The organism is Chlorogloeopsis sp. ULAP01, from assembly GCF_030381805.1.
In the GTDB taxonomy this organism is placed as follows: domain Bacteria; phylum Cyanobacteriota; class Cyanobacteriia; order Cyanobacteriales; family Nostocaceae; genus Chlorogloeopsis.
Genome location: NZ_JAUDRH010000013.1, coordinates 1 through 57,671 on the forward strand (window position 1 = coordinate 1; position 57,671 = coordinate 57,671).

Annotated in this window: 39 protein-coding genes and 1 pseudogene (1 of these 40 running past the window's edge); 17 read left to right on the plus strand and 23 right to left on the minus strand. The window is 40.2% G+C overall.

Translation table 11 applies throughout. The features are described from left to right. Positions 1 to 5: 5 nt before the first annotated feature. The 14 genes from QUB80_RS23620 to QUB80_RS23685 all read right to left on the minus strand — a co-directional run bounded on the left by QUB80_RS23620 (position 6) and on the right by QUB80_RS23685 (position 25,122). Positions 6 to 233: a hypothetical protein gene (locus tag QUB80_RS23620; RefSeq protein WP_289791925.1), complete on the minus strand. Its 228-nt coding sequence runs from the start codon at positions 231 to 233 to the stop codon at positions 6 to 8. A 133-nt stretch (positions 234 to 366) separates the two neighbouring features. Further along, the gene (locus tag QUB80_RS23625) at positions 367 to 1,071 is read right to left on the minus strand and encodes a hypothetical protein (RefSeq protein ID WP_289791926.1); all 705 of its coding nucleotides are present in this window, start codon (positions 1,069 to 1,071) and stop codon (positions 367 to 369) included. Positions 1,072 to 2,023: 952 nt separating this feature from the next. Then, positions 2,024 to 2,782, minus strand: coding sequence for a peptidylprolyl isomerase (locus QUB80_RS23630; protein ID WP_289791927.1), 759 nt, complete (start codon positions 2,780 to 2,782; stop codon positions 2,024 to 2,026). Between the two features lie 120 nt (positions 2,783 to 2,902). Continuing rightward, positions 2,903 to 4,018, minus strand: coding sequence for a type III polyketide synthase (locus QUB80_RS23635; protein WP_289791928.1), 1,116 nt, complete (start codon positions 4,016 to 4,018; stop codon positions 2,903 to 2,905). 125 nt (positions 4,019 to 4,143) lie between these two features. Beyond that, complete coding sequence (locus QUB80_RS23640) at positions 4,144 to 8,094, minus strand: beta-ketoacyl synthase N-terminal-like domain-containing protein (RefSeq protein ID WP_289791929.1); 3,951 nt, start codon at positions 8,092 to 8,094, stop codon at positions 4,144 to 4,146. Between the two features lie 2 nt (positions 8,095 to 8,096). Continuing rightward, a complete protein-coding gene (locus tag QUB80_RS23645) occupies positions 8,097 to 8,381 on the minus strand; it encodes an acyl carrier protein (protein ID WP_289791930.1) in 285 nt (94 codons plus the stop codon). Then, the gene (locus tag QUB80_RS23650; RefSeq protein WP_502875321.1) at positions 8,378 to 10,003 is read right to left on the minus strand and encodes a PfaD family polyunsaturated fatty acid/polyketide biosynthesis protein; all 1,626 of its coding nucleotides are present in this window, start codon (positions 10,001 to 10,003) and stop codon (positions 8,378 to 8,380) included. Before QUB80_RS23650 ends, QUB80_RS23645 begins: the two co-directional genes overlap by 4 nt. Positions 10,004 to 10,116: 113 nt before the next feature. Beyond that, positions 10,117 to 13,110, minus strand: a complete 2,994-nt coding sequence (locus QUB80_RS23655) for a PfaB family protein (RefSeq protein WP_289791932.1) — start codon at positions 13,108 to 13,110, stop codon at positions 10,117 to 10,119. Between the two features lie 85 nt (positions 13,111 to 13,195). Continuing rightward, positions 13,196 to 14,917 carry an SDR family NAD(P)-dependent oxidoreductase gene (locus tag QUB80_RS23660; RefSeq protein WP_289791933.1) on the minus strand — a complete coding sequence of 574 codons (1,722 nt, stop codon included), beginning with the start codon at positions 14,915 to 14,917 and terminating at the stop codon, positions 13,196 to 13,198. Positions 14,918 to 15,154: 237 nt separating this feature from the next. Next, entirely contained in the window at positions 15,155 to 20,467 is a 5,313-nt protein-coding gene (locus QUB80_RS23665; RefSeq protein ID WP_502875318.1) for a beta-ketoacyl synthase N-terminal-like domain-containing protein, read from the minus strand. 318 nt (positions 20,468 to 20,785) lie between these two features. Beyond that, a complete protein-coding gene (locus tag QUB80_RS23670; RefSeq protein ID WP_289791935.1) occupies positions 20,786 to 21,499 on the minus strand; it encodes a DevA family ABC transporter ATP-binding protein in 714 nt (237 codons plus the stop codon). A gap of 9 nt (positions 21,500 to 21,508) precedes the next feature. Continuing rightward, positions 21,509 to 22,681, minus strand: coding sequence for an ABC transporter permease DevC (devC, locus tag QUB80_RS23675; protein ID WP_289791936.1), 1,173 nt, complete (start codon positions 22,679 to 22,681; stop codon positions 21,509 to 21,511). Positions 22,682 to 22,724: 43 nt separating this feature from the next. Continuing rightward, positions 22,725 to 23,903, minus strand: a complete 1,179-nt coding sequence (locus tag QUB80_RS23680; protein ID WP_289792122.1) for an ABC exporter membrane fusion protein — start codon at positions 23,901 to 23,903, stop codon at positions 22,725 to 22,727. Positions 23,904 to 24,420: 517 nt separating this feature from the next. Further along, on the minus strand, positions 24,421 to 25,122 hold the full coding sequence (locus QUB80_RS23685; protein WP_289792123.1) for a response regulator transcription factor: 702 nt from the start codon (positions 25,120 to 25,122) through the stop codon (positions 24,421 to 24,423). A gap of 861 nt (positions 25,123 to 25,983) precedes the next feature. On the opposite strand from QUB80_RS23685, the gene QUB80_RS23690 reads away from it, so the two are divergent. Continuing rightward, the gene (locus QUB80_RS23690) at positions 25,984 to 29,367 is read left to right on the plus strand and encodes a PAS domain-containing hybrid sensor histidine kinase/response regulator (protein ID WP_289791937.1); all 3,384 of its coding nucleotides are present in this window, start codon (positions 25,984 to 25,986) and stop codon (positions 29,365 to 29,367) included. 200 nt (positions 29,368 to 29,567) lie between these two features. Here the strand turns inward: QUB80_RS23690 and QUB80_RS23695 are convergent, their stop codons facing one another. Together QUB80_RS23695 and QUB80_RS34940 are read right to left on the minus strand one after the other, a co-directional pair. Then, on the minus strand, positions 29,568 to 29,900 hold the full coding sequence (locus QUB80_RS23695) for a XisI protein (RefSeq protein WP_289791938.1): 333 nt from the start codon (positions 29,898 to 29,900) through the stop codon (positions 29,568 to 29,570). Positions 29,901 to 29,988: 88 nt separating this feature from the next. After that, positions 29,989 to 30,216 (minus strand): element excision factor XisH family protein, encoded by a 228-nt coding sequence (locus QUB80_RS34940; RefSeq protein ID WP_336622339.1) that lies wholly within the window; start codon positions 30,214 to 30,216, stop codon positions 29,989 to 29,991. A 312-nt stretch (positions 30,217 to 30,528) separates the two neighbouring features. On the opposite strand from QUB80_RS34940, the gene QUB80_RS23705 reads away from it, so the two are divergent. Both QUB80_RS23705 and hpnI read left to right on the plus strand, forming a co-directional pair. Next, positions 30,529 to 31,254, plus strand: coding sequence for a 2OG-Fe(II) oxygenase (locus QUB80_RS23705; protein WP_289791939.1), 726 nt, complete (start codon positions 30,529 to 30,531; stop codon positions 31,252 to 31,254). A gap of 84 nt (positions 31,255 to 31,338) precedes the next feature. After that, positions 31,339 to 32,547: a bacteriohopanetetrol glucosamine biosynthesis glycosyltransferase HpnI gene (gene hpnI / locus QUB80_RS23710; RefSeq protein ID WP_289791940.1), complete on the plus strand. Its 1,209-nt coding sequence runs from the start codon at positions 31,339 to 31,341 to the stop codon at positions 32,545 to 32,547. Between the two features lie 2 nt (positions 32,548 to 32,549). Here hpnI and QUB80_RS23715 read toward each other — a convergent pair whose 3' ends face one another. Next, complete coding sequence (locus QUB80_RS23715; RefSeq protein WP_289791941.1) at positions 32,550 to 33,647, minus strand: amidinotransferase; 1,098 nt, start codon at positions 33,645 to 33,647, stop codon at positions 32,550 to 32,552. Positions 33,648 to 34,267: 620 nt separating this feature from the next. Between QUB80_RS23715 and hpnJ the strand changes: the two genes are divergently transcribed. The 5 genes from hpnJ (at position 34,268) to aepX (ending at position 39,977) form a co-directional block, all read left to right on the plus strand. Continuing rightward, positions 34,268 to 35,719 (plus strand): hopanoid biosynthesis associated radical SAM protein HpnJ, encoded by a 1,452-nt coding sequence (hpnJ, locus tag QUB80_RS23720; RefSeq protein ID WP_289791942.1) that lies wholly within the window; start codon positions 34,268 to 34,270, stop codon positions 35,717 to 35,719. Positions 35,720 to 35,746: 27 nt separating this feature from the next. Then, positions 35,747 to 36,613 (plus strand): ferritin-like domain-containing protein, encoded by an 867-nt coding sequence (locus QUB80_RS23725; protein ID WP_289791943.1) that lies wholly within the window; start codon positions 35,747 to 35,749, stop codon positions 36,611 to 36,613. A gap of 13 nt (positions 36,614 to 36,626) precedes the next feature. Beyond that, entirely contained in the window at positions 36,627 to 37,475 is an 849-nt protein-coding gene (gene hpnK, locus QUB80_RS23730) for a hopanoid biosynthesis-associated protein HpnK (RefSeq protein WP_289791944.1), read from the plus strand. 102 nt (positions 37,476 to 37,577) lie between these two features. Continuing rightward, positions 37,578 to 38,321: a phosphocholine cytidylyltransferase family protein gene (locus QUB80_RS23735; RefSeq protein WP_289791945.1), complete on the plus strand. Its 744-nt coding sequence runs from the start codon at positions 37,578 to 37,580 to the stop codon at positions 38,319 to 38,321. Then, positions 38,322 to 39,977 (plus strand): phosphoenolpyruvate mutase, encoded by a 1,656-nt coding sequence (gene aepX / locus QUB80_RS23740; protein WP_289791946.1) that lies wholly within the window; start codon positions 38,322 to 38,324, stop codon positions 39,975 to 39,977. Between the two features lie 77 nt (positions 39,978 to 40,054). Here the strand turns inward: aepX and QUB80_RS23745 are convergent, their stop codons facing one another. Next, positions 40,055 to 40,177: a hypothetical protein gene (locus QUB80_RS23745; protein WP_289791947.1), complete on the minus strand. Its 123-nt coding sequence runs from the start codon at positions 40,175 to 40,177 to the stop codon at positions 40,055 to 40,057. 690 nt (positions 40,178 to 40,867) lie between these two features. Here QUB80_RS23745 and aepY point away from each other — a divergent pair. From aepY to ggt, 3 genes are all read left to right on the plus strand, one after another. After that, positions 40,868 to 42,073: a phosphonopyruvate decarboxylase gene (gene aepY / locus QUB80_RS23750; protein WP_289791948.1), complete on the plus strand. Its 1,206-nt coding sequence runs from the start codon at positions 40,868 to 40,870 to the stop codon at positions 42,071 to 42,073. 67 nt (positions 42,074 to 42,140) lie between these two features. Continuing rightward, positions 42,141 to 43,217, plus strand: coding sequence for a 2-aminoethylphosphonate aminotransferase (locus QUB80_RS23755; protein ID WP_289791949.1), 1,077 nt, complete (start codon positions 42,141 to 42,143; stop codon positions 43,215 to 43,217). 18 nt (positions 43,218 to 43,235) lie between these two features. Continuing rightward, complete coding sequence (gene ggt, locus QUB80_RS23760) at positions 43,236 to 45,092, plus strand: gamma-glutamyltransferase (protein WP_289791950.1); 1,857 nt, start codon at positions 43,236 to 43,238, stop codon at positions 45,090 to 45,092. Positions 45,093 to 45,337: 245 nt separating this feature from the next. Here the strand turns inward: ggt and QUB80_RS23765 are convergent, their stop codons facing one another. Further along, positions 45,338 to 45,589 (minus strand): hypothetical protein, encoded by a 252-nt coding sequence (locus QUB80_RS23765; protein ID WP_289791951.1) that lies wholly within the window; start codon positions 45,587 to 45,589, stop codon positions 45,338 to 45,340. 544 nt (positions 45,590 to 46,133) lie between these two features. Continuing rightward, complete coding sequence (locus QUB80_RS23770) at positions 46,134 to 46,727, minus strand: DUF1802 family protein (protein WP_289791952.1); 594 nt, start codon at positions 46,725 to 46,727, stop codon at positions 46,134 to 46,136. A 511-nt stretch (positions 46,728 to 47,238) separates the two neighbouring features. Between QUB80_RS23770 and QUB80_RS35300 the strand changes: the two are divergent. After that, positions 47,239 to 47,322: pseudogene (locus QUB80_RS35300) on the plus strand (aldo/keto reductase); the annotation flags it as partial. Between the two features lie 911 nt (positions 47,323 to 48,233). Continuing rightward, on the plus strand, positions 48,234 to 48,944 hold the full coding sequence (locus QUB80_RS23780) for a hypothetical protein (RefSeq protein WP_289791954.1): 711 nt from the start codon (positions 48,234 to 48,236) through the stop codon (positions 48,942 to 48,944). A gap of 65 nt (positions 48,945 to 49,009) precedes the next feature. On the opposite strand, the gene QUB80_RS23785 is transcribed toward QUB80_RS23780, so the two are convergent. Next, entirely contained in the window at positions 49,010 to 49,945 is a 936-nt protein-coding gene (locus QUB80_RS23785) for an alpha/beta fold hydrolase (RefSeq protein ID WP_289791955.1), read from the minus strand. Between the two features lie 151 nt (positions 49,946 to 50,096). On the opposite strand from QUB80_RS23785, the gene QUB80_RS23790 reads away from it, so the two are divergent. Beyond that, positions 50,097 to 50,969, plus strand: a complete 873-nt coding sequence (locus tag QUB80_RS23790) for a shikimate dehydrogenase (RefSeq protein WP_289791956.1) — start codon at positions 50,097 to 50,099, stop codon at positions 50,967 to 50,969. Positions 50,970 to 51,247: 278 nt separating this feature from the next. Here QUB80_RS23790 and QUB80_RS23795 read toward each other — a convergent pair whose 3' ends face one another. Next, positions 51,248 to 52,531 carry an aspartate aminotransferase family protein gene (locus tag QUB80_RS23795; protein ID WP_289791957.1) on the minus strand — a complete coding sequence of 428 codons (1,284 nt, stop codon included), beginning with the start codon at positions 52,529 to 52,531 and terminating at the stop codon, positions 51,248 to 51,250. A gap of 145 nt (positions 52,532 to 52,676) precedes the next feature. Between QUB80_RS23795 and QUB80_RS23800 the strand changes: the two genes are divergently transcribed. The 3 genes from QUB80_RS23800 (at position 52,677) to QUB80_RS23810 (ending at position 56,221) form a co-directional block, all read left to right on the plus strand. Next, positions 52,677 to 53,741, plus strand: a complete 1,065-nt coding sequence (locus QUB80_RS23800) for a potassium channel family protein (protein WP_289791958.1) — start codon at positions 52,677 to 52,679, stop codon at positions 53,739 to 53,741. 263 nt (positions 53,742 to 54,004) lie between these two features. Continuing rightward, positions 54,005 to 55,198, plus strand: coding sequence for a sensor histidine kinase (locus QUB80_RS23805; protein ID WP_289792124.1), 1,194 nt, complete (start codon positions 54,005 to 54,007; stop codon positions 55,196 to 55,198). Positions 55,199 to 55,825: 627 nt separating this feature from the next. Then, positions 55,826 to 56,221 (plus strand): hypothetical protein, encoded by a 396-nt coding sequence (locus QUB80_RS23810; protein ID WP_289791959.1) that lies wholly within the window; start codon positions 55,826 to 55,828, stop codon positions 56,219 to 56,221. Between the two features lie 450 nt (positions 56,222 to 56,671). Here the strand turns inward: QUB80_RS23810 and speB are convergent, their stop codons facing one another. Beyond that, on the minus strand, positions 56,672 to 57,671 hold the 3' portion of the coding sequence (gene speB / locus QUB80_RS23815) for an agmatinase SpeB (RefSeq protein WP_289791960.1). 47 nt of this gene lie beyond the right edge of the window; only the last 1,000 of its 1,047 coding nucleotides appear in the window; its start codon lies off the right edge, out of view; the stop codon is at positions 56,672 to 56,674.

Below are 57,671 nucleotides of genomic sequence, written 5' to 3' on the forward strand. Positions count from 1 at the left end.
ACTTACTACCTGGTTGCTTCTAGTTGGTTTTTTCTATGGTTCGGTCGCGTCGTTGCTTTTAACGCTTTTTTAATATAGCAGACCTTTTTTACATCCTTGCGCCATTTTGCCTGCTCTTTTGGCTTGCTTTTAGCGCTAGCGCAATAAAATGAGTTCTCGATAGCATAGAACAACTGAACAAATATGGCTGAGTCTGGTTGATTTCGTAAGAAGCTCATATCAACTTCAGCCACAGTACAGACTCTAAAGTGCCTTTGTGTGTTGCTTGAGTTTATGAGTTTTACATTCAAGTATGAATTTATTAGCTCATAGATAGTTTCTTTGAAGGGACAATCGCTACTGTTACTTCAAAACTGTATGAGTCAATTATTTCTTCCTCAAAGGTTTGAGCAGTTTACTTGTAACTCCCTTCTCATGTTTCAAAGTGTAAACACCGTGAGCATGCAATACCCGATACCACAATCCTGCTTGCACTCCTGTAGAAAGCATTTTTCCGACATTCGTTTTGGCAGTCTTAAACTGCTCTGGTGTTAATTTATTTCCATATAAATCACGTACAATGGCGTCAATATGAAAATGCAGATCCGGTCGCCGGCGCATCAAAATTAAGATGGCATTTTGTATGGAGTATTCTTGGAATTCACGCAATAGAGGCAGAGTTCCAGGTTTTCTAGGGACACTCAATTTGGGAATGTCAGAGATATCTGGTTCTTCTTGTGTCGAGGTAGTCAATTCGGTATTTGAGATTGAGGTAGATTGTGGTGTGCTTAATGAAGGATTCGTATTATGCTCAAATTCTGATTCAGTCTCCAGTTCTTGGTCTAGAGTTTCTAATTCCTCTTGTTCAACAGAGTGAGTTCTATCCTCCAAGAGCACTTGTACAGAAGATTCAGGCAGACGTTTGTAGGTATGATTAATTTTTTCTTCTAGAACATACTTTGGTATTAGAGCTTCTAAGGCGTGGATCTGATTCCGAATAAAAGACAGACGACGCTCTAAATCAGCAGCTTCTAAGACATAGCGATCTCGCTCTGCTTCGAGTAACCTAAGAATCTCAGATAAATCAGCCATAGCAATTTCGTTTTCTTTGAAAGGAATAAACAGTGGAAAGTAAGGAAGTTTTTGTCAAGGCTCACGTTCGCATCATTAAGCAGAGAGTCTATCGTTTTGTATGTAAAGGATGCAATAAAGTGGTAGAACGCACTTGCTATCCTTCAAGACCATTATTCTGCGATCGATGCCGACCGCCGAAAATACATGCCTCAAAAGCTCAATTAGCAGTAACTAAAGGTAAATCAAAGACTTCAAACAAGTCAAGCAAAAAGCAGAAACCACGTTAGAACCTATGTAATGTAATAACTTTTTACAATATACCCTCCCAATATCTGAAACCATTTCCATTTGATAGTGTTGGTATTAAGGTTGTCAAAATTCAATAGTGTTGGTTCCTTATCTAACCTTGCCTAAGTGTAGAAAAGAGGACTTAAGCTGAGAAGGGAGAATGCATGACTGTGTATCCCTTCTCAAAGAACTTATGCAGATGATTCTCAACTAAACTCATAACGCTAGCAAAAACTCTATCAATAATAAACTCTGAGGTCAAACTTCGTCTGTGTAGAGATGTCTTAGAAGTAAAGTCAGACTGGAGTTTAGCGACAAATAAAAAGTGAGGTAGCTTCACATGCAGTATAACTAGAATTTGCCAATGACTTTAATTGTGTAAGTATGTCAAGAGCATCATCCTACTTCTCAAAAATGACTGAGGAGTCGTAGAATCGACAGACCTGTCCCTCAGCTACTAACTGAATAATAAGCTGTCTTATGAACCAACACTTTGTTTTATAATCATTTTCACAAGTAGTTCTATTGGCTACTACTTAATCTTCGGTGTAAGCGATGTTTGTATATATAGCAATGCTGGGTGAAGAGACTTTACTAAACTTTACTAGCTATTAGAATTTAAGTTTCTAACTTTCTAAAAAGAATTTCTGTGCAAAGAATGTTTGAACTGCTTGAAATTTATTTATTGGTTGTCAGTGTGAAGAAGATAATTTAGCTCCATAGCTAACCACTGTTGAAAAATGTGATTTAAAACATCTTGATAGCTTTGAGCATTTAATTCTGCCGGAATGATCTCTTCAACCATCCAAAGAGAATGCCCTTCCTTGACAGCAAGTGGCCCAAATATCTGTCCCGGCGTTCCATTAAATATAGCTGTTGCTATGGTTGATTCTATATTCCAGCGATAAATCTTTCCTTCATAGCCAAACTGATGTCTACGTTTTTCATCAATATCATAGAGGTGAGCAGCTTCATAAAAACTAACTTGATTTGCATCAATTCGAGCCAAAATCTCTTTAGCAATTTCTACTGAAGGAACAACTATTTTATAAATTAAGACTTGATCAAAATCACTAGCATTTAAGTTGAAAAACATTTCAACACCCAAAGCGAATAAATAATTAGCCAATTTTTTAGCTAGAAGACGATTACGAATGCCACTTTCCCAATCTTCTAAATCCATTATTTGATTTACTAACCAAACACAAATGTCTGATTGATTGCTTAAACGCATTTCACGACATAGACGATTTTCTTCAGCTTGAATCTCAGCTTTAGTAACTGTTAAACCTTTTTCATGAGCAGTTTTCTCAATAATTTTTTGATATAAAATTTTTTGACATATTTCCTTAATTTGAAAATTTTGTTTGATAAATTGAATGATTTCATTTGCTTCTACAGATATTCCAGAAAAATCAACTGTATAATGCATATAAGTCATAATTAATGATTGTAGTCTAAACAAACAATAGTTAAAATCCTCACACCTAAAGTCTTTCAAAAGGCAATATTATTAGATATATTTTATAAAGCTCTACAATTGCCAATCTAAATTAAACACTCACCATTGCAACAAAACAACTTCTTGAGAAAATCCAGGGCCAATACCTATGACCAAACCATAAGCTCCCGGGACAGGCTGTTCTTCGGAGAAGATTGTATCTAGTACACAGAGCACTGTAGGTGATGAAAGATTACCTACCTCTACTAAGGTTTTGCGACTCAACTTTAGTGCTGGCTCATTGAGACCAAACTCCTGTTCTAGAGGCTGGATTGCTCCAGGATGAACCATCCAGTAAGAAATCTGGTCAATTGATATGCCGTACTCAGTAAGCAAGCCATCGATGGCTTGGCGCAAGCCTATTTTTGTAAATTCGCCTACCACTGAAAGCTTCCAAATATTTCTGATGCCAGTATCAACAATATCCATCCCCAAAACGTCTTCGGTATTGGGGATAAAATTTGACCGAGTGCCAATCACCTCAGGTTGTCCAGAGTGGGCTAAACAATGATCGCGACCAACCATCAAAACAGCTGCTGCTCCATCACCAAATGATGCAGCAGTAAGTATTGTGGTAATAATTTCGCTGTATAAGTGTGGTTCTTTTGACAGATGTCCGATCATGTAGTGCAAATCTCCTTGCAAAGAACCCTGCCAATAAAAGGAGGCGAGTTCGACAGCAAAAAGAATTGCAGCTTCTTGAGGATGTCCCTGTAGGTAATCTGTAACTCTAGATAGACCGATCGCCCCACCTACACAACCTAAACCACCTAGAGGCATCCTTTTTAAATTGGGAGAAAATGGAATCCTGTTCATCAACCGAGCATCTAACGAAGGAAGTGTAGTCGTGATACTTACAGAGGTCATTTGTGATACCTCTTTGGGGTCAAGGTTAGTTTGCTCTAGCAATTTACGCACAGTTATTTCACTAAGATTGACAGCCGCTTTGATTGCTGCTTTGGAACTCTCTTCAATCGTAGGAGGATCGTAAAAAGACTCAAGAGGCAATGCAAAGTAACGGCCCTTAATCTTGATATCGGTAAAGAAATGGTCGATAGTATTTAGATCAAAATCCAAGGCCATACTCAAGCAGTACTTGCGTACTAAATTAGCTAGTACTTCTTGAGAGTAATAGTTGGGGGGAAAACCAGTGGATGTTGCAACAATAAAAGCCATAGTCGTTTCTGGGTAAAAGGCAGAAGGCAGGAGGACGTTCGGCGAGCGCTACTTCGACGAGGCTCAGTACAAGTCAGTCGAGCCGCAGATGGCAGAAGGAAAAATTCTCCCCTACACCCCAAACCCTATTTCCAGACAAACTTCTGAACTTCCTGAGCTATAACCTGTAACACTAGCTTGCGATCGCTGTCGCAAAAGAAATGGTCACCGGGAAACATATTCAGCTTAAATTGGTGAGTCTGCTCACTCCAGGCAGCAAGCTCTTGTTGGCTGACTTTAGTGTCCTGTATGCCTCCGAAAGCGTAGATAGGAGAATCGAGCGGCTTCTCATTAACATATAAAAAAGTTTCTAAAATCGCAAAGTCTGCTCTAAGAGTAGGCAAAAGCAGTTGCATCAGTTCTTGGTTCTGCAAAACTTTTTCAGGTATACCGCTAATTGTACGCAATGTTTCTATAAACAGAGGTTCAGGAAAACGGTGAATGAGAAAACCTGTATCTAGTATCTGAGGTGCGCGGCTGCCAGAAACAAATAACACAAGCGGAGAAGGTAAATTTCGCCTACGGAGTTCACGGGCTAGTTCAAAGGCTATCAGCGCCCCCAAGCTATGACCGAATAAAGCAAAAGGAATATCTAGATAGGGATTGAGCAAGGGTACCAATGTCTGAATCAAGCGTGAGAGGCCAGTAAATGGCGCTTCTTGCAGTCGGTTTTCTCGTCCCGGTAATTGAATTGGACAAACCTCTATTTCTGGTGTTAGCTCCTTTGCCCAGGCACTGAAAATTGAAGCACCAGCTCCAGCATAAGGAAAGCAGAATAGGCGTAAGTGGGCTTTGGGATTTGAATGTAGATTTGCGATCCACAGATTCGCTGGAGCCACCTCTTGCTTTAAATGTGTGGCAACATTAGTAGAATCAACGGCTGAATCACTCACTTTAGTTTCAACTAGCAGAAGAATTTGCGTTACACACTGAGCAATATTAAGACCAGCGAAAATTTCTAGGGGAATAACTACATCTAAATCTTTCTCAATTTGTTTTCTCAATTCTACAGCCATCAAAGAGTCGAATCCCAAACGGTAAAGGGGCTGTTGCAAGTCTAGATTAGCGGTAGACAAACCCGTTACTTGACCAAATAGCGTACTCATATAAGTCTCCAACAACTGAGTACGCTGTTGTTTTGATTTCACAGCTAACAGTTGAGTACGGTTGAGATTCAATGCTGCTTCTGGTTCAACAACATCAATAGTCGAGGATTGGCGATCCGTGTAGGAATTGCTGTGGTTGCTTTGCAAGCATAGCGGCGACTTCGTCGCTAGTAAAAAATCTTCCGGATTTTTTGTTCCCACCGGGCGCACATAGCGATCGCCCTTGCTAGTTTCATTAATCTGTTCTGATAAGTGATTGTAATTTTGTTCTATCCAGTAACACTCTCGCTGCCAGGGATAGGAAGGCAAAGACACACAGCGTTTTGCGGATGGATAAAGTCGGCTCCAGTCTATTGGATAGCCTTGAGTATAGAGGATACCAAGCGATTCTAACATTACAAATTTCTCCCCTTCCTGACGCCGCAACGAAGGCAACACAATTCCTTTCCTAGAACAAGCGTGCAGACACTGGGAGATGTTCATACCTAGAACTGGGTGGGGGCTAAGTTCTACAAACAGATTATGCTGGGTTTGCACTAGTTCATTCACCGCAGCTGCAAAATAGACTGGCTCTCGAATGTTGCGTGTCCAGTAGGTGGCATCAAAATTCTGCCCTGGCTGTGTCTTACCTGTAACTGTGGAAATAATCGGAATTGAGGCAGTTTGGGGATTGATATCTTGAAGCGATCGCGCCAGTTCATCTTGATAAGATTCCATCTGCGGACTATGAAAAGCATTATTTACCTGCAAAAACTTGCAGAAAATCTGTTGCTGTTCCAAGGAGCGGATTGCTTCTTGTAGTACTGTTGTCTCACCTGATAAAACTATGGAAGTTGGACTATTAATGGCAGCAATAGAGAGACGATCCACATACTCAGCGAGCAGACTTTCAAATTTTTCCACAGACAGTGACACAACCGCCATCCGTCCTTGACCGCTTCTTTGCTGCATCAAGCGACTGCGGTGAAAGACAACCCGCACTGCATCTTCCAAGTTGAGAGCTCCGGCGATATGAGCGGCTGCTACTTCTCCCAAACTATGACCAACGACAGCACTAGGTTCTACTCCCCACGAACGCCACAAGTGAGCTAAAGCAACTTGTAGGGCAAAAATAGCTGGCTGGGCAACTTCAGTTTCCTCGAAGCGGGAGTTCGACTCATCAGCTGTTAGTTCTGCCATCAGCGACCAGTTAGCTAAAGGATAAAACAGTGCGTCGCACTGTTCAATCGTGGTTCTAAACACTGGTTCACAAGATAAAAGTTCGCGTCCCATCGCCCACCATTGTGACCCTTGACCGGAACAGACAAAAACTAGCTTTTGATGCCGATTTTTTTGCTTGTGTTCGTAAGATACACCAGCACGAGTTTCATCTTGTAAAAATGCTGTTAAAGATTGAGTAAGTTCCTGATGGTTACGAAATATTAGAGCTAGACGGTGGTCGTGATGACTACGTCGAACACTGGCGGTGTAACAAATATCTGCTAATGATAAAGTTGTACCTAAACCAGGTGGTACTAAAAACTCCTGGTATGCTTGTGCCAGAGATTTGAGGGCTTCTGGGCTGCGAGTAGATAACGGTAAAAGATAGGCGGGAGAGAGCAAATCTTTCTCGCCCTCCTGCTCTTGAGGCAACTGGGGAGCCATCTGTAAAATTGCGTGAGCATTAGTGCCGCCAAAACCGAAGGAACTTACTCCAGCTAGAGCCGAGGTAGGAATTAGGGGCCAGGGTTGTAGGATTTGCTGAACCTGTAGAGGAATTTTATCTAAGGGAATATAAGGATTAGGCGTTTGAAAATGTAAGCTAGGTGGAATTTGGCGATGTTGGAGTGACAATGCAACCTTAATGAGACCGGCAATACCTGCTGCGGCTTCCAAATGACCAATATTAGTTTTGACTGAGCCAACAGCACAGCGACTATTAGAGGGGCGATCGCTATTTAGCACAGCTGCCAATGCTTCTGCTTCAATCGGATCTCCTAAGGGAGTACCGGTGCCGTGGAGTTCAACATAGCCGATTTGAGACGGTACCACCCCGGCGTTAGCTAATGCTTGGCGAATAACTGCCTCTTGGGAGGGACCGTTGGGGGCGGTAAGTCCGTTACTGCGTCCATCTTGATTAATGGCGGAACCTGCAATTAGTGCAATGATTCGGTCACCATCTTTTTGTGCATCCTTGAGGCGCTTGAGGACTACGATTCCACAGCCCTCTCCTCGCACATAACCGTTGGCTCTGGCATCAAAGGTTTTGCAACGTCCATCAGGAGCCATCATCCGTGCTTGAGACAAGATAATTGTCAGTTCAGGGCATAAAAGCAAATTCACCCCACCAGCCAAAACCAGGTTAGAATCTCCACTATGCAAGCTTTGACATCCAAGGTGAACAGCAACTAACGATGAGGAGCAGGCTGTGTCAACTGCCATACTCGGCCCGCGAAAATCAAATAGATAAGAAATGCGATTAGCTGCAATGCTTAAGGCGTTCCCCGTACCTATGTAGGGATTGCTTGGAACAGAACCAGTTTGCAGATGTTGTTGATATAGCAGCTGCTGATAATCGTTAGTCGAGATACCGATAAATACACCTGTATTAGTGCGGGCGAGCTTTTGTGGCACTTGAGCAGCATCTTCTAAAGCCTCCCATGCTACTTCTAACAATAGCCTTTGCTGAGGGTCGATGTAACTTGCCTCTTTCGGCGCAATCCCAAAGAATTGGGCATCAAACCGATCTACCTGTTCTAGAAAGCCACCCCAGCGAGTGTTCATTTTTCCGGGGCTACCTGGGTTGGGGTCGTAGAAAGCATCTACATCCCATCGTTCTTTTGGTACATTGGCGATCGCATCTACTCCATTACACAAAAGCTGCCAAAATGCTTCTGGATTTTGAGCACCGGGGAAACGACAGCCAATACCAATAATTGCGATCGGTTCCATGCTTACTCCTCCTTTTGTGCAGCAACTTCAGTTTCCTCGGCTAAACGTTCAGCTAGAGTTGCAATCGTGGGATAATTCCAGACTATGGTTGGAGATAGCGATCGCCCCAGCCATTTCTCTAGCTTGTTCAACAGAGCCAATGCCTCGTTTGAATTCAAATCGTAGTTGTCAAAAGGTAAGTCAATATCTAACTCATCTGGTTCAATATTCAGCCGCTCGGCAAGCTGTAAAACTAACCAATTTTGAATTGCTTCGGCACTTTGAGACTGTTGAGTAGAATTTTTCATCCGTATACTCCTGATTTGAGAGGAACTGGGCAATACTGGCTGTAGTACGCTGGCATTTGCAGTCCTTGCATTTTCAAACTTTGCAGCCGATATAAAAATGCAGTTCCAGTCATAATGTGGTGAGCAACATCAACCACCCTCCGATTGCTCGAATTGGCTAGATAAGAACCCTTCACCCAGTCATTAAAAGCACCCATAGCCGGGCCACACCAAATTTGGTAATCCATCTCCCGTCCTTTCTCTCCTAAAATTGACCAACGGGATGATAAACCCAGGTACCAACGGAAGATTAAAGCCATTTTCAGCTTGGGATTGTTGGCGGCTTGAGAGATTTTATCGGGATTTCGTCGAGATAAATAAGCTAATGTCTCTTCCCAAACCGATTCAAGGCTGCTTCTAAAAATATGTTTTTCTAATTTCTCTTTTTCTGCTAGGGGAATGTCTTCAATGGAGTCATAACTTTTGTAGAGGTCGAAAAGTTTTTGAGCGCGGATGGGAAAAAGCGTTCCTCTTTTGAGGACTTGAAGTTTGACACCCATTTCAAACATATCTGCTGCCGGAGCCATCATTATATCCGCCATCTCGGCTTGAGCTAGTAGTTGTTTTGTATATTCAGAAGTTCCGGCTTCAAGACAAGACTGGTTAATAGAGCCAGTAACAACATAGGCAGCGCCCATCATAAAGGCAGCTAATGCTGATTGGGGAGTTGCAATTCCCCCTGCTACACCAACTCGTACAGGTTTTGCGTAACTATATTTACTTTGAATTTCATCTCTCAATTGCAACATGGAAGGCAACAGACAAACTAAAGGACGATTATCTGTATGACCGCCAGAATCTGCCTCCACTGTGATATCGTCGGCCATGGGAACTTTGGCTGCTAGGATTGCCTGCAACTGTGTAATCAGTCCTTGTGCGACTAATTGTCTAAGAATCTCCTTGGGAGCAGGTTGGAGAAATTTGGTTGCGACTTCTGTTCTCGAAATCTTAGCTATAACTTTGTTTTTAATTTCTATTTGATTGGCTGCATTGAAATTCAGTCCCGCAGTTCGGTAATAAACTATGTTAGGAGTTAAATCCAAAAACGCAGAGGCTTCTATTGTTCTAATGCCATATTTGAGATATAAATCAACCGCAGCACGTTCGATGGCTGGTTCGCTAGGACTGTGAATTAAATTGAAAGCAAATGGCCCTTTTGGTAGAGCCTGTTGAATGCGATGAATAGCTGTTTCGAGCCGGGAAGGAGATAAACCGCCAGCCCCAAAGGAACTCAATATACTCTCTTTGCCTAGAGCGATGACGAGTTCTTCAGAAGCGATGCCACTAGCCATTGAACCAGTCGCATATGCACACTTCACACCATGAAAGTCTAGGAAAGTGCGATCGCCCAACTGTTGAATTGCTAAAGGTGGAACAGATATCAGTACTTCTATTTGCTCTATATTACTAAGTTCTTGATAATACAATTTTCCTTCATTAGTTACCCCAATATTTCCCTCTATTTTCAGAATATGACAAGGTTTATCTATATTGAGCAATTTATATTTTATACCTACTTCATCAAAAGAAACTAAATCTAATGAGCCTTGCCAGTATAATTTATGACTGTAGCAGCCAGGAATTTGAAGAAGATTATCATTTTTATTTTTTACCGCTTCTGTACCGATCACGGTTTTTAGTCCTCCAATAATAGTTAATGGTTAATGGCTAATAAATATTTTTGTTCATAAACTATTTAAGATTTATTTTCAAAAGAATTATTGTTGATTTCAGCTAAAGATTGTTGATTCAGTAGTTGTTGCGAGCACGCTATTTGTAATTGAATTATTTCGCCGAGTTGCCTTAAAGATTCCTGTCGAGTTTGTAAAAAATGAGTATGAGCTTTATGTATGCGAGAAATGTTTGCGCTCAAATTTTTACACTTAAGATTGTGGAAAGCGACTGACTCTAACTCATTAATAAAATTTGGAACATTTGTGCTGGGCTGATGTTTGTTGCTAGTAGGAACAGTTTTGCTATTTTCATCTAGAATATTTTCAGACTTAATCATCGACTGGCTGGAACGAAAAGTTTCTTGTACCGGACTATACAATGGCGACAAATCTAAAGAAACTTGATGACTAACAAGTTTTGCTAGCCCTCTAACAATAGAGGTATGCTCATCTATGCCTCTTTTATTCAGGGATATTGCAAGATGTTCTTTATGTTTAAGATTTTCACTAATCCATCTAGAACAAGTACTGCCAGCTCCTACCTCGATAAATATTCGAGTGCCATCTTCCCAGACGCGGTTAATTAACCGAGGGAAATCAAGCTGTTGACACAGACATTTAGCAATATTTTGACCGATGGAATTACTGTCGAGGGTAATGGGTTGGTAATTTGCAGCGGAATAGAAAACAGTATTTGGTATATTTTGGATAGGTAAAGTGTTTAATTTAACAAGTTCATCGTACTCAGAACGTATAGCGTCGCAATGAATGACATAATTGAAAGGAGTACGAAAAGCATCGCAATTTAGCCTTTGAATGACTCTTTGGCAGGCTTGGGTATCACCAGCGATCGCGACTTCTTGTGGAGTATTAATGAGAATTAAGTAAACGTGGTTTTCATGCTTGAGAGCTTCCTGAACGAGGGATACTGGACACATAAGAATATGTGTACTCCAAAACTCAGAGCTTTCTCCATCCTGAATTTGGGGTAATTTCCAAAACCTGCGAACAGCATTTTTAGCTCCCGATAACTCTGTTTTAAACAAAGCAGACGAGTTTAAACTTTGACTACCTTCATGAAAATGAGTCCACACACCTTGAGCTAGCATCATGCTAGTTTCGCCCAGGCTATACCCAAAGGCGCAATCAGGTTGTAGTTGGAAGTAATTTCTTAGAATTGCACTCAACAATCCGGCAACCCACATTTCTGATTCGAGCATTGCGACTGGATCGTCTATCAATCGCTGTTCTAGGGCTTCTAATTGCCTTTTTGATAATTTGTTCAGGCTGCGCGGATAAAGAATTTTCTCTACATTGGCAAGACGACTGTAAACGCTCTTAATGAGTGGATTATCGTAAAGTTTGGGAAACAAGCGAAATAGATTACGAGCAATTCCGATATAAGAACTGTAAGCACCAGGGTAAACGAAAGCAATGGTGCCTTTTTTACCTAGTGGTTTGGATGTGAAATAGCTACCTACAGGAGTTTGCCAGTCTTTGCCTGTATCAAAAACATCCACAACACCCGCAAGAGCACGCTGAATTTCTCGTATCAATTCTTCTTGATTACGCCCAACAATTGCTATTGCGTAAGCAGCTGGAGAGTTCTTTTGAAAAGCGGCAAAGGCGAGGCTGGCGGCAGTGGATAAACAAGAGCAATCTGCAATACTTTGTTGTAAAACATTCAATTGATTTAGTAAAAGCGATCGCTCATTAGCAGCAAGCGGGAAAAGATAAAAAGGCATTTGCTCTAAATACCTACTACTGCATTCTTTTTGAGTAGGTTCTTCCGACAAAATTAAATGTGTATAAGTACCATCCAAGTCTAGTCCGTTAATAGCAGCAACTCTGTTAGATTCTTTTTGTTCTAAAAACCAAGGTTTTGATTCGGTAGCTACATAAAAAGGGCTATTTTGCCAGATATCAGGCATTTTTGGAGCAATCCACTGGGGTACACAGGGAATATATCGGTGGTACAAACACAAAGCAGTTTTGATTAAGCTGGCTATTCCCCCAGCAGTGTAAGTATGACCGATATTAGCCTTGACATTGCCGATCGCACACTTTAAATTTCCTCCAGCAGATTGATAAGCTCGCATCAATCCCTCAATCTCAGATTCATCTTCTGACTGCGCATAGTTGCCAAAAACTTCTATATAATCAATGTCGGCAGGTTTAACTTCTGCTGTCACAAAAGCCTTTTGACATACTTGGGTGACGGTATTGGCTTTTATCTTTTCTAAATTAGCAGACTCCCGCAAAAAACTGATGGCATTGATCACTGCATAGATACGCTTTTGCTCTTGCCTGGCTGTATCCAGGTGCTTGAGAACAACAGCTCCAGCACCTTCACCTACCATCCAATGATTGGCATTCTGATCGTAAGAAAAGGTATTTTTGCCTGTATTGATTTTTGACGTTTGCTTGGCAGCAAGCTCGACTGCACCGACGACAACAGTGTCTACTTCCTTGGTAGCAAGTAACATTTCGGCAACTTCCAAGGCTTTGAATGCAGAATTTTCTCCAGCATGAAGTGTGAACGCAGAGCCGGTAAAATTCCATAAAGTGGAGATGTGGCTAACAGTGATGTTCTCGACGTAACTCAAGTATTCACTAGCAATAACTACAGCTACCTTTTCCCCTTCACCAACTTCCGCATCTTGAAGAGCGCGATCAGCTACCTTGAGAATCAATAATTGTTGTGGGTTAAGTGTTTCTGCTTCATGAGGAGATATTTTGATACGTAAAGTATCAATTTCAAAATCTTTGATGAATGCTCCCAATGGTGCTTTACCATCTTCAAAACCATGAGCTTTAAGTAATTGCTGCTGCTGTTCTATTCTTTCCCACCGATTGGAAGGGAGGGTAGTAAAATATTGGCTTCCTTGATAAATACCCCGTTCAAAAGCATCTAAACCATCACAAGAGCCAAATAAGGCATCCATGCCTACAATCGCCATATTAGTAGTTTTAAGTGACTCAAATACTTTAGTTTTTTCAATTTTTTCTATATTCATAATGATTTTTTACCTTAATTATCAAATTTTATTTTCTGTGATAAAATTTTAGTTATCTGACATTATTTAACTAGCTTTTATACAATTATCTCGATTTCAATTTTTCTTTGGAAAGAATAGTTCCACTAGTACCATACATATATGAGTATACTTGTCCTTGAAGATTATGTATTTTGATATCGGATATTATAAAAGTCTCTGTTTTTGATTTAATTTCTGCGGTGACATAAAATTTCTCATTAATTGGAATTTCTGCATATTGTTCGAGTGTTTGCACTTGCGCAGGTAAACAAATCTGTTGATAAAAATGCTCTAACCAAATCAACACACAATGGATTTGTATATCAGTAGTGTAGGGATTGAGCGTTTGAATTTGAAAATTTCCCTGTTGTCTTTCTTCAATGCCTTGCCAAAGACATTCCACAGTAATTTCTTGAAGATTAATATTTAAAACTCTTTTGACACCCTGAAAACAAGGGCCGTGAAATAATATACCTTTACCGTTTTGATAAAAATCATGATTAAATTGAGTTTTCGTTAAATTAAGTTTATTACAACTAGGAGATACAGGAAGTTTTTTTAATAGCTTTACGTTAGTAGAATAGTGACAATAAAAAGGAACTTTTTTAGCTCGATTTTCACTAATTATTTTTGCATTGAATTCTATTTCACTATTGCTTTTATTAGTTTCTTTTAACTCCAAAATATACTCAATATCTACATTGCTATTAAAAATAATTCCCTTTAAGATTTGGAAATTAATAAACTTAAAAAATTTATAGCTAGGATAGAGTTGTTCGCAGGAATTAGCAATCCATGACATAGCGCAAGTAGTAGGTAAAACTGGATAACCAGCAATCACGTGGTCTTGCAAAAATGGATTAGCTTCTAGTGTTAATTTACGGTGAATATGGTGTGTTTTCAGTTGTGATTTTAACTTGTTGACTATTGGTAATATGGGCTTACCAATGACAACTTGTACAGTTTCATGATTAGTGACATCTAGTTCTTCAACTAATAGTTGTGTTCCGACTTGAACGGGAATAATATCAATATTGCGCTCTTGAAAAATATTTTTTAATTGTGAAGTTATCATCCCAGTTTCCCAAGGCCCCCAATTGATAGAAACTACATGGCAATTTGGATAATGTTGCTTGATAAGATGGGCTAATTTATTCAGAATTTCATTGGCGATCGCGTAGTCAGATTGTCCAATGTTTCCATAGAAAGCGGCTATAGAAGAAAACAGAATTAAATAACTAAGCTGACTAATATCCACGCAATATAACAGATTTTCTAAACCTTTTACTTTAGCTGCATATACTGTTTCAAAATCCTGTTCTGATTTATTTTCAATTAATTTATCAGCTAAATTGCCTGCTCCGTGAATAATTCCTGCGATCGCGCCCATCCTCTTAACTGCAACTGCTAGCTTTTCTTGTAAGGCGATCGCATCAGTTATATCTACGCTAATATACTCTGCTTCTCCCCCTAAACTTTTAATATTAGAAAGCGTTTTTTCGATTTCTCTACTGGATGAAATATGATTAAATAGCTTTTGTACTGTCTTGGGTGTAGGTTTTTCTCCTAATGAAATAAGATATTCTGTAATTCGTTTTTTCAATTTCAATTCATCAAAACAATCTCTTGCCCAAATTGGTTCGATTTGTAATGATGAACGACCGAGTAAAATAAATTTGCACTGATATTCCTGTGCTAGCTTGAGCACGCATTCTCGCGTAATTCCTTTGGCACCGCCACTGACAATAAAAACTGATGAAGTACTAATTTTGGTTTGTTTTCTCATACTTTTTCCTGGTTAAACTAATTATTCTTAAAGATGCACTTAATATTAAAAAACTAACCACAAAGAGTACATTAGACGCGGAGCGGCTACTTACCCTACGGGAAGCCGGGCAAAGCCCGTCTACAGAAGCCACTACTCTACCTTGAAGCCGGACTACGTCCGTCTACGTGTCTACCCGTAAGGGTAGAACACAAAGAAGTTGGTACTCATTCACTGCAACTTCATAGAGAATTGGTATCAAATAAATGGTTCAGCAGTTAGGGTGACTCGTCCATTTTTGCTATACCCAACTTCGGCAATCAAACGATTGGGATCGTGAAGTTCAGCAATAATATCTTGTGCTGATTCTTCGGCATCTAAATTGGGATACAAGTCAATTGCCCGACAAAATACAGATTCCCATTCAAAGTTGAGAGATTTAGTTAATCCAAATAGCCCGGCGCTGATGGCACCAAAGTTTACCTTTTGTGTTAAACCAAATGCTCCATCAAGACGAGTAATAGTGCAGAAACAACTGTATCCTTCATGCGCCGCTTGATGAAGCGATTTTTTGAGATGTTTGGCGATGAGAAAGATATGTTTGACTATCGCCTTTTCTACTTCTAAATACTGAATTCCATCGTTTTGACTACTAACAAACAAGGGATTGAGATGAATGAAAGCGCCAATTGAGCCATAGGTGTTGGCAATCGCTGTTAACTGTTGTTTTAAATGTTCTTCACTCATATCTTCAAGCGCAATCCGAATAACCTCTTCGGGTAAAGGCGATTGTTTGGCGATCGCTGATGGGGGAAAACTCAAAACAATAACCTTCCAGCCTTGCTCTTTAAGGAATTGAGCTAATTTAGCAGTCGTTAAGCCACCATCATCAGTAAGTAGAGCAATGTAGTTTTTGCTGAAGGTGAAGTCTAAAAAATCCGGTTTAGGCAGAAATTTTAGTTTGACAGCACAGCGTGGAATATTGTGAGCTAGACTGGGTTGCTGTTGTAAAGCTATACTTTCAGCGTTTTTTTTTTCAGCCGAGCCTACGAGAGATAGTTGCAGATACTCAACGATTTGAGCAAGAGTGCATAGTTGTGTTAGTTCATCAGGATTGGCTTGGGGCAAATTGGGATATCGCTGTTGCAGTGCGCCTAAAATTTCGACGCGTTTGATCGAGTCAATTCCCAAATCTGCTTCCATATCCATCTCTAACTCTAAGATTTGAGCTGGATAACCAGTCTTTTCGCTAACGATGTTGAGCAGGCTTTGACTGAATTTGGTAACATCAATGCTTACCTGTGTTGGAGGAGCGATCGCTGCCGATAATTGGGTTTGTTCATCTGCCTCTTCCTGAACTACCTCTAAAGCATTGCTGGTAGTAGGATAGGAAATATTTAGATCGCGCTCGTACAAAGACTGATTGTTTGGATTGACACAGACGTAACCAGAGGCGGGAATACGGATATATTCTGATGATAGGTCATGAGTTGGACTTGATATGACCTGCGACTGTTCAAAATCAGTAGCTATGGTAGATGTGCGATCGCTTTCTTGTACCAGAGTTTTGATATAGTCAACGATTTGAGCAAGGGTACGTAGTTGTGTTAGTTCATCAGGATTGGCTTGGGGCAAATTAGGATATCGCTGTTGCAGTGTGCCTAGAATTTCGACACGTTTGATCGAGTCAATTCCCAAATCTGCTTCCATATCCATCTCTAACTCTAAGATTTGAGCTGGATAACCCGTCTTTTCGCTAACGATGTTGAGCAGGCTTTGACTGAATTCGGCAACATCAATGCTTACCTGTGTTGGAGGAGCGATCGCTACTGTTGACTCAAGCTGTATATCTTTGAGAAAGTCGCTTTTATGCCTGGCGGCAACTGCCACCATATTTTCCCAAACTTGATCGGAGCTATGATTAGAACCATTACTTAAAAATGGTTCTGGGCTGCTCGAATGTCCATTAGTAGGTATAGCAACCGATGGATCTGCGGGCGGAACAGTACTATCCTGTTTGATAGGATCGTTTTCTTTGACTGTGGATATAATTGCAGGACTATCACGATTGCCAACATCTGAAACTTTAGAGTCGCTATTGATTAGGATCTCATACTGTTGCTGGATCAGTTGGCAGAAAGTTTTGGTATAATCCTTCTCATGCTTGAGATATTCTTCATGAATGCGTAGAGTTTCATCTTGATAAGCTTGAAACTTATTGATACTGCGTTCTGAACTTTCAAGTACAGCTAACTTTGTTTCTAATTGTTGCTGAGTAGCATTTTCGTTTACAAACAATAAATTCTGCTGTTCCATTAACTGGCAAAATGTTTTGCCGTATTCTATCTGATGGTTAAGAAACTGTTCGTGAATGCGCAAAATTTCATCTTGATGTTGATGAAACTGTTTGAGGCTAGACTCTAAGCTGGCAAAAAGACTTTGGTAATTTAAATTTGGTGTTTTTTGCATCTTCGGTTCAAAAGCTTGTTGAACGGAAATTGATGTATTGGATGTGGATAAAGTTGAGATCGGGGCAATTTTCATTTCAGATGGAGTGCGAGGGGATTTTAATTGATGCCCATTTTTCTGTAAATGTCCATTGCTTTGACAAGCTGGTGGAGTTAGCACTATAGAATCAGTCACAGATTTGACTTCTGAGTTGCTAGTATGAACTTTGACTTTTTGCCCATCCTTTAAAGCGTTTTCAAAAGCTATTTTCGTTTTTTCGGCTACATAGTTCGTACCGTTTAAACGAACATTCAATATCTTGTTATCTTCAGACTCAACTACTTTAGGCGATCGCTGGTAAGGATCTAGGTTTTTTAAAGGTAAACCAGCTACACGCAACTGCATGACGGCTTCCCTGAATAAGCGATCACTATCTTTTTGGCTTGTGGCATTTAGGGCGACGGCGAGGTGGGGTTTGTCGCCGAGAGTATCTTTCACCAAGTTTGTTAAAATGTTCCTTGGCCCGAATTCAATAAAGATACAGCCACCATCGGCATAGATATTTTCTATTTCATGCTGAAAGCGTACCGGGTTGATCAAATGCTCTTTGAGAATATTTTTGATCGCTTGGGGTTCGGTAGGATAGCGTTTGCCTGTGACATTGCTGTAAACAGGAATCTTGGCGTTTTTGAAGGTAACTGCTTCAATTGCTTGAGCAAAAGGTTTTTGTGCTCGACTAACAAGTGGTGTATGAAAAGCCGCGGATACAGACAATAAAACAGTAGAATATCCTTGCTGATTCAAAATCTGTTGCACTTGGGCTATTTCCGGCTTAACACCTGCTAGCACCACCTGATTTTTAGAATTTAAATTAGCGATCGTAACTTGAGGGAAATTCTTTACTACTTGGTTTACCCCACTCACATCACCCTTTACAGAGAGCATGGCTCCCGCATCAAAATTGAGATTTTTGGGCATCGCCATAGCTTGACTTCTGGCTTTGACTAGAAAAAAGTAATCTTCATCGCTTAATACTTCAGCAGCCCAAAGTGCTGTCAATTCTCCAAAGCTATGCCCGGCGACAAAATCAGGTTTAAACCCGGCTTGTTGTAAAATTTTGTATAAGCCAACACTAAAAACTCCAATCGCGGGTTGAGCATATTCAGTACGCTGTAATACTTCGCTTTGAACTTGTCTTGTCGCAGCATCAAATCCAGGTGGAGGAAAAACAATGTCTGAAATCAGTGGCAAACCATCTTGATGCAAAAACCCGTTCATATAACTGTAGGCTTGTCGCAAGCAAGGAAAGTTAATAGCAAGTTCCCTGCCCATATTTAAATATTGCGAGCCTTGCCCTGAAAACAAAGCAACTACTTTTCCATTCAAAGCAATGCCAGTTTTGCGGTAGTAAATTCCTTGGGGCAGATTCCATGATTCACTTTCCTGACATTTCTTGAGCCAATCAATGATTATCTGCAACGAGTCGCAAGCCTCTGCTAAAGAATCTACGACAAACCCCACTCTTACATCAGTAAGAGGAATTTCTAGAGATTTACTAGATTCAATTAGTTCTAAATAACATTTATCTTTGGCACTAGATTGCAATTTTTGCAGAATGTCTTCACATTGAATCAACAACTGCTTTGTTGTGGATGCAGACAACAGTATTGATTGGGGAGTACTGTGTAAACGGTAGCCGAAATGATGTTCGCTTTCGTATTCTTCCATCACAACATGATAATTTGTACCACCAAAACCAAAACAACTCACGCCTGCTCGTCTTGCTCCACCATCACTGCACAGCCAAGGTTTAGTTTCTGTATTTAAATAAAAAGGTGAAGTTTCTATATTAAATTTCGAGTTTGGCTTAGTAATGTTAATTGTAGGCGGCAATACTTTATGGTGTAGGGCAAGAGCAGTTTTAATCAAACTAGCTGTACCAGCTGCAGCTTTTGTATGTCCTATCTGTGATTTAACACTTCCAAGCGCAATGTGTTGAGTATTAGAGTTGTTTTCGCTAAAAAATTCTTTTAAAGCTGTAAATTCTGTTACATCTCCCGCTCTAGTACCCGTGCCGTGTGCTTCTACTAAACTGACAGTAAGAGGCGAAAATCCGGCATCTTCATAGGCGTGACACAATGCTCTCACCTGTCCTTCTGGACGGGGTGCATAGATACTTTTATACTTTCCATCACTAGAGGTGCCAATTCCTTTAATGACTGCGTAGATTCTGTCATCGTCTCGTTCGGCATCTTCAAGGCGCTTCAGTACTATCATACCAATGCCTTCACCTAGCATCATCCCATCTGCATCATCATCAAAAGGCTTGGTATTCTGGCTTGGTGAGACAGCAGGTGTTTTGCTAAAACACATATAAGCAAGAATCGAGTTGTCAGTATCAACTCCTCCAGTCAGCATCATATCGCTGCGACGTTCGTTCAACTCGCTAACAGCCATTTTGAGAGCACCAAATGAACTAGCACAGGCTGCATCCACCACACAGTTCATTCCTCCCAAATCTAGGCGATTGGCAATTCTGCCACTGACTACGTTAGCTAGCATCCCAGGGAAGGCATTTTCTTCCCAATTTACATATGCTAGTTTCATCTTTTCGACTATTTTTTGCGTATCCTTATCGGATAATCCACTACTTTTGAGAACTTTTTCCCAAATGGGATATTGTAATCTGTTACATAGTGGCACGCTAAGTTGTCTTGCCAGAGCTACACCCAGAATAACTCCAGTGCGTTCTCGATTAAACTGTCTAGATGAACCATAACCTGCATCTTCTAGAGCTTGTTTTGCTACAACCAAACTCAGTAACTGCGAAATATCCGTAACTTCGAGAATATTGGGAGGAAGCCCAAATTCCATCGGATTGAAATCGATTTCTGGGAGAAATCCACCTCTTTTACAGTAGGTTTTGTCAGGTACTTTAGGATCTGGATCGTAGTAAGATTCTACATCCCAACGTGAAGAGGGTACATCAGTAATACAATCAACTTTGTGAAGAATCTTCTCCCAGTATTCCTGTAAATTTTTAGATTGTGGGAATAAAGAAGCTATCCCAATAATGGCTATAGGACTTTTTTGCAGTTGGGAGTTGAGTTTTTTAATCTCCATTGATTTCTCAAGCCTCTTTTTTTTTGTCTGTATCAGCTGACTTAGAACCTTCTCACAATTGTTAACCTCTTGTTGTAAATTTGCGAGAGCAGCATCAATTTTAAGAGCAGTCATTTGAACATAGGGAACGGAGTACAGGGAACAGAAAATAGGGAATAAGAAAGAGGTATTTTCAACCTTTGTTGTGGAATTTTATTGTGATTAAATTTCTATAAAATAAGTTAGATGGCTGATAATAACAGTAAATATTTTAAGAATATTAATGATATCTTTACTCTTAACTAATAACCAGTAACCAATGACTAATGACGACTTAAATTAATTAATTTTCTTATTACTAATTAACTGACCATCTTCCATTTGAATAATGCGATCAGCAATATCTAGAATGCGGTTATCGTGAGTCACCATTAAGATTGCACATTCCTGTTTTTTAGCTAATTGCTGCATTAACTCTACAATATCTCTACCTGTTTTACTATCTAAAGCTGCGGTAGGTTCATCAGCCAAAATTAATTTGGGATGGCTTACTAAAGCACGGGCAATTGCTACTCGTTGCTTTTGTCCTCCTGAAAGATTGTGAGGATAGTAATTGACGCGATCGCCTAATTTTACTGCTTGGAGTATGGCTTCTGATTTGTAGCGGGCTTCTCGTTCAGAAATTTCTTTATGCAGTTCAAGTGAAATTTGGACGTTCTGTCGAACAGTTAAAAATTCTAATAAGTTGTGAGCTTGAAAAATGTAGCCAATATGCCGACGTATTTTTACTAATTGGTCATTATTAGCCCCGTTTAGCTCTTGATTTAGAACTTTAATACTTCCCTGTTGAAGGGAACGTAAACCGCCAATTAAACTCAATAGTGTGGTTTTTCCCGATCCTGATGGCCCAGTCATAATTACAATTTCTCCATATTTTATTTTCAAATTAATGTTAAATAAAATTTGATGCTGTAATTTTTTTTGACCAAAGTAGTGATTGAGGTTATTAATATTTACAACATACTGGTCTGGAAGAGATGGGAATAATTGCATATATTAAGATTAGAAAATATCAGCTGGATCTGCGGCTCTTAATTTATTCATGGCAAAAAGTCCGGAAATTGAACACATTAAAATTGTTGCTGTTAAAACGATTAGAGCTTTATCACTACTCATAAAAATTGGTAAACGAGTAACTTTATTAGCTAAGTTATATATATCCAAAGTAACTATAAATCCGGGAATATAACCTAAAACAGCTAATAATAATGATTGCTGAAATACTACATTCAATAGATAGTTATTTTTAAAACCTACGGCTTTTAAAGTAGCATATTCTGCTAAGTGATTGGAAATATTACTATAAAGAATTTGATAAACAACCGCAATACCAATTGCAAATCCCATTGTCACCATTAAACTAAAGACAAAACCAATGGGTGTTCGTCTAGACCAAAAATCTTTTTCAAACTGAATAAATTCCTGACGATTAAAAACCTTGACGTCTTTAGGTAAGTAATCTGACAAATTAGCAGAAACTTTTTGAATATCAGCACCTGGTTTAAGGTTTAATAAACCTATGTCTATCTGTTCTGCTCGACGCTCTTGAAATGTCCTTAAAAAAGTTGAATAACTCATAATTAAATTGCCATCAACTCCAAAGGAAGGGCCTTGAGTAAATAAACCTCCTACTTTCACTCTGTAACCTATTGATTTGTTATAGCCAAATATCTCAATAATTACAAGTTTATTTTGTTCAAAACTTTCAGTAATTGGGCCAAATTCTGTACGAGATAATCGGTCAAATAAAACAATATCAGGAAGTTGAATTATTTTGATATTCTGATTAACTTCTGGTAAGTTAAAAATTGGTTTTCCAGGATCAAAAGCAATAACATAGATTGGAAATTTACGTCCATTAACAGGATTTTTTAACTTAGCAAATTGAAGGTATAAAGGAATGACTGATCCTACACCGTTAAAGCCGAGAGCCTGATATAAACGAGAACGAGAAAAACTGTGCTGGGAGGTTAAAGAATTATATTGAGAACTAATTAAAAATAAATCTCCTCGTAAATTTTGATGTAAATATGTAGCACTTGCATAAAGGGCATCTTGTACACCTAGTTGTACAAATAAAAGAATGACGATAAAGGCGATACCGCTTAAAGTCACTAGAAAGCGAACTTTTTGGTGGGCTAGTTGTAGCCAAGCTAGGGGAATCTTGAGAATCATTGTTTAAGTTTTTGAGGATAGGAATTGTAGAAGTGTTAGTACTTCAGATGTGAATCATGACTTGTACCTGTAAGTTAGTTAGCCTGGCAACTAGCTGGCTATCTTCTGGGTTGGAAATCCGAATTTTCACCTCCACTATTTTTTGATCAGTGTCTGCTAGTGGATTAACATCAAAAACATTTTGTTTGCTAACTTGTAAACCAATCTGGCTAACTGTTCCTTGGATTTCGCCTGGAAAAGCTACGCTAGACATGGTAGCCTGTTGACCTATACGTACTTTTTTAATGTCTGTTTCATAGATTTCTGCCACTACATACATCTGGTTAGTTTTACCAAGCTCGGCAATGCCCTGGTTGCTAACAATTTCTCCAGCGCGGGTATGAATTTTTAAAACCTTGCCAGTGATGGGAGAGCGCACGTAGGCTAAATTGTAATCTGCTACTGCTTGTTGAACTTGGGCGATCGCATCATCAACTTCTGCTTGAGCTAATTGCATATCTTCAGGGCGAATCTCAACAATCCGATTAAGAGTGGCTTTTGCTTGAGCGATCTGCTCTCGATAACTTGCTATGGTACGCTTTAGAGTTGCTTTGGCTTCATTGAGCTGCTGTTGAGCTGTTTCCATCGGTAGTCTTTTGCTGTCTCTTGCAGAAGCTGAAATTGCCCCAGTTTGGTATAGTTCCTGATAGCGTCGGTTTTCTGCTTCAGCATTGCTTAACTCGGCTTCGAGTCGAGCGATCGCTGCTTGTTGAGCGGCAACTTCTCCACGCGATTCGGCTTCGAGTCGAGCGATTGTTGCTTGTTGAGCAGCAATTTCTCCTGTTTGAGCTCCCGCTTTTACCTTTGCTAGGCGAGCTTTGGCAATTTTGACTTGTTGTTTGGCTCTATTTAAGGCAGCTTGGCGAGATTCATAGTTATCTAAAATCGCAATTACTTGTTCTAGTTGCACCTTATCTCCTTCTTTCACCAAGATTCGCTTCACTCGTGTACCTTGGATTGAAGTCGGGGCAGATAGATGAATGACTTCTCCTTCTGGTTCTAAACGCCCTAAGCCTGTAACGCCAATAATCGCGGGGTTACTATTTGGAGCAACTGGTGTAGAATTTTTAGAACTAAATCGAAATAGCAAAAAATTGGATAAACCCATGGCAGCTAGTAAAATTAACAGCAACTGACCGATGCGTTTTATTAATGAATGATTTTCGTTTTGTTCTTTTATCATTTCTGCTTCAGTAATTAATGCGGCAGAATCTATCAAAGCTATATCTTGCAAAATAGCTACTAGTTAAATTTTTAATTCTCTTTGGATTGTTAAAATTATTTTTTAGCTGCTTAACACGTCAGTTTGCATGAAGTCAAAATTAATATTCAGCCAGCTATCAATCAATATAAACACTGATTTATATTATTTACATAGCATTTTTACCCAATAAACTAGGTAAGTTTACGTATATTATTGCTAATTATTAAATAAATACTGAATTATATAACAACTAGGTTAAGTTTAAAACCTACTTATAAAAATTCCGACTTCTTAGAGGAGTCGGAATTTTATTTTTGAATTTATTTATATTGAATTGATTATAATTAATTACAAAATATTAAAATCATATATTATCACAATAATATTAATTATACATAACTAAGAATTTTGTCTTTACTATAAATTTGATTATTAAAATTTTATAGAAGTTCAAAACCTCTATAAATCAATACCACAGTTAGCAATCAATAATTAATTATGGATTGATTAAATTATTTTTCATGGCAAATTGTACAAGCTCTAGTCGATTATTTGTTCCGGTTTTGCCTAGTAAATTACTGACATATTTCTCTACAGTTCGACGACTGAGATACAAGCTAGTAGCAATTTGAGAATTTGATTTGCCCTGTATCAAAAATCTTAAAACCATTCTTTCTCTGCGAGTTAAAAAGATTTGCTCTATTGAATTTGCCTGAGGAATTTGTTCTTGATGTTCTAAAGAAATCTGATATGTTAGATCGACAGAAGTAATTTGTCTTTCCATACTTTGCTGTTGCATTCCTAAACACCACTCCCATAGCATTAGTTGCGATCGCTCCAGCAAATTGCGAATTACAGCATATAGTTCACTTAATTCAAATGGTTTAGGTAAACACGCATCACCCCCTAGCTGATAGCCTAGAATTCGCTTTTGGGCATCTACCCTTGCTGTTAAAAAAACTACGGGCAATATACGAAATTTTGGATGTTGACGCACCCAGCGAATTAACTGGTAACCATCTAACTCAGACATACTAATATCAGTGACAATTAAGTTCGGATGGTACTCCTCAATGATATTTAATGCTTCTTGCCCATCCTCAGTAGTAATAACTGAGTAACCGAACTTCTCTAGAGAAGAACTCGCTTCATAACGAACTGCTGGATCATCATCGACAATAAGAATTAATAAGGACATAATACAACAATCTTTTCTGGCTAAATTGGCATTGCTAATGATGAAAAAGTCAAAGTCATAAAGTTGTAACATGAAACTATAGAATAAAATACTCTACTTAGTTCAGTTGCACCGCCTGCCAGAGATGTTTGCTACTCAAAGTTACTGAAAATGTTTAAGCTCTCTATTCATTTGCTGCTTGACTACCTAATGAATGAAAAATTTACTTGTCAGTGCTTAACCAATCTTAATCAAGTATTAAAGCTTTGATTTAACCTCGACTTTCAAGCTAAATTTTACTGCATATGCAGCAAGGTAATTAGGATTGGGACTTTAACAATTTTGAAAGTAATTGGGCAATGAAGTTCTACTCCACCTCTTTTTTTGATATCAACCATAGCAACAGTAATAATTACATATTGCCTTATAAACTCAATATATTGAATCAGCCCCACATTGTTGCCAACTAATGTTGTGTTTATCAACACTAAAAAAGAGTAGTCTGTCATCTAGACAGATGTTAGTATGTTTATCTTGACTTTAGGTTGGTTAAGTACACACAGCAGGTGTAGGAGATTGTGGAGAAGTCATTGCACTAGTGAGATAATAGTTAAGAAATCAATCTTTTGTAACTAAATTCCCCAAAATTAAATTTATTCTTAGGATTGCTCTAAATTCCTGTGATTTTTAAAATTTTTACTAAATTTGCTTTGAAAAATATAATACATTACATAATGTAATATCTAAATAAGTAAAGCATAGTATAATGTAAAATCTATTATCTCAGGAGTTTTGGGTGAAATTAGCTTTATGTAAATTAGCCCACTGCATCCAATCAATATCTACTGTTTCAATGCCGAGTCTTCCACTTACTCTCAATCCATGAAGGGCAAGCCCGTGCAGGATCAGGCTAAGACAAAACAACAGTTAATAGATGAAATTGTCCTCCTACGGCAGGAATTAGCAAAATCTAGAATTGACAAGCAGGCATTGGAGGAAAATCCCTTTCATCCAAAAGCCAATTCTATAAAAACAATAGATTTGGATTGCAATGTTGACGACAGTGCAGGAGCGTCGTTAGGGAAAATCAACAGAAAGCTCAAAAGTTCGGTGAATGCTGTTAGAGTGGCAGCTACTTTAAGAGAAGGCAGACTACGTGCGTCTATGCTGCTAGCAAAAATTTGGAGAATTTTTGCCCCCGTTGCATTAGTCACAGGCAATCGCGAACAAGTAGAAGTTGCTCTGCAAGAAAGCCAACGCACCCTTTCAACCTTGATGAGTAACTTACCTGGCATGGCTTACCGATGTCAGATAGATGAAAATTACACCTTTGAATTTGCCAGCGAGGGATGTTTAGAGCTAACAGGATATCATCCTGCTGATTTTTACCAAGGTGGGAGAATTGCTTATGCTGATATTATCCATCCAGATGATCGGGAGCGCATCCGCAAACAAGCAACAGTCAGTTTGCTAGAGCGGCAAGAGCGCCTCACCGTCAATTACCGCATCATCACGGCGAATGGCGAAGAGCGGTGGTTGTGGGATCGAGCGGTGGGAATTTACTCACAAGCAGAAGATTTAATTGCAGTTGAGGGATTCGCCACGGATATTAGCGATCGCAAAAGTGCAGAAATAGCCTTGCAAGCCTCTAAATCCAAGTTGAGCGATATTGTTAATAGTGCGATCGCTGCCATCAACAGTACACGAGTATATGCTGATCGAGATTTACTAAACTATGAATATGAGTATGTTTCTGCCGGATGTGAAACAATCCTTGGCTACACGCCTGAAGAATTAGTAGCAGATCAGTCATTGTGGCACTCGCGTATCGCTTCGGAAGATTTGGCAGCTATATTGCCACAAATCAATGAGGCAATCATTAGCGAGCGTACTATTACTTTCGAGTACAGATTTCACCATAAAGACGGCTCTTGGCGATTACTTTCAGCTACGTTAATATCCCGCAGGGATGAAACAGCAAATTGTTGGATCACCACGACAATTACAACCGACATTACTGATCGCAAGTTAGCAGAAGAACGCATCAAATTTCAGGCTAATGTTTTATCTCAGGTGAAAGAAGCGGTAATTGCGATTGATCCCGAATTTTGCGTTACATATTGGAATCAAGCAGCAGAGCAGCTATATGGTATGAAGGCTGAAGAAATGCTTGGTCAAAAATTGGAAACATCTCATCAGTATCGTTGGCTGAGGAAAGAAGATGAGCAGGCTGCGTACAATTCCTTGGCGACATTAGGCTTCTGGCAAGGTGAAAATATCCATATCAAAAAAAATAAGCAAGAAATATACGTTGAGTCATCAGTTAGTGTACTGAAAGATGAAAATGGCGCACAGACTGGTTTACTGGCAATTATTCGTGACATTAGCGATCGCAAACTTGCCGAACAGGAAATTAGCTTCCAAGCAAACTTGCTCAATCAAGTTTGCAACGCTGTGATTTACACAGATATGGAGGGGCGAATTGCTTACTGGAATCGCTTTGCCGAAACTCTTTATCAGTGGACAGCAAATGAGGTTATAGGTAAAAAAATTATAGAAGTTTTAACACCTCCTGGACAAGAGCTGTTGCTAGCACAAACTTTTGCATCTTTAAGGCAAAATTGTCGAGCTGATGCAGAAGTTTTGCTACAGCGCAAAGATGGTAGTCTGATTCTTGTCTGGGCATCTACAACTGTGATGAACGATGAGCAAGGAAAAGCGATCGGCTTTGTAGGAGTATCCTTCGATATTAGTGAACGCAAACGCTCAGAAGAGAAAATCCGCGAACAAGCAGCCCTACTAAATATTGCAACCGATGCGATCGTTGTGCGCGATCTAGAACACCAGATCCTGTTTTGGAACCAAGGAGCAGAGAGAATTTACGGGTGGGCAGCAGCAGAAGTCATCGGTAAAAATGCTAATCAACTTTTGTATAAAGAAGCTAGACTACAACTTGAAGCAGTTAAGAAAGCCTTAACCAACAAAGGAGAGTGGTGGGGCGAGTTACGCCAAATTGCCAAAAATGGAAAAGAAATCATTGTTGCTAGTCGGTGGACATATATATATGATCAACAGGGTTCACCAACATCAATTTTAGTTGTCAATACCGACATTACAGAAAAAAAACAAATTGAAGCCCAGTTTTTGAGAGTTCAACGTCTAGAGAGTCTTGGTAATCTTGCCAGTGGCATCGCCCACGATCTCAACAATATCTTGACACCAATTTTAGCAGCGTCTCAACTTTTGCTATATAAACAATCTAATCTAGATCCACTCAATCAGGAACTGTTGGAAATAGTAGAAAATAATGCCAGGCGGGGAAGTGATTTAGTCAAGCAGATTCTATATTTTGCACGTGGTGCAGAAGGAGAAATGACTCTGCTACAAGTTCGGCACATACTGTTAGAAATTGAAAAGTTTCTTAAGCAAACGTTTCCAAAATCTATCAAAGTTTATACGGATATCCCCGAAGAACTTGATGCAGTTTCTGCCAATGCCGCCCAACTGCATCAAGTCTTTATCAACCTCTGCGTCAATGCTTGTGATGCGATGCCAAATGGTGGTAATTTAAGTTTCTCTGCCAAAAATATTTTGATTGATGAAAACTACACGCTCATGAATATGGAGGCTAAAGTTGGCTCCTACATTGTGGTTACTGTTGCAGACACAGGAAGTGGCATTTCTCCAGAAATTATAGACCGAATTTTTGAACCATTTTTTACAACTAAAGAGATTGGCAAAGGAACAGGATTGGGACTTTCGACGGTAATGGGTATTGTCAAAAGCCATAATGGTTTTATCACCGTGTCGAGCCAAGTTGGAGAAGGTAGCCAATTTAAAGTATTTTTGCCTGCGGTGAATACGTCTGTAGCCTTGCCCGTGGAAGACTCAGAATTGCGTGCTGGGGCAGGGGAATTAATTCTCGTTGTGGATGATGAAGCTCCAATTCGAGAAACTACTAAAACTTTACTTGAACAACATAACTATAAAATTCTCACCGCTAGTGATGGAATAGAAGCGATCGCCTTATACATTCAGCACAAAAATGACATTAAGGCAGTGTTAATGGATATGATGATGCCGGCTATGGATGGGCAAAATGCAATCCAAATGCTCAAAAAAATCAATCGGGATGTTAAAGTGATTGCTTCTAGTGGATTGATAATGAATAGCAAACTTGCAGAAGCCGCCCATGCCAGCACATTTTTGGTTAAGCCCTACACGGCTAAAGAGTTACTAGATACCTTACATCAGGTACTTACTTGAAAATAGGGAACAGGGAACAGAAAGAGGTATTTTCATAGCAAGGTTTGTGCCAAAACCGGGCGTGAATAGCTGACTTGAAAGAGGGTGTCGGGAAAAATTTTTTATCCCAATGCCCATGCTCTTTTTCATTATTTAACTTCGTGGTGTAAGAAGTTCTTAGAAACTGCCTTGTGTAGGCGTTGCTGAAAAAGCAATAACGTTCAATTGCTTACAAACTCTGTAAATTGGCGCATATGAGGAGAGTGAAACGCCAAAACAATATCTTCTTTTGATACACCTAATTCTAAGAGTTGTGTCGCAATACCAGCTTCTGTGCCATCATGCTGAATCCAGATTTTGCCATCTTTGATGTCAAGATGCAAACTGCATCCATGTGTGCGACGATTTCTGCGCCAGCCTGTATGTAGCAAGAGGTATTGATCACGCTCTGTATCTAAAATGACTTGTGTTTCCATGCCCTCTTGTGATAAACCTCTTTTTGCCCGTTTTAGAATTAACTGTTGAATAATTTGACGATACTGCTCTATAGCCATTGAACAATCACCTCCTGTGTTTCATCGTAAACCAGTAACGAATATGAGTTCTTGTAATCATTGACTGTATAAAACGACGCTGAAAAAATTAGTTATAGATTGACTCAGGCACTGCCAAATAAAGTTTGCGTTCCGGTTCAAATTCTTCAAGAGCAAATTGATAATTGATAAATTGCCCAAGGGCTGTGTGGAATTCTGATACACTTGAGCGCCCAATAAAACTCTTAATTTCAACTGCTATTTTTTCACCTGCTCGTTCGGCAGCTAACATTTCTGCTGCCAAATCTATTTCAAAGTCTACATCTCCAATACTCATCTGGTAGGGTTCAGCAGTAATTTGTCCATCTTTCTTTCTCCAGAGCTATCTTAACTGCATCATGAAAGCGGTGTTTTGCCATTTAGCTATTTGTGATACTTGATTTGTATCTCAATTTTATCCTTCGATTTTGCGGTAAGATAATTGAGAGTTAATATTATGAATGCTTCTCTACTTTTCCCTGAAGTCTCTACCAAGCTGATCTATAATACATCCACGCTCAAATTTTCAAATCTTAAACTGGTAGAACTTGCCAGCGTCAGCTTTTGTGTGTAATTATATTACGACTGCAAAAATATCATCACACCACCAATGGAGCAGCTGCAAACTGAACTCCATAAAGTTACAAAAGTACTCGATCGCCCAAAACTTCAAGCTGAGTATCAAGCTCAAAATGAATTCTTGGTAGTAGAAAACTTTTTGCCTCAGACTATCCTTGAACAATTACTTGCTCTGTTGCCATCTTTACAAACTGTTATTAACCGCAACTATATACCCAATCATAAAAAGGGCGGCAGTATCAGTAAATTCAGTCTGGATAACCTGGCTCCGGCTTTTGGTGAGTTGTATCAACTGCCTGCCTTAGTCGAGTTCTTGAAGCAAATCACACTAGAAGAACTTCTTTTCTGTCCTGATAGCGATCCCCACGCTTACGCTCTGTACTATTATACTGAGCCTGGGGATCACATCCAGTATCACTACGATACCTCTTATTATCAGGGAAAGCGCTACACGGTGTTGCTCGGCTTAGTTGATCGCTCGACAAGCAAGCTGGAATATCAACTTTACCGTGATATACCGAATCGGGAGACACAAAGGCGATCGCAAGCCTTAACTCCAGGTACGCTTGTATTATTTAACGGCGATAAACTATACCATCGAGTCACACCTCTAGGTAATAATGAAGAGCGCATTGTCCTAACTTTAGAATATGTTACCGATACTCGCATGAGTACGCTGAATCGTTTTGTCTCCAATATGAAAGATGCGATCGCCTATTTTGGTTTTCGTCAGGTATTTCGACCACATCAGGGGTAATTTACTATCTCAATAATAAAATATTAATAGTGTCACAATTATCGACTTAAGTATTAGTCATCTACCATTTTTATACCCTGTTCAATGGGAACTATTGAACCTGCTTGCTTGAGCATTTTCAATTTAACCATCATTCAGTTTCTGCTACTAGTTCTTTGTCTAGTGGCTATTTGGTTTTATTCTTATGCAATTTATGCAGCGATCGCCTTTTTCAAACATCCCCATCCTGTTACTACAAATTTTTGCCCACCCATTACAGTTTTAAAGCCTATTTGTGGCTTGGATGCTGATGCTTACACAAATTTGGCTTCTTTTTGCCAACAGCAGTACCCAACCTATCAAATTATTTTTAGTGTTCGTGATTGGCAAGACTGTAGTATTGCTGTGGTGAAGCAAATTATCGATGACTTTCCTCAAATAGATATTCAGTTAGTAGTTAGCGAGCGCACCATTGGTACAAACTTGAAAGTCAGCAATTTAGCAAATGCTGTATCCTTTGCTAAACATGAATTTCTGCTGATTGCTGATAGTGATATCAAAGTCACGAGTGACTATTTGCAACGAGTTATTCAACCATTCCAAGCCAAGGAAGTAGGTGTCGTTACCTGTCTGTATCGTTCTTCAGCACAAGGATGGATCACAACTCTGGAAGCCATTGGCACGGCGACTGATTTCCATGCAGGCGTTTTAGTAAGTAACAGACTAGAAGGTATAAAATTTGCCCTTGGTTCTACTATTGTGATTCGCAAACAAGTACTAGAAGAAATTGGGGGATTAGAGGCGATCGCAGATTATCTTGCAGACGATTTTCAACTTGGTTATCTCCCAGCCCAAGCAGGCTACAAAGTTTTACTTTCCGATTATGTAGTTGAACATGTATTGGCAACCACCAAGTTAGCTGATTCTATCAATCGCCAGATTCGTTGGGCGCGCTGTGCGCGAATTTCTCGCCCTTGGGGTTATTTCGGATTAATTTTTACCTACGGTACCATCATCAGTATGTTACTACTAGTTACCACAGAAAAATCAATACTAGGCTGGATTGTCATGTTTATAACTTGGATGATGCGCTTAGTCATGGGTTGGGTTGTAGGTGTTAAAATCCTCAACGATTCTGCTACCAAAAAATTTCTGTGGCTTATCCCCATATGGGATCTAATTGACTTTGTAATTTGGTGCTATTGCTTGGTTGGCAATACAATTGAGTGGCGAGGACAGCGAATGCAATTAACTAAAGATGGTAAATTAGTGGTGCCTGAACAGTTATTAGTAAAATTAGAAGAAAAGTTTTAAGGCTAAAAATATGATTGCAATTCTCCTTTTCTTCTAATATCTAGCGTTGCACAATGAAAAGAGCCACCAAAAGGTGCAAAATTGAGAAAAGAACACTTTATTGGTTCAAAACCCCAGTTTTTCAAAGCTTGGATCATAGACTCTTGTGATTTTTCTACAATCACTCTTTTCTCATCAAGCATTAATACATTTAAGCTGATCCATTTGCTGCACATGGATACGACAAATCCAGGAATAGGATCTGGTTCAGGTGCAATTAATATATCCCAAGATTTCAGAATCTTCGGTAACTTACTAATATTAATATATTCGGGATTAACTAATACTTTACCAGGTGCTAATGGCATAAAAGTGGTATCAATATGCATTGGAGTGCGGCATTCAGTTTCAATTTCGTGAATTTTGTATTTTTCGCCTAAATGCCTTTGCAACCAAGTAATTCCCAAACTATTTGTAACATTACTTTTGAGCGCAAATATATCTTGACCGCAACGTACAAAATCTGCCGCATCAAAAACAGGTTCAAATTCATTGATTACATATCGTATTGGCTCATCTTTTTTAGGTGCTGTAAAGTTATAGTCATAAAGCGAATCAAGTAATTGTGGCTTGGGAGCAGAAGTCCATTTTGCACCTTGTCTAAAGTATTCTTTGAATAGTGAGCGATAGGCATAAATTTCAAAGTATCTTGAACGCCAAGACATTGGTGTTTCAATAATTTCATTTCCTATCACTAAAAATCCATCTCGTGGGCAAGCACTACAAAATCCTTTTGATTTCCAGTTAGGAGATTGATACCGAGCAGAAAAATTCGTTATCTCTGGACGACGGACTATAATACCTTCTGATTTTAGAATATGAATAAATTCATCTAATTCTTTTTGAGCACGCTGAACAAGAAAATTAGGATAACGACGTCCTGCAAAAAACCGATATAGTTTGGCTGTAGTTTTAGGAATATTATGAGTCACACTTACGTGATATGAAGGAATTGTTGCTCCTTCTAATCGACCGACAATAACTTCCTCAAGTTTATCCCATTCATTGTAAGAATTTACAGGGCAAATTTGATTGGGACTACTATTTGTAGTTTCTGTCATAAATTTACCAGTAAGTTCGCAACATCTTACAATAATTTTATTTTCCTTAACCTAGTCATAAATCAGTAAAGCGAAATATTTTTTATCGAACATCTTGTACCATTTCCATTTGAAGACGCATAGAAAGAACCCCACCGCCTGCGGCACCTCCCCTTACCCAGGGGAGGTTGGGAGGGGTCAAAATAATATGCAGCTTCACAGATAATTGGTATTAGAAAATTTCTTGTAGAATCATACCTATGGATAGTTGTCAAATATAATTGCAACTTTATAAATATGCATGAAAGCGAGTTTTCTGACTGCATTAAAAAAACTTATAGATAAATGTGTTGACATAGAATCTCTATGAGCATAATTTTTCCTTTCTTTTCTTTTACAGAACATAATTAAGAATTTTGTCTCAGATATTAACAATTTAATAAAAACTTCGAGGATTCTATTTAGTTTTTTATTAATGATAGGAAGATATTATTTTAGTGCAAAATTAGCAGTCAAGATATCTGACAAATGGTCTAGGATTGTATCTGTGATGTCTGATAATATGTATAGGCGTATATGAATATTTTGATTAACTTTTTCAGAGTCTTTTAATATTCATAACTTGCGGAGAACACATACCAGTGAAGAAAACTTTGTTTCTCAGCCCTCCTTCCTTTGATGGGTTTGACGGTGGTGCAGGTTCCCGATATCAAGCCAAGCGTGAAATTACATCCTTCTGGTATCCTACATGGCTGGCACAACCTGCCGCCCTTGTACCTAACAGTAAGCTTGTAGATGCGCCTCCACACAATCAAACTGTAGAAGATGTACTCGCAATTGCCAAAGAGTACGAGCTAATTATTATGCACACCAGTACACCTTCACTACCTAATGATGTCAAGTGTGCCGAGGCAATCAAAGCTCAAAACCCCGATACAGTAATTGGTTTAATTGGAGCACACGTAGCAGTGTTGCCAGAGGAGACACTGCGTGAAAACCCAATAGTTGATTTTGTCTGTCGCCACGAATTTGATTACACCTGCAAAGAACTGGCAGCAGGCAAACCTTGGCAGGAAATTAAAGGTCTAAGCTATCGCGATCGCAATGGTAATATACTCCACAACGAAGACCGTCCGTTGATTCACGATTGGGATTCTATGCCCAGCGTGTTGCCGATTTATGCCCGCGATTTGGATATGACAAAATACTTTATCGGCTACTTGCTGCATCCATACATTTCCTTTTACACTGGACGAGGCTGTCCAGCCAAATGTTCTTTCTGTCTTTGGCCTCAGACAATAGGCGGACACTTGTATCGACATAAAAGTCCCCAAGCGGTTGGGCGCGAGATGGAAGAAGCTAAAGCCATCTTCGGCGACAAAGTGCGGGAATATATGTTTGATGACGACACCTTTACAATTGATAAACAACGGGCGATCGCCATTAGTGAACACATGAAGCGATTGAAGCTCACCTGGAGTTGCAATGCCCGCGCTAATTTAGATTACGATACCCTCAAACAACTGCGTGACAACGGTTTGCGTCTACTACTAGTAGGATTTGAATCGGGTAATCAGCAAATCTTAGACGGAATTAAAAAGGGTATCAAGCTTGAGGTAGCACGCAAGTTTATGGAGAACTGCCACAAACTTGGCATTACTGTACACGGCACATTTATCATTGGTTTGCCCAATGAAACTCAAGAAACGATAGAGGAAACGATTTGCTTTGCTTGCGATCTAAGTCCTCATACAATTCAAGTTTCGATTGCTGCTCCTTATCCTGGAACAGAACTCTATCGTCAAGCACAAGAGCAGGGTTGGTTTAGTGACAATTCCCTAGTTGCCAACTCTGGAATTCAAATGTCTACGCTGCAATATCCCCATCTGTCTGCTGCTGAAATTGAAGATGCAGTTGAGGTGATGTACCGTCGTTTCTACTTTCGTCCGAGAGCCATTATCCCAATTGTTGGTGAAATGCTCAGTGATCCTCAAATGTTAGTGCGTCGCCTACGTGAAGGACGTGAATTTTTCGCCTACCTCAAAGAGCGTCACACCAGAGCAACTACTAAAGCACAATCAGTGATTGGTTAGTGATTTTTACTTAGTTACAAATGACTCATGACAATGGAAATAGGAAGCAAAGAACACAAAGAACTCTTTTGCCACAGCTTCATTGAAAGTCATCTAGAGTACCAGCCTGAGCTACTTCCTTGGCCAGAACTTGACACTGTCGCCCTCGCCAGCCTCCGTAACATTCCCTTTTGGAAAGAAGCACTTAATACAGAGCAAGAAGCCGGAGTGATGGTGAATGCCTTTGCAGACACAATCAGTGATCCATTATTACAAGAAGCGATCGCTCTGCAAGGGATGGAAGAAGATCGCCACGGTAGACTAATTAATTTTCTCATCAATCATTACGAGATTAAGATTTCCCAACCTCCTGAGCCTGTACTTCCTAGTAATATCAAAACCGCCTTCCTTGACTTTGGCTTTGGTGAATGCCTCGATTCTTTCTTAGCTTTTGGTTTATTCGGGCTGGCTCGTCGTTATGCAACTTACATCCCAGCAGCATTGTTTGAAATCTTTGATGCAGTTTTGCATGAAGAAGCTCGTCATATTATGTTCTTCGTGAATTGGGTAACTTATCAGCAAATTCAGGAAGGTAAAAGCAATTGGTGGCGTGGAATTAACGCTTTGTGGCATTACAACAGAGCGCTGCAAGACAAGATTCAAGCTTTTACTGGCTCTAACGAAGAAAAACAAGAGGGTTTTACTGCCACTGGTGCTAGTAGTTTGATGGATAATTTAACCCCAGAACTGTTATTATCCACTTGCTTGCAAGAAAACGCTCGGCGAATGAGCCTATTTGACAAACAACTACTGCGCCCCCAACTAGTACCCAAACTTGCCACAATTGCATTAAGTACGATTGAACTTATACCCTGGCGCAAGTCAAACTCGACAGCCCAATTATCAGAACCTTAAAAACAAAAAATATATGCAAGCAAAGAAATTCGCCATTATCAATGGTGATGACTTTGGTTTCTCCAGTAGTGTCAATCAAGCAATTATCAAAGCCCATGCAGAAGGTGTGTTGACTAGTACTAGCCTGATGGTGACTGCCGATGCTGCTCATGAGGCAGTTGCCTTAGCACGCACTCACCCTAACTTGGCAGTGGGACTGCATTTAGTGCTAGTGTGTGGAAAATCTGCCCTCCCACCTCAGCAAATTCCTCACTTGGTTGATAAAGAAGGTAACTTTTTCAATGATTCTCTACTAGCTGGGTTGCGCTATCAATTTGTCAGGAAAGCCCGTGAAGAACTACGGCAGGAAATCCGCGCTCAACTAGAAAAATTTCGCTCTACTGGTTTGCCACTCTCCCATGTCGATGGGCATTTGCATATGCATATGCATCCCGTTGTACTGGGTATATTAACTGACTTAGCAGCAGAGTTTAACATCAAAGCAATTCGTCTGCCATTTGAGGAACTAGGACTAAATTTAAAGCACAGCCGTAGTAAGATGCTGACTAAACTAGTTTGGTCGGTAGTTTTTGGTCGATTGCGTCATTACGGTGAACATTTGCTAGAATCTCAAGGCATTAGCTTTACACAAAAAGTTTATGGGTTGCTGCAAACTGGCAACATCACAGAGAAATACTTGCTGGAATTAATACCCCAGATTCGTGCAGAGTTGGTAGAAATTTATTGCCATCCTGAGTTATCAGGAGCGGGGGAAGTAGAACTTGCGGCATTATTAAGCAGTGGAGTGCGTGAAGTACTTGCTAGTCATGGCTTTGAACTCACTAACTATTATTTCCTGCCCGATCGCACTCTTTTAGATTAAGAAGTAATTAATAAATTGTTAATAAACCTTGTATGCAGCTAGAGACTGTCATTGTAAAATTCTAAAATTCTTGATTTTCTAGCTCATTTGGTAACTTTCACAATGAAGGCATTAATATTAGCCGCCGGTGTTGGGCGACGCTTGGGAATGAACGGGCAAATCCAACCCAAATGTTTGCTGAATTTTAACGGCAAATCACTACTAGAGCGCCATTTGAACTATCTGCGCGATTTGCAGGTAGATGAAGTAGCGATCGCTGTGGGTTACCAAGCAGAAAAAATCCAGGATCAAATTCAAGCATGGGGAGCACAAAAATGGGTTAGTACTGTTTATAATCCTGATTACACTCAAGGAAGTATCATCAGCCTTTGGGCGTTACGAGAACACCTTAAATCCGGTGAGCATCTTTTATTGATGGATGCAGATGTTTTGTATGATCGCCGAATCTTAGAAAGATTGGTGAAAACAAACATTTCCAACTCTTTCTTGCTGGATCAAGATTTTGAACAAGGAGAAGAACCAGTTAAGCTTTGTGTTCGAGATGGTTATTTGGTAGAGTTTCGCAAACAAATTGCCCCAGATTTAGCATATGATTTCGCAGGTGAATCAGTAGGGTTCTTTCGGTTTGAGGATGAAGTTGCCCTGCGTCTTGCCGAGCGTGCGGAACAATATGTTGCGAACCAGCGACATGAAGAACCTTATGAAGAAGTAATTCGGGATCTACTTTTAGAAACTCCGGAAGTATTTGGGTACGAAGATATCACTGGCTTATCTTGGATCGAAATTGATTTTCCAGAGGATATTAAACGTGCCGAGAACGAGATTTTACCTCAGTTAGGAGCATAGATGAAACAATTATCTGCACCTGTTGTCGCAAGTTCACAACCAAGCAAGTGCAATAAATTACGAGCATTACTAGAATCGCCTCAACTCGAATTCATCATGGAAGCCCACAATGGCATTAGCGCCCGGATTGTGGAAGAGGCTGGATTTAAGGGAATTTGGGCAAGTGGGTTAGCTTTGTCTGCTCAATTTGGCGTCAGAGACAATAATGAAGCTAGTTGGACACAAATTGTCGATATGCTAGAGTTTATGTCCGACATCACCCAAATTCCGATTTTGTTAGATGGAGATACGGGTTATGGTAACTTCAATAATATGCGACGTCTTGTCCGCAAGCTAGAACAAAGAGGTATAGCAGGAGTCTGTATCGAAGATAAGCTTTTCCCAAAAACCAACAGTTTTATCAATGGCAGCCGTCAACCTTTAGCTAATATCGATGAATTTTGCGGCAAAATCAAAGCAGGTAAGGATAGTCAAATAGACGCAGATTTCTGCATCATTGCTCGTGTCGAAGCTCTAATTGCAGGCTGGGATTTACCTGAAGCACTGCGTAGGGCGGAAGCTTATCACGCAGCAGGAGCAGACGCGATTCTCATTCACAGTAAATTATCTCGTCCCGATCAAGTGCTAGCCTTTGCTAAAGAATGGGCAGGGCGCTCTCCTTTAGTGATTGTCCCTACAAAATATTACAGCACTCCAACCGATGTCTTTCGCCAAGCGGGATTTAGCTTGGTAATTTGGGCAAACCACATGATTCGTGCTGCCGTTGCCAGCATGGAAGCGATCGCCAAAGAAGTTCAAGTTAGCGAAACCTTAGTCAACATTGAAGATCATATTGCTCCACTCAAGGAAATTTTTCGATTGCAGGGAGCAGACGAACTACAAGCAGCGGAAAAACGCTACTTCTCTGACGGACGTCAGCACACTCATGCTTTTGTTCTCGCTGCTACCAGGGGAGAGGAATTCCACGGTTTAACACTAGATAAGCCCAAAGTCATGTTACCTATTGGTGGTAAACCTTTACTCAGAAATTTAGTAGATAAATTTAAGAAACTTGCTATTAACAATGTTACCGTTATTGCAGGATATAAACCGGAAACTATTGATGTGCCTGGGACTAAAGTTATACAGAATCCAGAGTATGAAACAACAGGAGAATTAGCTTCTTTAGCTTGCGCCCAAGGCAAATTCAGCGATGATATGCTCGTAGTCTACGGTGATTTGCTTTTTAGAAGCTACATCCTCCGAGATTTATTAGACTGTCCAGGAGAAATCGTTACTATCGTCGATTCGGTTAAGCACAGTAAATCAGTGAGTGGTTCTCCTGACTATGCCTATTGTTCAGCCCCAGATGAACTGTCTTTGTTTGGACAAAATGTCGATCTCCTGCAAATCTCCAAAGCCATGCAGACACAAGATCAGCAGTTTAATGGACGCTGGGTTGGGATGTTGCGCTTCCGCAGTCAGGGCAGACAATGGTTAGAAGAAGCACTAAATGAGTTACAAAAACAAGCAGATTTTAACAATATGAGTTTAGCAGATTTGTGTAATTATTTAATTGCCCAAGGCAAACCAATTAAAGTTATTTATATTCGCGGTCACTGGCTAGATATTAACTCCTTAGATGACCTCGACCTTGCTTTCCAATTACAAAAATGATGCCGCCATGTAATTCATGCTATATCCTCATTACGGGATAATAGGGATGCTCTGGATTGGGTACAAGTCGCTGATTCCTACAATTTGGGATTGAGCATTCCTCGACTCACAAGCGCTTCGTCTATGGCATTTGTCAGTTTAACTTTGACGCGAACCTCAACCATAGAATCATTAGTAGCATTCAACTTGTAGGCTCGCATAATTTTGTTCCTTTTTGTTTCTAGAATAAATCACTGCTGCTGTCAACAGTGCGATCGCACCAGCTACTACCTGCAAGCTCCATAGTAATGGTCAGGCTATACTGAGCACAGTTCCCAACCCAAAAAAATCATGCTTCAAGAGATCGAAGCCATATTTGACGGCACAGCCCTTCAACTGGAAACACCCTCAAACTTAGCTGTAGGTACGAGGGTGTGAATTGTCGTTGAAAGTATCTTACCAAACGAACAAAAACCCAAATCATTTCTTCAAACTGCTAAATTTTTGCAGTTACAGGGAGAGCCAGAGTGTCAGAGAAAGTTGATCGGTATTTGTATAGAGAAGTTTCATCTGACAATGACTAAAGTTTTTTTAGATACTTCTTTTGCGATCGCTCTGTCTTCGATTACCGATCAAAATCATCTATGGGCTGTTGAACTACCCGATTAGCTTGAAGCAAACAGAACTCGTTTAGTAACTACTCAGGCAATTTTGCTAGAAATTGGTTGATATCCATTTTCATCAGGCAGGGTTTCGAGCATTGTTGAGAAATTAAGCGATCGCACTCATAAAAGTTGATTGTCTTTGGTAGTCACCTGGATCTGTTGCTCGTTAAAGTCAAAAACAGAGATAAGATTTTTTGAGAAATACCAGCCTTCAAGGTTGGATTTGATCGGGAGTTGTTATAGATAATGATTCAGGCAGAGCAATTTGTAGAAGCTGCCCGTAGGCTTGGCTTTGAATTTTACGCAGGCGTACCCTGTTCCTTTCTCACCCCTTTTATCAACTACGTTATTAACGACACTCAACTTACTTATATCTCTTCAGCTAACGAAGGAGATGCATTAGCAACTGCGGCAGGAGCAACAATTGGTGGTAAAAAAGCCGTAGTGATGATGCAAAACTCTGGTTTGGGCAATGCTGTTAACCCGTTGACTTCTCTTGCTTATACATTCCGAATTCCATTACTGTTAATTTGTACGCTGCGGGGAGATCCTCAACTCAAAGATGAACCCCAACACGAACTCATGGGACAAATTACAGATAAATTGCTGGAAACAATAGCAGTTCCTTGGGAATTCTTTCCTACAGAAGCCGCAGAAATAGAACCTGTCTTACAACGCGCTAACGCATACATGAGCCAAGAATGTCGTCCTTACGCCTTGATTATGCGTAAGGCAACTGTGGCTCCCCACGCTCTGAAACGTGCTTCTATTCCCACTCGTTCTCCCATCAATGAAGGAAAGAATCTCGGTTCGACGCAGAAAAGTTTTCTTACAGCCAACCAAGAGCAACGCATCTCCCGCTATCAAGCACTAGAGAAGATTGTTAAACTCACTCGACAACAAAATACAGTATTAATTGCAACCACTGGATATACGGGACGAGAACTTTTTGCTTGTTGCGATCGCAGCAATCATCTTTACATGGTAGGTTCGATGGGTTGCGCTTCCTCGTTGGGTTTAGGGCTTTCGTTAGTGCATCCGGAACTAAAGGTAGTGGTGATTGACGGAGATGGTGCTGCTTTGATGCGAATGGGTAATTTTGCTACCATTGGTACCTATGGCGGTTCTAATTTACTCCACATACTCTTAGATAATGAAGCCCATGATTCTACAGGTGCTCAAGCAACAGTTTCTGCTAGTATTGATTTTGCCAAAATTGCTCAAGCCTGCGGTTATAGTACAACCTTAGCAGGAGACGACCCCTTACTACTAGATACCTTGTTTGCAGCAGATAATAACTCTAGTTCCAAATTCGCTCATTTGAAAATCCGGGCGGGAACGTTGGCAAATCTGCCACGCCCTAACCTATCTCCGGAAGCTGTGTTGCAACGTTTTATGTCTCATATTGGTTTTCAGGAGAAGGCAGAAGGAAAAGAAGATAGGAAGTTTTAGTGAAATTTGAAATTTCGAGTCCAAAACCCTACTCCAATCCCCAATACCCAATCCCCAATCTCTAGTCATGATTTTACTTAATCCCGGCCCCGTCAATCTTAGCGATCGCACGAGAAATGCTTTGTTACGTCCTGATTTATGTCACCGTGAAGTTGAATTTACAGAGCTACAAACTACAATTCGAGAAAAATTACTCAAAGTGTACGAGCTAGAAAGCGATCGCTTTGCAGCAGTTCTGCTCACTGGTTCTGGTACGGCAGCAATGGAAGCAATGATTGCAAGTTTAGTACCAAGGAACGGGAAGCTACTGGTGATTGAAAACGGTGTATATGGCGAAAGATTATCGAAAATTGCCAAGATTCACGGCATTGATTACCTAACACTCAACCACTCTTGGGGTACTGAAATTAATCTCCAAGATTTGGTCAAACTATTAGATGACAATAACGACATTACTCACCTTGCTGTCGTCCACCACGAAACTACCACAGGGCGTTTGAATAATTTAGCTGAACTTGCTCCTATTTGCCAGGAACGTAATATCCAACTTTTAGTAGATACAGTGAGCAGTTTTGGCGGCGAAGAACTAAATTTTGCAAGTTGGGGAATCACGGCTTGTGCTGCCACCGCTAACAAATGTCTGCACAGTATTCCTGGAACATCGTTTGTGATCGTGCAGCGAGAGGCACTACTTTCAGCAGACACTGCACCACGTACTTTATATTTAGATTTGGCAACCTATTGCCGCGAACAAGATCAAGGTGGCACTCCCTTTACTCAATCGGTTCAAGCATTTTATGCTTTAGCAGAAGCTTTAAGTGAACTCGAAGAAATAGGTGGTTGGCGTGCTAGACATAATTATTATCACGAACTCGCTAGCTTGGTAAGAAATGGATTAGTAGCAATGGGAATTAAACCCTTACTTCCTCCCGAAGGTTCGTCTGTCGTCCTCAATGCCTATTACTTACCAGAAGGTTTAAGCTATGAGAAATTTCACGACGAACTGAAAGCACAAGGCTTTGTGATTTATGCAGGGCAGGGAGAATTAGCCAAATCTATTTTCCGAGTCTCCACAATGGGAGCGATCGCCCATACAGATATGGAACGCTTTCTTGCCGTGATAAAACATGTGATACTTACATAAAACTTGTATTTGATACAAATGCGTATTTTTTACCGTTACACGCGGTTGTTAGTCTTTGTATCTTACCTTTGCTTTTGGGTATTGCTGTTTGGCAGTCAAAAACTTGTATCTGCCACTGTTGTTTTGCCTTTGCGCACAAAAAAGGCGATGGTAGTTTCGGCACATCCTCTAGCTAGTGATGTCGGATTGCAAATATTACGCAAGGGTGGGAATGCAGTTGATGCCGCAGTGGCTACAACTTTTGCGATTTCCGTTGTAGAACCTTTCTCAGCAGGAATAGGTGGTGGCGGCTTTTTACTTTTGCGTGATGCTAAAACGGGCGAAATCAAAGCCTTAGATTTCCGCGAACGCGCTCCCATCAAAGCAACCAGAAATATGTATTTGGATGCTCAAGGCAAGGTGCGTCTGAATGCAACTATCAACGGTTATTTAGCAGTAGCAACACCAGGAACAGTAGCAGGATTATATGAAGTTCACCGCCGCTATGGTAGATTACCTTGGGCAGAGTTAGTAAAACCAGCGATCGCTCTAGCAAAGAATGGTTTTATTCTCAGTTCTGACGTAACTTGGCGTTCTATCCCAGGATATGAAAATCGCAAGCAAGCAATTCTCACCAACCGCGCAGCACGAGCTATCTTTACTCGTGATGGCGAATTTTATCAGCCAGGTGAAAAACTAGTACAGCGAGACTTGGCACGAACTTTCACAGAAATATCCCGCCATCCCCGCAGTTTCTACACCGGAAATATTGCTCGCGCCATTGCTAGTGATATGGCAAAAAACGGTGGTTTAATTACTCTGCAAGACTTAAAGTTATACAAACCAATCTGGCGTATCCCCATATGTGGAAATTTTCGTCAAGCTAAAGTTTGCTCAATGCCACCTCCTTCATCGGGAGGCGTTCATTTATTGCAGATGTTAAATATTATTGGTGACAGCGATTTAAAGTCTTGGGGTTGGCATCACCCCGACGCCATCCACCTGATGGTAGAAGCGATGAAAGTAGCCTATGCCGATCGCTCACAACTTTTGGGCGATCCAGATTTCGTCAAAGTTCCCGTACAACAATTAACTAGCCCAGCTTATGCCAAACTCCGGCGTGCAGAAATAGATATGAATAGGGCTAAACCTGCCAGTGAAGTCAAGCCAGCCACTATGAAGAAGACGGAGAGAAGAACAGATAAGGGAGATAGGGAAAATGGGGAAGAATTTACTCTTATTACTTCCTCACCTCCCTCACCTGCCTCAACTCCTTATCCTCGTGTCCTTATGTCCCCGCCTCCCCGTGAGTCTACACAAACCAGTCATCTTAATATTATCGATGAGCAACGCAATGCCGTCAGCTTGACCTTTACTGTTAACTTGGGATTTGGATCTGGCGTCGTCACACCAGGAACAGGAATTTTACTTAACAACGAGATGGATGATTTTGTTGCTGCACCAGGTGTTCCGAATGCTTTTGGTTTAGTGGGTAATGAAGCAAATGCGATCGCGCCGCGTAAAACACCTTTATCTAGCATGACTCCAACAATAGTTACAGAAAATAATCAGCTTCGCATGATCTTAGGTGCGCCTGGTGGTTCAACTATTATTACCCAGGTACTGCAAGTCATCCTCCACATACTTGCATACAACATGGACGCTGGCACGGCTATTTCTGTTCCCCGCATCCATCATCAGTGGCTCCCCGATGAGTTACGAGTAGAACCATTTACTTTGGATGCTCTGACTTTAGCAGAATTACAACGTCGGGGACACAAAATTCAACAACAGACAAGCCCTTGGGGTAATATTAACGCCATTGTAGTTACACCCCAACAAACTCTAGAAGGAGCAGCCGATCCTCGTGGTGAAGGTTCTCCTAGAGGCTATTAGAAGCCATTTGTCTGCCATAACAAAATATATCTAAAAAATAAGTCCGCCCCTACTAATTGATGTACGAGCGGTTTTAAAAGTAATATCTGTAAAGTCAAAAGGTAGAATATCTTGTATGGCAAAGAACAAGGAACAAGTACGAAATTTACGAAATTATTTTAATATCCTACCTGGCAGCTACTGTAAAACTCACATCTACTAACTCATAACTACTAACTTATAGCTACTAAACACTCAAAAATAGATCATAATTCCACTGGAGCAACTGATGTTGAGAACTCGTTTGCTAATGCAGTAGGCACTAAAGTCCAACCTGCTTTCAACAACTTTTGGTAAGTTGCCCAACCTCTAGAACCGCCAGGAATTTTATAATCTGGTACTGAATATTGGGGAAAAGCAGTGTAAGGACGCCAGGGTTGATGAGGCGCAGTCTGCAAATGCAAAATTTTATCTCCTTCTTCACCAGATGCAGACAACCAGCACATTCTTCGATGCATGGCAAACTCCTTTACTTTTATCTTTAAATGCATAATGACAGACTTTTGTCAAGTCTAACATCACCCAGTGGAATAATTTGTTGCTTAATTCTATGGCTGCGTAAAATCAAATACTTCTTTCTTGAGTATGAGTAAACGTTAGTGAGCCTCCATAAAGAGCAGTAGCTATAAATAGTAATTACTGTCATTTCATGTTATGTCTTGTTAAGAAATATGTATGTATCGATAAATACGATTTTTTGCTAATAATTTTCGTTTGAACATAATTCAGAATCCAAAGCTCATAATCCCCATAGAGAGAGACTTTCTTGATATTTTCATGGAGATTATGACTTCTGAGTACTTCCATGAAAATAGAGGCTAGATATTATGGGCTAGAGAAAAGAGATTTTTATTCCCTCGTTGTGTGGTTTTGTAAGGTGGGCGTTACCCACCCCAATGTGAAAGTGCCGTGAATGAAAGTTTAGCTTGAAAAAGAATGTAGAGAAAAGAAACCTTTTTCATGCTTAGTTGTGAATCTTAATTTGTAACGACTACCTAATTTTTAAATGCATGGGGCATGAAACTTGTCGCCGACAATTTCACGAATTTCTGCAACTAACCGAGAGTAAGTAAAGTCAGAGAAAACTGGTTCTGAGCCTTGTAAATCAATTTGTTCTGCTAAATCAATCCATGACTTACAGCCACCGTATTCGCTACGATAAGAAATTTCTTGAACTTGAGGTAATTTATAAGTACGCAGCAGTAGAACATACAATGGCTGACGTGGTTTCCATTTTAGGCGATCGCTAATAAAGTATTCGTTCCAAATGTGGAAAGGGAGTAAAGCATTAACAATATTTTCGTCAGCAACGGGGAGAATATCGCTAATTTTTGCCCAACTGCTAATACGAACTGTTTCTGGATGCCAACCTGGTGTGACTGGATATACAAGCTCGGCGTACTCAGGTTTGAGCAAAAAAGGCTGTTGATGCTCATAAGTTGGATAGAGCAAAACTTGATTATGGGCAACTTGGAAACGTCCATTTTGTTCGTGGATGCCACCTTTACGAAGTAGCATAATTGTTTGGCCATTTTCTAATGCAGTGACGGCAACAGCCCATTCCTTGAGGGCGTAAAAATTTGTAGTCAATTTCATAAGTATTTACTCTAACTCTAATTTTATTTGAGATCAATGGCTATAAGTCATACAACTATCTACAGTAATGATTTCAGGATTTGTCATGAATTATATCGCTAAGGATATTTGGATTTAAAAAATACACACCCGCACTTATACTGAAGAAAGCAACCTGTTATAACTTTGTTAGTTCAAATTCTGTACCCTGAGACATAGGGAAGTGAAAAAGTCTTTAATGCTTGTAAACATAGTGCTTTAAGGTTAGTATAACGAGCTTTTCCACTGGATTTAATTGAATTGGAGTTCAGTCTTGGTGTTCCCAAATAAATAGCTTTAGAGATACAGATGAGCCAAAAATCTGCCTACATCAGAACACAGAGCCTTACTTTGCTTTTAAGGCAAGATAGTGGACTTATAAACATATCGACAAATAACAACTAATTCTGTATACACAATCACATAAAAGTTTAACTTTACACTCACCTTGAGACAGACGAGTAAAGCAGTTAACAAAGATAAGGCGCTGGTATTACTTATAGATACAGCTGAAGTCTATGCTGAAGGGCATTCTGAGCAAATTGTGGCTGAAGCTTTATCTGATGTGCGATCGCAGGCGCACATTATCCTGAACAAGCGAAAGAAAATGCACAAGCTGCCGATATTAAGCTTTCAGAAACTGAACTGTAAGAAATTAATGCCATTGGACGTATGGTTACCGACTATTTAGACGACGGCTCGGTAATGTGGAATTAGGTAAAGAGATAGTGGGGCGGGTTTTGTTGATTATCTTTGGGCAGATCTCTTTTAACCCGCCCGTACAAACTAAATAATTCATACCAATAACCTAGAGTTGGCAGCCCACAAACCCTCGTTACTAGGTTCAACCTGGTAACGAGAATTAAGAGAACTAGAGCAAAAGTTTCTATCTACTAACTACTAACAACACAAAAACACGTTAACAGATACGACTAATTTATTGAGAAGTTTAAAGACTCGTAAAATTCGGTTAAAAGAGGCTTACAGCTTATTTTCTAGATGGTAACTTTATAAGCAGGACACCAAACAAAGCACAACCAAACTGATGAGGGCAGATGACATGGTGTCTCCCGTCATAGCCCAAGCAAACTAATAGCATAATCATCACTAAAGTGGCAGATATCCCCATGCATAAGGGGAAGCCAAATCCCAAAGCGGAAAAACGAGAAAATGCTTAGTTTGCTGTTACTAATGTCCACCCTAGTTGTTTACTTTTTACTAAGTACGTAATTACATCAACTTGATCACTAACGAGTTTGCAGAACCTGGTCACCTCTGACCAGGTATTTGCATTTAGGCATTACATTTGTTTAATATGATTGTTCTACTTATAGCAACAGCCAAAGTGGTTAGGAAATTAACAGAGGATAAAACTTAGACATCAAAAGACTTTTTGTCACCTATCACCTGCCAGAACTTAGTAAAGCACTAGACAATTAACCAGCAGTAAATACAATAGGACAAAACATATCCTGCTGGAAAAACTGAATGATAAATTATATTTTTTGCTTGAAAATAGCCTCATTTGCTATTGTATCTATACTTTCTTTATCTTGTCAGAAAAGTATTATTAGACAATTAAAACAGACACAGGCAGCTGCCCAGCAAAAGCCACAACCAAATCTTACCTATGGCGATTTAGTTATTAAAGAACAGTTAGACCATATACTGATTCCTGTTAGTTTAGCTGATAGAGACGTAGATAAAGAAAGTTATTATGATTCGTCACGTTCTAATTCAGGAATAAATCAATATATTAATATAATATTTTATTCTAAAAAAGACTCTAAAACTCACCTGTTATTAAATAAAAAAGCAATTGTCACTGCATTTGAATTATTGCCACACAAACAAGAGAAAAACCCCTTTAGATTTTGGTTCTATCAAATCATTGATAGTGATATCAACGGAGATAAAAAACTAGACTATCAAGATGCTAGAATTGCATATCTATCTGACTTATCAGGTAAAAATGTTCAACAAATTACCCCAAATAATACTCAAGTCATGAATTGGACTGTTGTGCCAAGCGTTGACGCCATTTTTATCAAAATTCTCAAGGATTCTGATAACGACAAAAAATTTACTGATAAAGATGAGACAAATTTTATCAAGGTTAATCTTGATAAACCCGGCATTGGTACAGAGATAATTAGCGATGAAATTCAGCAACAAATCAAATCATTGTTTTTGCAATAAAGTTTTTGTTGTTAATAGCTAATAGCTAATAGTTAATTGTAAGATTAGCCATTAGCTATTAGCCATTAGCTAGGAATAGACAAAACCCACTCCCGTAACAAAGGGTTTACCTGTTCTGGTACTTCGTCGTGAGGACAATGCCCTGCTCGTAAAAAATGTTCCCTGAGTTCAGGATAGTATTGCCGGAACTTCTGAGAACGTTCTCTAGCATTCATCCAAGGATCCGCTTCTCCCCACAACAACAATAGCGGACAAGTTAATTGCTTCAATAAAAAATCAACTTTTTCCCCTTGAGGAGTCTTAAAGACTGAAGAAAAGACATCAAAAGCACCTGGATCGCAAGCGGGGCGATAAATTTCTTCTATTAATTGGTCTGTAATTGCGCTTTTATCGAGGTAGACTTTGTTTAGAGTTTGGCGAATAACCTTCTTTTGTCGCACATATTGAAATAAAATGAACTGAGACAAAGGCTGTTGAAAAATCCACTTCACAATGTCACCCAGTAGTTTCTGCAATGGATCTGGTTGTTGGGGCGGTTCAATCTGAGCTTGTAACGCTTCTGGTTCAGCTGAAGGCTGGTTTTCGCTAAATGGCCCTGCACTATTAAGTAAAACTAAACCTGCTACTGCATCAGGACGTTGAGCTGCAACACACAGACTAGCATAGCCACCAAGGGAATTTCCTGCTAGCACTGTTTTTCGACCAATGATTTCCGTAATAAAGTCATAGAGTTGATCACGCCACAAGTTGCCACTGTACTCTAATTTAGGTTTAGCAGAACGTCCAAATCCCAAAAGGTCTATAGCCCAAACTTCAAATTCGTTACAAAGTCCAATTATATTCTTGCGCCAGTGGTCACAAGAAGCACCGAACCCATGCACTAACAGTAAGGGTGGACGTTGGGGCTGGGGTTCTCCTGCTTTAACGTAATAGATATTATGTCCTCGCCACTGCCAATATTGACCAGGAATTGGGGTTGAAGAGGCTGTCGTTGCCTGCATGATTTCAAAGAAATGTTAAGTAACTTTTAATTATTGTAATCTGACATTCTCAGCTGGTAGGCTGATAACCTATAGCCTACAAATATTGCCAAAAACCAATTTCTCATCTCTTGGTTTCCTTGGTATTTAGGGAATTGAAATTCTTAAGGAAATGCAACAATTGATTACAGGAAAAACAAAATTATTAGGAGTGATTGGGCATCCAGTCGAGCATTCGCTATCGCCAGCGATGCATAATGCAGCAATACAAGAGTTGCAATTAGATTACGTCTATCTTCCCTTTCCAATCAAACCAGAGGAGCTACAAGCAGCAATTCAAGGCTTTGCTGCCATTGGTGTTGTGGGCTTTAGTGTGACAATTCCTCATAAACAGGCGATATTGGCTTTTTTATCAGCGATAGAACCAATTGCCAAAGCTGTGGGAGCGGTAAATACAGTTGTTCGCAAAGAGCATAAATGGGTGGGTACAAATACTGATGTAGAAGGATTTCTCGCTCCCTTGCAAACATATCATCAAGACTGGAGTCAAAAAGTAGCAGTCATTTTAGGTAATGGTGGCGCGGCAAGGGCTGTGGTGGCAGGTTGTACTCAGTTGGGTTGTAGGGAAATTCATGTTGTTGGGCGCAACGTGCAGCGTTTGAAAGAATTCCGTAATAGTTGGGGAAATTCGCTCTTGGCAATGAATCTCGAAGTTCATCGCTGGGATGAATTGCCAAACATAATTCCGCAAGCAAATTTACTAGTAAATACAACCCCTATTGGTATGTATCCCAAGGTAGAAGAGTCACCTTTAAGTGTGGAGGAAATGGCAGACTTGCCATCAAAAGCGATCGCCTACGATTTGATTTATACCCCTAACCCAACTAAATTTCTCCAACAAGCACAACAAGTGGGTGCGATCGCGATTGATGGGCTGGAAATGCTCGTTCAGCAAGGTGCAGCAGCGTTAAAAATTTGGTTGCAAAGGGAAACTGTACCTGTCGATGTGATGCGTCAGGCTTTGCGAAAGCAGCTGGGTTTATAAGTAAAAGGCAGCTATGCTGGAGGCAGAGGGCAGTCCCAATGAAACAAGTTTCACAAGCCTTGCATGAAAAACCTCGCCCCGTCCTGTCGGACACCCCTCTCCTTGCTAAGGAGAGGGGCAGGGGGTGAGGTGACTTTCAAGTCAGAGGGCAGAAGGTGAAAAGCTTGCCCTATCTAACTTCTGGGCGTAAGCATTTTACTTTTAATTGTGTCTGTTGACTTAGTTACAAATTTAACAGACACAGCATTGCCGTGTCTGTTTTTGATAGTTTGATGTAACTATGCCGTAACAGTCGCCATTGCTTTGTCAACAAGTTGCAATGCCGTATCTACTTCTTTGTCTGTCACAATCAATGGTGGCACAAATCGGACAACTTTGGGGCCTGCTGGTACGAGCAATAAACCCTCATCAATAGCAACTTTGACAACCTCAGCAGCTGTTAAATCAACATCTGCGTTTAACTCTAGTCCGTTGATTAAACCCCAACCACGCACTTCATTAAGATGATGGGGATATTTGGCTGCGATCGCTCCTAACCCGGCTCGTAGTTGTTCACCCCTTTGTTGAACATTCTCTAAAATATTTTCCTTTTCTAAAGTCTGGCAGACAGCGAAAGCAACTGCACAGGCAAAGGGATTGCCACCAAAGGTACTGGCATGCTCTCCGGGCTGAAACACATCGCAGAACTTTTTCGCCATCATGGCTCCGATCGGGATACCGCCGCCTAAGCCTTTGGCACTAGTGAAAATATCCGGCTCAACGCCAAGATGTTCGTAACCCCATAACTTGCTACTGCGCCCCATGCCAACTTGCACTTCATCGAAAATAAGCAGCACGCCTGTTTCATCACAAATTTGCCGGAGCTTTTGGAAATAAGTTACATCTCCCGGACGAACACCACCTTCTCCTTGCAATGGTTCTAACAAAATTGCTGCTACTTGGTAATCACCTTCATCCAATTCGCCAATAGCTGCTTCGACTGCCGCTACGTCGTTATAAGGTACGTGGTAGAATCCTGGTACCAGGGGATCGAAGTTCTTTTGATACTTTGGCTGTCCAGTGGCAGTAATCGTTGCTAGAGTTCTGCCGTGAAAACTAGAGTGAGCAGTTAAGATAATTGGACGTTCTATTTGTAATACTGTATGTGCGTATTTACGCGCAAGCTTAATTGCAGCTTCGTTAGCTTCCGCCCCAGAGTTGCAGAAAAATACGCGATCGGCGCAGGAATGTTCAACTATCCACTTAGCCAGTTCTCCCTGCTCTGGAATGTAGTACAAATTAGAAACATGGTGTAGTTTTTGAATTTGGCGGGTTACCGCCTCCACCATTGCCGGGTGAGCGTGTCCTAAGGTACAAGTGGCAATTCCGGCTACAAAGTCGAGATATTCTCGCCCCTGGGTATCCCAGACGCGACACCCAGCACCTCGTTCTAAAGCGAGGGGAAATCGCCCATAGGTGGACATGACAACAGCATTAAAATTATCGGCATCAAAAGGGCTAGATGATACAGAACCAGACTCAGAGGGAAGGGGGGGTTGTTGAACAAGAGTGTCTAGGCTCACTGCGATCGCTCCTGAAAATCCTCTACGGTATACTAAATCACTAGCTTGATAGAAATCTTTAAAAAATTTCTGATTCTCAGCTATTACTTACTTCATCTTAGGCTGACCCTCAGTTATCCTCAAACGAGTGGCGGTGGTAAAAATTGTGTACTCAACTCTGGAACAAAAATATCAACGCATTCAAAAAGAGCTAATGGCAGGGGTTGTTGCCCTTGTGGGTGTTCTCCTCATCGGTACTTTATGGTATCGCTTTGTGGAAGGTTGGTCATGGGAAGATGCAGCTTACATGACAGTTATCACTTTAGCTACTGTTGGCTACGGTGAAACACATCCGTTGGGTGACAGAGGACGACTGTTTACCATTGCCCTAATTTTAATGGGGGTAATTACTATCGGTTATATAGTCAACCGATTTACAGAAGCCGTTATTGAAGGCTACTTTCAAGAAAGAATTCGACTGCAACAGGTGCGACGCACAATGGAATCATTATCAGGGCATTATATCATCTGTGGATTTAGTCGGACTGGTCGTCAAATTGCCATGGAATTTCGGGCAGAAGGTGTATCTTTTGTAATTATTGACTCAGATATTGAATCAGTGCGTAAGGCTCAGGAGATGGGTTATACGATATATCAGGGTGATGCAACATTGGATGAAACTCTATTGAGGGTGGGTATTGAAAGGGCCGCTTGTATAGTCGCAGCCCTACCTTCCGACGCAGAAAATTTATACACAGTACTTTCCGCCAAATATCTAAATCCAGGTATTCGAGCGATCGCACGAGCAAGTACAGAAGAAGCTTTGCAAAAGTTGCAGCGTGGTGGCGCAGATGCTGTGATTTCTCCTTATATTACTGGTGGAAAGCGGATGGCTGCTGCCGCTCTGAGACCGCAGGTGATGGACTTTGTAGATGGTATTATCTCAGGTACAGATCGACAATTGTATATGGAAGAATATTTGCTCGAACCGGGTGTTTGTCCAGTTGTGGGGCAAACTTTAGGGCAAGCAAGATTGCGAGTGCAAACAGGAGCATTGATTCTTGCTATCCGCCGCACTGATGGCAATCTTATCGGTGGGCCTACTGCTGATACGGTGTTTATGCCAGGAGACGTAGTCATAGCAATGGGTACCGCAGAACAATTGCGCTCTCTTAACCAACTGTTAGGGCCAATTAGTTCCAAAAAGTTGCGCAAACCAAAGAAGATGTAAGAAGGGGACAAGGGATAGAAAGAAGCAAGGGTGAAGGGTGCAGGGCGCAAGGAGGAGAAACCACTAACTACTGTAAGGGCGGGTTTTAACAACAATCTCTCTAGGATGACGAAATATCTAAATAAACCCGCCCCCGCCCCTACCAATGACTGATGACTAATGACTAACCTCCATCTTACGTAGGGTGCGATCGCTTAATCAAACACATTAAGCTACTTCTAGTTGAAGAGGCTTTGGGCTTACTATCTTTGGTTAAGCAGAAGATGGATTTTTGTCAGATTCTAATTGAAAAAAGTGATACTATCATAGACAAGTGGGTAGAAGCAGTTTACCAAGATCAACAAATTGCAGCTACGAAAGAGCTGACTTTTAACGCTGTAAAGAACAGCTTACCGCGTGTTTTAAAAGCATTAGCAACAGTACTTTCTGAATCTGTAAGTAGTGATTTGCAAACAGTAATTGATGCAAGTCTCGATCACGGTAGGATTCGCGCAGAACAAGAATTTGAGCCAGCAGAAATTGCACGAGAGTATCGTTTACTCAGGTTTGTAATTTTTTCCCTTTTAGAAGAAGATTTATTAGAGGCAACTCCAACAGAAATGCTGCGGGCTGTGCGCCTAATTGATACAGTCATTGACGAAGCGATCGCTCGTTGCTTCAATAGTTATACCCATGGAAGACTACAAGAACTTGAACAACTCCAAAGCCAGTTGCAATTGAATAATCAAGAGCTAACTCGTTTGGTTCAAGCCAGTCAAGATAGTATCTCTCATTTAGCTCACGAACTAAAAACGCCTCTGACTTCAATTATTGGTTACTCAGATCTATTTTTGCGCCAGCATCGTCAAACACAACCGGAAATTAAGGATTCTTATCCAAATCTTGAGAGTATTGAGCGAGTCTTAAAAAGTGGTAGATTGCTACTACGGTTGATTAACGACACTTTGGAAATTTCGCGTCATGATGCCGGCAAGATGAAACTACAACCCACTCAAACCGATGTGCGTGGGTTAATCAACTCAGTAATAGAGACTATAGAACCAATAGCGCGTGCCAAAGAACTATCCTTAATTGTAAATTGCGATCGCGCTCCTGAAAAAGCGATCATCGATCCGCTTCGGCTTCAGCAAATTCTCACCAATCTACTCAGCAATGCGATTCGATACACAGAATCTGGTTCAATTGAGTTGGAATGCTGGGTAATCTGTGAGAAAAAATGGGCTATTTCTGTGAGTGATAGTGGTGTTGGCATTTCCCCTGATGCCCAAGCAAAAATCTTCGATCCCTATTTTCGTGCAGCCAACGGTATACAACTACAAGGTTCTGATGGTACAGGATTGGGTTTAGCAATCGTATCCCGGTTGGTTGAGTTAATGGGCGGTGAAATCAAAGTACTTTCACAACTTGGTAAAGGATCTACGTTTACAGTGATTTTGCCATTAGAAGTGATCGCTTGATCAGAAAATATGACAGAACCTTTGAAACAGGCGATCACTGCATAAGCACTTTCAGGACAAAATGGAGTTGGGAAGCCGAACAGGAGATAGCGCGTCAATTATTTAACACTTACATTGATACCGCAGACTTGTATACACATAGGACAAGCTAGTCTTAGATTGGCAAATTTGTGGCAGGATGGGAATTGCGCGATCGCGTCATCATTACAACCAAGTTTGGCCATAATATCGAACCAGGATATTATTCCATAACTCGTGCGTAAGTCTTGTCAACTAGAATATGAGCTTGTTTTTCTTATAACAACTTAAAAGTAAGCGTAAAAGTGCCATTCTATCGAAAATAACTTAGTTTACTAATGCTACATATCCTCTAAGACATAGCTGAGGCTCTAACCAACTGTCCAAAGAAACCTTTATTTTCCATAATCAAGCTATGACTTTTGTTAGAGGGAGAATTACTTTGTTTACAGTTAATCTTAATTTGTGCTCAAAAGAGTCAATTGGCTTGAGAATAGGTTGAAATCATACTATATTTTATTGCTACCTATAACTCCATTCGTTATTTGGAGTAAGCCAAGAATGGCTCAAAACTGGGAAAAGACTAGAATTAACTAATGGAGTATTGGCATGACAAGTTTATTTTCTAAAGCGCTCGCTAGCATCAATTCCCTGCTTCAGGGACTACAAGTAAAGCGTTTTTTGTCTATTATTATAGTTGGCTGTCTGCTGCTAACAACAAATGTTGCTTTTGGTAATGATAACCAAAATTTGACCGAGAAAGTGCGCGAAAAGGTACAGCAGAATGATGCCCAAAGACCAAAAACGACAGGACAATGGAATAGAGAAGCTCGCGAAACAGAAGGCAATCCTGGAGAAAGACTGAAGAGAATTGGGCAGCAATCAGGAGAAGCTTTGAAAGAATTTGGTTCTGGCTACGCAGAGGGTGCCAAGGAAACTGCTCGTGACGTAGGAGAAAATGCAGCAAATGCAGGCAAAGATATCTCTAACCAAGTTCGCCGTTAGGCATTAACTGATCATGGTTTAAGATTGAGTATCAGTAGTTGCGAGTTGCGATCGCACATCAATTTCTGAATACTTACCTAAGTTTCTAAATCTGTACTGTGTAGAAGCAGTACAGATTTATTTTGAATGCAAAGTTCAAGTCAGTTAAAACTAACTGAGAACCTTACCTAGTCTGATTTATCAGACTTTAGCTTTTAGCAAAGAAATTCATTTCTTGGCGGAAGATGCTTGGCGATCGCATCTATAAGCACAATCCTCTACAAATTAATAAAGTCAAGTCTCTCAAAGTCTCTATCTGGGTCTTCTATCAGAATTTTATCACCGGGCTTCTGACAAAAATAACCAGCAAAATCTGTAAAGTTCCAACCTGGAATATATGTATTTGGCATTAACAAATACAGCCTAAATGTTAGGTTTACTTTATAGCTGCAAAGCAAGATAGCCACATAATTAAGCTTGATATTTTTGCTGTGATAAATCCATCAAATTTGCCAATTTGTAAACAATTCGCGCACCAACATTACCATCCCACTCTGCGTCACCAACTTCGCAAACATCAAAACCGATTATTTTTCTACCACTATTTACTAATTCACGAAACAGACAAAAAGCTTGCTCCAATTCCAAGCCACCAGGAACAGGAGTACCTGTATTTGGACATAGTTTTGGATCTAGCCCATCTACATCAAAGCTAATGTAAACATACTCTGGCAAATGACCAATAATTTCTCGACATAACTCAATCCAAGTTATTCCAGAGTAAAGCTTTTGTTTAAGAATTGGATCGTAATAAGCAACAATTCGACTGTTTGATTCGCCAATCATTTGCACTTCATCATGAGAAATATCACGCAAACCCACCTGCACTAATTTAGAAATCTGCGGTATTTTCATGGCATTAAACATAATGGATGCATGAGAAAATTCAAATCCCTCATAGGCATCACGTAAATCTGCGTGTGCGTCGATATGCAAAATGCCGTAGTTTGTGTATTTAGTCGCTAATGCTTGGAAATAACCTAATGGTGAACTGTGATCGCCACCAATGACAGCAACTCGCTTACCATTGTTCATTGCTTGCTGACACTGTTCAAACAGCCATTGATTAACCTGTTGACAAGCTTGATTAATTTCTGTGAGAACAGGTGTTAAATCTGGTGTGTCTGTTAGTAGTTTTCCTTGCTCTAATCGCTCGATAATTTTTGCTGCTAAAGCACGATAATACTTATTCTTCTCTAGAAAGTCTTGGGGAATCTCTACCATAAAAATTCCCTGTTTCCATCCATCAGGATGATCGAAATCGAACAAATCTAGTTGAGGTGAGGCATCCAGAACTCGTTGCGCCCCATTGGCAGTACCTGCGCCATAAGAAACAGTAACTTCCCACGGCACACCAAAGACAATTAAGTTTGCAGACTCGTAATCAAACGGTAAACCAAAGAGATTGCCA

Excerpts from the sequence above, each read along its gene's own strand:
- QUB80_RS23670 (WP_289791935.1), bottom strand. The coding sequence starts at position 21,499 with ATGCAATTATTCCCATCTCTTCCAGACCAGTATGTTGTAAATATTAAT.
- QUB80_RS23685 (WP_289792123.1), bottom strand. The coding sequence starts at position 25,122 with ATGTCCTTATTAATTCTTATTGTCGATGATGATCCAGCAGTTCGTTAT.
- QUB80_RS23810 (WP_289791959.1), top strand. The coding sequence starts at position 55,826 with ATGACAAGTTTATTTTCTAAAGCGCTCGCTAGCATCAATTCCCTGCTT.
- QUB80_RS23725 (WP_289791943.1), top strand. The coding sequence starts at position 35,747 with ATGACAATGGAAATAGGAAGCAAAGAACACAAAGAACTCTTTTGCCAC.
- ggt (WP_289791950.1), top strand. The coding sequence starts at position 43,236 with ATGCGTATTTTTTACCGTTACACGCGGTTGTTAGTCTTTGTATCTTAC.
- QUB80_RS23785 (WP_289791955.1), bottom strand. The coding sequence starts at position 49,945 with ATGCAGGCAACGACAGCCTCTTCAACCCCAATTCCTGGTCAATATTGG.
- QUB80_RS23705 (WP_289791939.1), top strand. The coding sequence starts at position 30,529 with ATGGAGCAGCTGCAAACTGAACTCCATAAAGTTACAAAAGTACTCGAT.
- QUB80_RS23755 (WP_289791949.1), top strand. The coding sequence starts at position 42,141 with ATGATTTTACTTAATCCCGGCCCCGTCAATCTTAGCGATCGCACGAGA.
- hpnK (WP_289791944.1), top strand. The coding sequence starts at position 36,627 with ATGCAAGCAAAGAAATTCGCCATTATCAATGGTGATGACTTTGGTTTC.
- QUB80_RS23790 (WP_289791956.1), top strand. The coding sequence starts at position 50,097 with ATGCAACAATTGATTACAGGAAAAACAAAATTATTAGGAGTGATTGGG.
- QUB80_RS23635 (WP_289791928.1), bottom strand. The coding sequence starts at position 4,018 with ATGGCTTTTATTGTTGCAACATCCACTGGTTTTCCCCCCAACTATTAC.
- QUB80_RS23640 (WP_289791929.1), bottom strand. The coding sequence starts at position 8,094 with ATGGAACCGATCGCAATTATTGGTATTGGCTGTCGTTTCCCCGGTGCT.
- hpnI (WP_289791940.1), top strand. The coding sequence starts at position 31,339 with ATGGGAACTATTGAACCTGCTTGCTTGAGCATTTTCAATTTAACCATC.
- QUB80_RS23715 (WP_289791941.1), bottom strand. The coding sequence starts at position 33,647 with ATGACAGAAACTACAAATAGTAGTCCCAATCAAATTTGCCCTGTAAAT.
- QUB80_RS23765 (WP_289791951.1), bottom strand. The coding sequence starts at position 45,589 with ATGCATCGAAGAATGTGCTGGTTGTCTGCATCTGGTGAAGAAGGAGAT.
- QUB80_RS23735 (WP_289791945.1), top strand. The coding sequence starts at position 37,578 with ATGAAGGCATTAATATTAGCCGCCGGTGTTGGGCGACGCTTGGGAATG.
- QUB80_RS23745 (WP_289791947.1), bottom strand. The coding sequence starts at position 40,177 with ATGCGAGCCTACAAGTTGAATGCTACTAATGATTCTATGGTTGAGGTT.
- QUB80_RS23645 (WP_289791930.1), bottom strand. The coding sequence starts at position 8,381 with ATGAAAAATTCTACTCAACAGTCTCAAAGTGCCGAAGCAATTCAAAAT.
- QUB80_RS23780 (WP_289791954.1), top strand. The coding sequence starts at position 48,234 with ATGATAAATTATATTTTTTGCTTGAAAATAGCCTCATTTGCTATTGTA.
- QUB80_RS23680 (WP_289792122.1), bottom strand. The coding sequence starts at position 23,903 with ATGATAAAAGAACAAAACGAAAATCATTCATTAATAAAACGCATCGGT.
- aepX (WP_289791946.1), top strand. The coding sequence starts at position 38,322 with ATGAAACAATTATCTGCACCTGTTGTCGCAAGTTCACAACCAAGCAAG.
- QUB80_RS23660 (WP_289791933.1), bottom strand. The coding sequence starts at position 14,917 with ATGAGAAAACAAACCAAAATTAGTACTTCATCAGTTTTTATTGTCAGT.
- QUB80_RS23805 (WP_289792124.1), top strand. The coding sequence starts at position 54,005 with ATGGATTTTTGTCAGATTCTAATTGAAAAAAGTGATACTATCATAGAC.
- QUB80_RS23655 (WP_289791932.1), bottom strand. The coding sequence starts at position 13,110 with ATGAATATAGAAAAAATTGAAAAAACTAAAGTATTTGAGTCACTTAAA.
- QUB80_RS23695 (WP_289791938.1), bottom strand. The coding sequence starts at position 29,900 with ATGGCTATAGAGCAGTATCGTCAAATTATTCAACAGTTAATTCTAAAA.
- QUB80_RS34940 (WP_336622339.1), bottom strand. The coding sequence starts at position 30,216 with ATGAGTATTGGAGATGTAGACTTTGAAATAGATTTGGCAGCAGAAATG.
- QUB80_RS23690 (WP_289791937.1), top strand. The coding sequence starts at position 25,984 with ATGAAGGGCAAGCCCGTGCAGGATCAGGCTAAGACAAAACAACAGTTA.
- devC (WP_289791936.1), bottom strand. The coding sequence starts at position 22,681 with ATGATTCTCAAGATTCCCCTAGCTTGGCTACAACTAGCCCACCAAAAA.
- aepY (WP_289791948.1), top strand. The coding sequence starts at position 40,868 with ATGATTCAGGCAGAGCAATTTGTAGAAGCTGCCCGTAGGCTTGGCTTT.
- QUB80_RS23770 (WP_289791952.1), bottom strand. The coding sequence starts at position 46,727 with ATGAAATTGACTACAAATTTTTACGCCCTCAAGGAATGGGCTGTTGCC.
- QUB80_RS23625 (WP_289791926.1), bottom strand. The coding sequence starts at position 1,071 with ATGGCTGATTTATCTGAGATTCTTAGGTTACTCGAAGCAGAGCGAGAT.
- QUB80_RS23665 (WP_502875318.1), bottom strand. The coding sequence starts at position 20,467 with ATGGAGATTAAAAAACTCAACTCCCAACTGCAAAAAAGTCCTATAGCC.
- QUB80_RS23630 (WP_289791927.1), bottom strand. The coding sequence starts at position 2,782 with ATGACTTATATGCATTATACAGTTGATTTTTCTGGAATATCTGTAGAA.